General features: G+C 60.4%; 51 protein-coding genes and 8 pseudogenes (1 of these 59 only partly in view). 26 read left to right on the forward strand and 33 right to left on the reverse strand.

Annotation, left to right across the window (positions count from 1 at the left end; genetic code table 11):
* Window positions 1-257 precede the first annotated feature (257 nt).
* Window positions 258-825: pseudogene (locus JMY24_RS34285) on the forward strand (phosphate-starvation-inducible PsiE family protein).
* A 265-nt stretch (window positions 826-1090) separates the two neighbouring features.
* Here the strand turns inward: JMY24_RS34285 and JMY24_RS34290 are convergent.
* Both JMY24_RS34290 and JMY24_RS34295 read right to left on the reverse strand, forming a co-directional pair.
* Complete coding sequence (locus JMY24_RS34290) at window positions 1091-2542, reverse strand: aminotransferase-like domain-containing protein (RefSeq protein WP_128597293.1); 1452 nt, start codon at window positions 2540-2542, stop codon at window positions 1091-1093.
* 65 nt (window positions 2543-2607) lie between these two features.
* Window positions 2608-4164, reverse strand: coding sequence for an EAL domain-containing protein (locus JMY24_RS34295; protein WP_128597294.1), 1557 nt, complete (start codon window positions 4162-4164; stop codon window positions 2608-2610).
* 246 nt (window positions 4165-4410) lie between these two features.
* Between JMY24_RS34295 and JMY24_RS34300 the strand changes: the two genes are divergently transcribed.
* On the forward strand, window positions 4411-5862 hold the full coding sequence (locus tag JMY24_RS34300) for an aminotransferase-like domain-containing protein (RefSeq protein WP_128597295.1): 1452 nt from the start codon (window positions 4411-4413) through the stop codon (window positions 5860-5862).
* Window positions 5863-5876: 14 nt separating this feature from the next.
* Here JMY24_RS34300 and JMY24_RS34305 read toward each other — a convergent pair whose 3' ends face one another.
* From JMY24_RS34305 to JMY24_RS38795, 5 genes are all read right to left on the reverse strand, one after another.
* Window positions 5877-7787, reverse strand: a complete 1911-nt coding sequence (locus JMY24_RS34305) for a diguanylate cyclase domain-containing protein (RefSeq protein ID WP_201703745.1) — start codon at window positions 7785-7787, stop codon at window positions 5877-5879.
* Window positions 7784-8359 (reverse strand): EAL domain-containing protein, encoded by a 576-nt coding sequence (locus JMY24_RS34310; protein WP_413231291.1) that lies wholly within the window; start codon window positions 8357-8359, stop codon window positions 7784-7786. The genes JMY24_RS34305 and JMY24_RS34310 overlap by 4 nt, the downstream gene beginning before the upstream one ends.
* 8 nt (window positions 8360-8367) lie before the next feature.
* Window positions 8368-8778, reverse strand: coding sequence for an EAL domain-containing protein (locus JMY24_RS39460; protein WP_279387590.1), 411 nt, complete (start codon window positions 8776-8778; stop codon window positions 8368-8370).
* Window positions 8779-8880: 102 nt separating this feature from the next.
* Window positions 8881-9090, reverse strand: a complete 210-nt coding sequence (locus tag JMY24_RS34315; RefSeq protein ID WP_236597657.1) for a chemotaxis protein CheB — start codon at window positions 9088-9090, stop codon at window positions 8881-8883.
* A gap of 230 nt (window positions 9091-9320) precedes the next feature.
* Window positions 9321-9596, reverse strand: a complete 276-nt coding sequence (locus JMY24_RS38795) for a response regulator (RefSeq protein ID WP_236597658.1) — start codon at window positions 9594-9596, stop codon at window positions 9321-9323.
* A 276-nt stretch (window positions 9597-9872) separates the two neighbouring features.
* On the opposite strand from JMY24_RS38795, the gene JMY24_RS34325 reads away from it, so the two are divergent.
* Complete coding sequence (locus tag JMY24_RS34325; RefSeq protein WP_236597659.1) at window positions 9873-10055, forward strand: hypothetical protein; 183 nt, start codon at window positions 9873-9875, stop codon at window positions 10053-10055.
* Between the two features lie 441 nt (window positions 10056-10496).
* Here JMY24_RS34325 and JMY24_RS34330 read toward each other — a convergent pair.
* A pseudogene (locus JMY24_RS34330) lies at window positions 10497-10748 on the reverse strand (hopanoid biosynthesis associated radical SAM protein HpnJ); the annotation flags it as partial.
* Between the two features lie 110 nt (window positions 10749-10858).
* On the opposite strand from JMY24_RS34330, the gene JMY24_RS34335 reads away from it, so the two are divergent.
* The 8 genes and pseudogenes from JMY24_RS34335 to JMY24_RS34370 all read left to right on the forward strand — a co-directional run.
* Window positions 10859-11167, forward strand: coding sequence for a hypothetical protein (locus JMY24_RS34335; RefSeq protein WP_201703747.1), 309 nt, complete (start codon window positions 10859-10861; stop codon window positions 11165-11167).
* A 239-nt stretch (window positions 11168-11406) separates the two neighbouring features.
* The gene (locus JMY24_RS34340) at window positions 11407-11871 is read left to right on the forward strand and encodes a class I SAM-dependent methyltransferase (protein WP_236597660.1); all 465 of its coding nucleotides are present in this window, start codon (window positions 11407-11409) and stop codon (window positions 11869-11871) included.
* A gap of 17 nt (window positions 11872-11888) precedes the next feature.
* A pseudogene (locus JMY24_RS34345) lies at window positions 11889-12453 on the forward strand (IS6 family transposase); the annotation flags it as partial.
* Between the two features lie 413 nt (window positions 12454-12866).
* The gene (locus tag JMY24_RS34350; RefSeq protein ID WP_236597661.1) at window positions 12867-13115 is read left to right on the forward strand and encodes a hypothetical protein; all 249 of its coding nucleotides are present in this window, start codon (window positions 12867-12869) and stop codon (window positions 13113-13115) included.
* 74 nt (window positions 13116-13189) lie between these two features.
* Window positions 13190-13636 (forward strand): SET domain-containing protein, encoded by a 447-nt coding sequence (locus JMY24_RS34355; RefSeq protein WP_027803158.1) that lies wholly within the window; start codon window positions 13190-13192, stop codon window positions 13634-13636.
* Between the two features lie 189 nt (window positions 13637-13825).
* Window positions 13826-14164, forward strand: coding sequence for an HU family DNA-binding protein (locus JMY24_RS34360; protein WP_268960842.1), 339 nt, complete (start codon window positions 13826-13828; stop codon window positions 14162-14164).
* 49 nt (window positions 14165-14213) lie between these two features.
* Complete coding sequence (locus JMY24_RS34365; protein WP_201703749.1) at window positions 14214-14375, forward strand: DUF1016 N-terminal domain-containing protein; 162 nt, start codon at window positions 14214-14216, stop codon at window positions 14373-14375.
* Window positions 14374-14968, forward strand: a pseudogene (locus tag JMY24_RS34370) (site-specific integrase); the annotation flags it as partial. The gene JMY24_RS34365 and the pseudogene JMY24_RS34370, both read left to right, overlap by 2 nt.
* Before the next feature lie 46 nt (window positions 14969-15014).
* On the opposite strand, the gene JMY24_RS34375 reads toward JMY24_RS34370, so the two are convergent.
* The 3 genes from JMY24_RS34375 to JMY24_RS34385 form a co-directional block, all read right to left on the reverse strand.
* The gene (locus JMY24_RS34375) at window positions 15015-15395 is read right to left on the reverse strand and encodes a copper resistance CopC family protein (protein WP_128595134.1); all 381 of its coding nucleotides are present in this window, start codon (window positions 15393-15395) and stop codon (window positions 15015-15017) included.
* Between the two features lie 14 nt (window positions 15396-15409).
* A complete protein-coding gene (locus JMY24_RS34380; protein ID WP_193425094.1) occupies window positions 15410-16306 on the reverse strand; it encodes a hypothetical protein in 897 nt (298 codons plus the stop codon).
* A gap of 101 nt (window positions 16307-16407) precedes the next feature.
* Entirely contained in the window at window positions 16408-16788 is a 381-nt protein-coding gene (locus JMY24_RS34385) for a DUF2946 domain-containing protein (RefSeq protein ID WP_128595135.1), read from the reverse strand.
* 222 nt (window positions 16789-17010) lie between these two features.
* Here JMY24_RS34385 and JMY24_RS34390 point away from each other — a divergent pair, with 222 nt between their 5' ends.
* Window positions 17011-18426 (forward strand): transposase, encoded by a 1416-nt coding sequence (locus tag JMY24_RS34390; RefSeq protein ID WP_128595136.1) that lies wholly within the window; start codon window positions 17011-17013, stop codon window positions 18424-18426.
* A 322-nt stretch (window positions 18427-18748) separates the two neighbouring features.
* On the opposite strand, the gene JMY24_RS39735 is transcribed toward JMY24_RS34390, so the two are convergent.
* The 8 genes from JMY24_RS39735 to JMY24_RS34425 form a co-directional block, all read right to left on the reverse strand.
* Window positions 18749-19006, reverse strand: a complete 258-nt coding sequence (locus JMY24_RS39735; protein WP_413231292.1) for a glutathione S-transferase C-terminal domain-containing protein — start codon at window positions 19004-19006, stop codon at window positions 18749-18751.
* 78 nt (window positions 19007-19084) lie between these two features.
* Complete coding sequence (locus JMY24_RS39740) at window positions 19085-19435, reverse strand: glutathione S-transferase N-terminal domain-containing protein (protein WP_413231293.1); 351 nt, start codon at window positions 19433-19435, stop codon at window positions 19085-19087.
* A gap of 13 nt (window positions 19436-19448) precedes the next feature.
* Window positions 19449-20717: a fumarylacetoacetase gene (gene fahA, locus JMY24_RS34400; RefSeq protein WP_128595137.1), complete on the reverse strand. Its 1269-nt coding sequence runs from the start codon at window positions 20715-20717 to the stop codon at window positions 19449-19451.
* 21 nt (window positions 20718-20738) lie between these two features.
* Complete coding sequence (gene hmgA, locus JMY24_RS34405; RefSeq protein ID WP_128595138.1) at window positions 20739-22034, reverse strand: homogentisate 1,2-dioxygenase; 1296 nt, start codon at window positions 22032-22034, stop codon at window positions 20739-20741.
* A gap of 83 nt (window positions 22035-22117) precedes the next feature.
* Window positions 22118-22297: a hypothetical protein gene (locus JMY24_RS34410; RefSeq protein ID WP_128595139.1), complete on the reverse strand. Its 180-nt coding sequence runs from the start codon at window positions 22295-22297 to the stop codon at window positions 22118-22120.
* A 29-nt stretch (window positions 22298-22326) separates the two neighbouring features.
* Window positions 22327-24024 carry an FAD-dependent oxidoreductase gene (locus JMY24_RS34415; RefSeq protein ID WP_128595140.1) on the reverse strand — a complete coding sequence of 566 codons (1698 nt, stop codon included), beginning with the start codon at window positions 24022-24024 and terminating at the stop codon, window positions 22327-22329.
* Window positions 24025-24121: 97 nt separating this feature from the next.
* Entirely contained in the window at window positions 24122-25513 is a 1392-nt protein-coding gene (locus tag JMY24_RS34420; RefSeq protein ID WP_164853504.1) for an MFS transporter, read from the reverse strand.
* 228 nt (window positions 25514-25741) lie between these two features.
* Window positions 25742-26560 carry a helix-turn-helix transcriptional regulator gene (locus tag JMY24_RS34425; protein WP_128595141.1) on the reverse strand — a complete coding sequence of 273 codons (819 nt, stop codon included), beginning with the start codon at window positions 26558-26560 and terminating at the stop codon, window positions 25742-25744.
* Between the two features lie 842 nt (window positions 26561-27402).
* On the opposite strand from JMY24_RS34425, the gene JMY24_RS34430 reads away from it, so the two are divergent.
* The 6 genes from JMY24_RS34430 (at window position 27403) to JMY24_RS34455 (ending at window position 34303) form a co-directional block, all read left to right on the forward strand.
* The gene (locus tag JMY24_RS34430; RefSeq protein ID WP_128595142.1) at window positions 27403-29463 is read left to right on the forward strand and encodes a carbon starvation CstA family protein; all 2061 of its coding nucleotides are present in this window, start codon (window positions 27403-27405) and stop codon (window positions 29461-29463) included.
* Between the two features lie 2 nt (window positions 29464-29465).
* Complete coding sequence (locus JMY24_RS34435) at window positions 29466-29735, forward strand: YbdD/YjiX family protein (RefSeq protein WP_128595143.1); 270 nt, start codon at window positions 29466-29468, stop codon at window positions 29733-29735.
* 347 nt (window positions 29736-30082) lie between these two features.
* A complete protein-coding gene (locus JMY24_RS34440; protein WP_128595144.1) occupies window positions 30083-30610 on the forward strand; it encodes a DUF4142 domain-containing protein in 528 nt (175 codons plus the stop codon).
* A gap of 577 nt (window positions 30611-31187) precedes the next feature.
* On the forward strand, window positions 31188-32063 hold the full coding sequence (locus tag JMY24_RS34445) for a tyrosine-type recombinase/integrase (protein WP_201703751.1): 876 nt from the start codon (window positions 31188-31190) through the stop codon (window positions 32061-32063).
* Window positions 32064-32072: 9 nt separating this feature from the next.
* Window positions 32073-33260 (forward strand): IS91 family transposase, encoded by a 1188-nt coding sequence (locus JMY24_RS34450; protein WP_128595146.1) that lies wholly within the window; start codon window positions 32073-32075, stop codon window positions 33258-33260.
* A gap of 878 nt (window positions 33261-34138) precedes the next feature.
* Window positions 34139-34303 (forward strand): FmdB family zinc ribbon protein, encoded by a 165-nt coding sequence (locus JMY24_RS34455; RefSeq protein WP_128595147.1) that lies wholly within the window; start codon window positions 34139-34141, stop codon window positions 34301-34303.
* 365 nt (window positions 34304-34668) lie between these two features.
* On the opposite strand, the gene JMY24_RS34460 is transcribed toward JMY24_RS34455, so the two are convergent.
* The 4 genes from JMY24_RS34460 to JMY24_RS34475 form a co-directional block, all read right to left on the reverse strand.
* Window positions 34669-35157: a cache domain-containing protein gene (locus JMY24_RS34460; protein ID WP_128595148.1), complete on the reverse strand. Its 489-nt coding sequence runs from the start codon at window positions 35155-35157 to the stop codon at window positions 34669-34671.
* Between the two features lie 195 nt (window positions 35158-35352).
* Window positions 35353-36951, reverse strand: coding sequence for a SagB/ThcOx family dehydrogenase (locus tag JMY24_RS34465; RefSeq protein ID WP_128595149.1), 1599 nt, complete (start codon window positions 36949-36951; stop codon window positions 35353-35355).
* Between the two features lie 196 nt (window positions 36952-37147).
* Window positions 37148-37402 (reverse strand): DUF2513 domain-containing protein, encoded by a 255-nt coding sequence (locus JMY24_RS34470; RefSeq protein ID WP_236597662.1) that lies wholly within the window; start codon window positions 37400-37402, stop codon window positions 37148-37150.
* 154 nt (window positions 37403-37556) lie between these two features.
* Entirely contained in the window at window positions 37557-37889 is a 333-nt protein-coding gene (locus JMY24_RS34475; RefSeq protein ID WP_128595156.1) for a hypothetical protein, read from the reverse strand.
* A 411-nt stretch (window positions 37890-38300) separates the two neighbouring features.
* On the opposite strand from JMY24_RS34475, the gene JMY24_RS34480 reads away from it, so the two are divergent.
* The 6 genes and pseudogenes from JMY24_RS34480 to JMY24_RS39465 all read left to right on the forward strand — a co-directional run bounded on the left by JMY24_RS34480 (window position 38301) and on the right by JMY24_RS39465 (window position 41866).
* Window positions 38301-38561 (forward strand): transcriptional regulator, encoded by a 261-nt coding sequence (locus tag JMY24_RS34480; protein ID WP_128595157.1) that lies wholly within the window; start codon window positions 38301-38303, stop codon window positions 38559-38561.
* Between the two features lie 476 nt (window positions 38562-39037).
* Window positions 39038-39262: a CDGSH iron-sulfur domain-containing protein gene (locus JMY24_RS34485; RefSeq protein WP_128595158.1), complete on the forward strand. Its 225-nt coding sequence runs from the start codon at window positions 39038-39040 to the stop codon at window positions 39260-39262.
* A 246-nt stretch (window positions 39263-39508) separates the two neighbouring features.
* Window positions 39509-39868 carry a hypothetical protein gene (locus JMY24_RS34490; RefSeq protein ID WP_236597663.1) on the forward strand — a complete coding sequence of 120 codons (360 nt, stop codon included), beginning with the start codon at window positions 39509-39511 and terminating at the stop codon, window positions 39866-39868.
* A 360-nt stretch (window positions 39869-40228) separates the two neighbouring features.
* Complete coding sequence (locus JMY24_RS34495) at window positions 40229-40597, forward strand: DUF2784 domain-containing protein (protein ID WP_128595151.1); 369 nt, start codon at window positions 40229-40231, stop codon at window positions 40595-40597.
* Window positions 40598-41145: 548 nt separating this feature from the next.
* Entirely contained in the window at window positions 41146-41364 is a 219-nt protein-coding gene (locus tag JMY24_RS34500) for a hypothetical protein (RefSeq protein ID WP_128595152.1), read from the forward strand.
* Window positions 41365-41557: 193 nt separating this feature from the next.
* Window positions 41558-41866: pseudogene (locus JMY24_RS39465) on the forward strand (hypothetical protein).
* An 848-nt stretch (window positions 41867-42714) separates the two neighbouring features.
* On the opposite strand, the pseudogene JMY24_RS38800 reads toward JMY24_RS39465, so the two are convergent.
* Window positions 42715-42870, reverse strand: a pseudogene (locus tag JMY24_RS38800) (DUF1488 domain-containing protein); the annotation flags it as partial.
* Between the two features lie 162 nt (window positions 42871-43032).
* On the opposite strand from JMY24_RS38800, the gene JMY24_RS34510 reads away from it, so the two are divergent.
* Window positions 43033-43242 (forward strand): hypothetical protein, encoded by a 210-nt coding sequence (locus tag JMY24_RS34510; RefSeq protein ID WP_128592022.1) that lies wholly within the window; start codon window positions 43033-43035, stop codon window positions 43240-43242.
* 463 nt (window positions 43243-43705) lie between these two features.
* Here JMY24_RS34510 and JMY24_RS34515 read toward each other — a convergent pair.
* Window positions 43706-43972 (reverse strand): annotated as a pseudogene (locus JMY24_RS34515) (DUF1488 family protein); the annotation flags it as partial.
* Window positions 43973-44139: 167 nt separating this feature from the next.
* Entirely contained in the window at window positions 44140-45846 is a 1707-nt protein-coding gene (locus JMY24_RS34520) for a site-specific integrase (protein WP_201703753.1), read from the reverse strand.
* A 291-nt stretch (window positions 45847-46137) separates the two neighbouring features.
* Here JMY24_RS34520 and JMY24_RS34525 point away from each other — a divergent pair.
* A pseudogene (locus JMY24_RS34525) lies at window positions 46138-46831 on the forward strand (IS6 family transposase).
* A gap of 471 nt (window positions 46832-47302) precedes the next feature.
* Here the strand turns inward: JMY24_RS34525 and JMY24_RS34530 are convergent.
* The 7 genes from JMY24_RS34530 to JMY24_RS34560 form a co-directional block, all read right to left on the reverse strand.
* A complete protein-coding gene (locus tag JMY24_RS34530; RefSeq protein ID WP_236597664.1) occupies window positions 47303-48568 on the reverse strand; it encodes an NRAMP family divalent metal transporter in 1266 nt (421 codons plus the stop codon).
* Between the two features lie 526 nt (window positions 48569-49094).
* Window positions 49095-51794: a CoA-binding protein gene (locus JMY24_RS34535; RefSeq protein ID WP_128598422.1), complete on the reverse strand. Its 2700-nt coding sequence runs from the start codon at window positions 51792-51794 to the stop codon at window positions 49095-49097.
* 10 nt (window positions 51795-51804) lie between these two features.
* The gene (locus tag JMY24_RS34540) at window positions 51805-53103 is read right to left on the reverse strand and encodes an ATP citrate lyase citrate-binding domain-containing protein (protein ID WP_128598421.1); all 1299 of its coding nucleotides are present in this window, start codon (window positions 53101-53103) and stop codon (window positions 51805-51807) included.
* A 222-nt stretch (window positions 53104-53325) separates the two neighbouring features.
* Window positions 53326-54642, reverse strand: a complete 1317-nt coding sequence (gene tcuC, locus JMY24_RS34545; protein ID WP_128598424.1) for an MFS transporter — start codon at window positions 54640-54642, stop codon at window positions 53326-53328.
* A gap of 65 nt (window positions 54643-54707) precedes the next feature.
* Complete coding sequence (tcuB, locus tag JMY24_RS34550) at window positions 54708-55850, reverse strand: tricarballylate utilization 4Fe-4S protein TcuB (RefSeq protein ID WP_236597668.1); 1143 nt, start codon at window positions 55848-55850, stop codon at window positions 54708-54710.
* A gap of 58 nt (window positions 55851-55908) precedes the next feature.
* The gene (gene tcuA / locus JMY24_RS34555) at window positions 55909-57318 is read right to left on the reverse strand and encodes an FAD-dependent tricarballylate dehydrogenase TcuA (RefSeq protein ID WP_128598419.1); all 1410 of its coding nucleotides are present in this window, start codon (window positions 57316-57318) and stop codon (window positions 55909-55911) included.
* Between the two features lie 95 nt (window positions 57319-57413).
* Window positions 57414-57426, reverse strand: partial view of a LysR family transcriptional regulator gene (locus JMY24_RS34560; RefSeq protein ID WP_128598418.1) — the end only. 908 nt of this gene lie beyond the right edge of the window; the window shows 13 of its 921 coding nt (coding positions 909-921); its start codon lies off the right edge, out of view — the gene reads right to left on this strand; the stop codon is at window positions 57414-57416.

The raw sequence follows: 57426 nt of genomic DNA on the forward strand, positions 1-57426 counted from the left end.
CGTCATGGCGGTCTCCACAGGCGGGAAAACCGCACCAGCATGCGCTACAGACCCTTGGGGTACGACATCTGTACTTTGCTCAGGTACGACACTACTACTTTGCTCCCACAAGCTATCCGCAAAGAACCCGCGCAAACGCGAAGGACCGAAGCGTGTGCGTTACGCGACCGTCGAATGAACTGTGCACGGCGCCTATGCAATCCCTGCACGCGCGTGGTGCGTTCGCGGCGCAGCGACGGCCGCCCGGGAGCCAAATCATGGAAACAAAGAAAAGCTGGCTGCGCAAGGATCTCGATGCGTTGCGTCTGCGGTGGGACATGCTCACCCTTTATCAACGAGTCGAGCAGCTTGTCGCGCATGTGCTGAGCGTCGTGATTTCTATCATCGTTCTCGTGTCGCTGCGGCAGTTGATTGGCGCCGTGATTTCATTGCTGGTTTCGGACGCGCTGAACCCGCTGGATCACGCGGTATATCAGACCATCTTCGGCATGGTCATGACGCTGCTGATCGCTATGGAATTCAAACATTCAATTACGCGCGTGATGGCGCGGCGCGATCACATCGTGCAGGTCAAAACGGTGCTTCTGGTTGCGCTGCTGGCTATCGCCCGCAGAGTCATCATTCTCGATCCGGCCAGTGCGCCCGCCCAGATCGCGGCGCTTGCTTTTTGCGCTCGTAGCGCTGGGGAACGTGTACTGGGTGATGCGGCAGCGTGACGACCCGGTCGACGCCACGGCCGCCGTGCAAGCGGAGCGCGATCGCGTGGCGCACGCGCAGCGACAGCAAGGGGTACGGCCTGGCGAAGGCGGCCAGCGCGACAATTGACCCGACTCCCCACGCTCGTCACGTGATGGCAGCGTAAGCGTGAATGGAGCGGACGGCGTCGATGGTCACGCGAAGTCACGCCGTCTCCGGTTGCACCCCAGCGCCTACGTTAGCGTGTGCCCGGACTGGCGAGTTCGTTTCCAGCCATACGAAAACCGTTTCCACAGTCCCTCGGCCGACTCCCGCGAGACGCAGGCCACAGACCGCTTTGGATCCTCCCTGTTCCAGCTGGCATCGCCTTCAAACATGGCTCCTCGTCTGCTATTTATTCCGCTCCTTCGCGCTTGGTATGCCGGGCTGTCCGTTGCTCAGCCATTGCCCGCCTCACCAGCATGCCCAAAGTGTGCATCTCCTTTTCAACGTCCGGGGTCCATGGACGGCCATAGTTAAGCCGGATGTGACGGCGGAATTCGCGGCTGCATGAAAAGATTGCACCGGGTGCTATCGCGATCTCGTGCGCTTCCGCCATCTCGAACAACTGCACTGCCTCGACTCCTTCTGGAAGTTCCACCCACAGAAAGAATCCGCCCGGCGGCCGGACCACCAGTGTCCCTTTGGGGAAGTACCTGACGACCGCGGCCACCATGCGGGTCTGAAGGGACGCCAGTTCGCGGCGCAGTTTGCGCAGAAGCCGGTCGTAGTCCCCATGCTCAAGGTAATCGGCAATGGCGCATTGTACGGGCACAGATGCTGGGGCCATCGTCAGCCAACGCGCGTGCTCAACTCTCGCCGCGTATCGCCCCGCCGCTACCCAGCCGAGGCGCAGTCCAGGCGCAAGGCTCTTCGAAAACGAACCGCAGTGCAGCACGAGGCCGTGAGAATCAAAACGCTTTGCCGGATATGCTGGCGTCAAGCCAAAATGCAGTTCGCGGAATACGTCGTCCTCGATGAGCGGCACGCCATGTTTTGCCAGCAGCCTTACGAGCGCCTCCTTCCGTTCATCGGAGAGCGTCGCGCCGGTAGGCTGATGCAGCGTCGTCATAAACCAGCAAGCCCGTACTGGATGCTGCCGCAACGCCTCCGCCAGTACGCCGAGGTCGAGTCCACGGTGTGGATCGACAGGGATTTCCACCGCCTTCAGATGCAGGCGCTGCACCGCATCTTGCACAGCATGGAAAGTGGGCCGTTCTATTGCGATGGTGTCGCCAGGCCGCGTCAGAACCTGCAGACAGAGTACCAGTGCATCGAGCGCGCCACTCGTCACAACAACCTCATCGATCGGAACGGACACACCTGTGACAATGTAGCGCAGGGCGATCTGGCGACGCAGATCTGCTTCCGCCTTTCCCGCGGACAAGGCATTCCGGGAACTCGCCATCCTCCGGATTGCCGCAGTCAACGAGCGGGAGATCCGGCCAAAGGGGAACAGCAGGGCACTTGGCTCTGAAGAGCCGAGCCCCGGATGCGCGCATAGACGTTCAGCCCTCATGAAGCGGATAATCAGGCTGTCGCCATCAGCCTCGTCGATACTGCGCTTCGAAACAATCGCTAGTGATTTCGTTGGCGCAGGCCGACTTGCGATGAAATAGCCCGACCGAGGCCTCGCTACGATCAGGCCCCGTCGTTCGAGAGTGTAGTAAGCCTGGAAAACGGTTGAAGGGCTCACGCGGTACGAACTGCTCGCCTGGCGCACCGACGGGAGCCGCACACCGGGCTCAAGCGTACCGTTCGCAATCAGGTTTTCGAACTCTGCCGCCAGTTGGAAATAGCGCTTCATTATTATGTCATGCTAATTAAATAGAGCTGTCCTGGCTTGCTCCGGTTGCGGGTGGAACGCCTCATCTAGAAATTTCGAACCCGCCAGCCGAGCACGGTTGCAGCTCCCGCCGGCTGTGAGGACGGGGCGTTGGCGGTCTCGAGAAATGCCTTCAGCCGGCTGGCGCCGAGTGCACGGCTATAGAAGAACCCTTGACCAAACTCGGCGCGGCTCGCCCGCGCGGCGTTGTGATGTGCGGAGTTCTCAATGCCTTCGACCACAACCACGGCGCCCATCTCGTGGCCCATGCTCGTCATCGCACTGAGCTGTCTGGCGCGCTCATCGGGACCCATCCCCAGCACGTCCCTGTCAATCTTCACCATCTCAAAGGTCATGTCTGCCGACAGTTCATCTCCGACGTCAGGGGAACGCACGGCCGACAGGGCAAAACGCATTCCTTTATCACGCGCCTGCGCCATCATCGGGATGAGACGCTTTTTGAACTTCTTCGCGCTGCCTGCCCCGATCTTTAGTATTAGCGGCGGAAGACCGAGGGAGCCAACGTCGCCCAGGTCTGCGATGAACGCGGAACTTACCAGGTAAGAAGCAGGAGCGGTAACGCCCAGGTAGAGCGATTTCGGAACGCCGATTTCCCGCAGCTCCTCAGCGGCACGCGACAGGACGAATCGCGTCATCGGTGCGATCAAACTACTGTTCTCAATGAACTCCATATAGTGTGCGGGGCCCAGCGCGCCGTACTTCTCGTTGTCCCATCGCAACAACGCTTCGACGCCGACGCACCTGGCCTGCCCGACGCGAACGACGGGTTCGTACTCCACATGGAACTCGCCGCGACGCAGCCCAGCACGCGCCGCACGCACGAGCGACTTGTCGTAGCGAAGCCACCTTTTGAGGGCCCAGCCGACAATAGCGATCAGGACCGCCACCAGGATCGGCCACCATACAAAGCCCAGTATTGTCCATACCGAGGGACGCTGCGTAGCAATGCTCGCCGAAGGCCGCACCGAAGCGGGTGTGTCGGTGCCGATCGAAGGCGAGATCGCTTGCGTTTCACAACTCCTACCCAATGAGCAATCCGGGGTCGACATCGCTGGTGGTTCCGGCGACTGCTCCGCACGGTCGACCCGCGACGCGATACCGGCTACTGCGTCAGACGCCAGGAAGCCGCTTCGTACTGCCGCCGCGTGGTTGCTGATTTGCCACCGCAGTTCCCTGAGCAGCGTCACAACGCCTGGCCCCGAACTGGCCGTTGCAGCAGCGGTGCCGATGGCATCGGCACGCATGTTGTCTAGCGAATCGCAGGTGTTAGTCAGCACGGGCATCGGGCCTGCGACCGGTCCGGCAAGGGCTGCGGGAGCAACGGGCAACTGCGCAATGGACGCGCAGGCGGAGCCGAAGCGAATCGGGGGCACTGGTGGACCAGCAAGCCAGTCCGTCAATGGTTGCCAGACGTCGCGTTCAAACGTAAGGATGCGAGTGGAACCGGTGCTGGCCGGATCTGCAAGAGCGAGTGAAGTGCCTGTGCAGATGATCAGGACGACTGCCAACCCTTGTCTTGAGGCGCGACGGAGCGCGATGAAGGCGCTGAGCCTGATAGTTGATACCGGGAACCCAAGTGCCATTGATTTATCGATAAAAGAATTCGGCGTGGTAATCGTTATCGATCGGACCGCTACGCGTACGCGAAACATCGGAAGAAGTGGAACCGGTCTGCGCCGCACTTTGCCAGCGTGTGTGCGTCCGCAATAGAAGCAGATTGCAAAAGAAAAGCCGTATCAGATTGAAAAGTGGCTATCTTCTAAGGTAGGTGTAAGTGCTAGCGGGGCGGATCCGACGCCCGCAATGGTGTTCTCTGTGAGGAGCACAAGTTGAAACGGTACGAGCGGTTAGCCGACCAACTCAGTGGGCTCATCAAGCGCGGCGATCTGCCACCCGGCGCGCGTATTCCTTCGGTTCGCGCGGCGTGCAAGGCATGGGGCGTGAGCCCCTCGACGGTATTTCGCGCCTACTACCTGCTCGAAAACCGGGGCATGATCAAGGCGCGCGCGCGTTCCGGCTATTTCGTGTCGTCGGCTTCCAGAGAATTACCGCGGCAAAGCCCCGAAACCTCGCTAGGTACCGACCCGAAGACCGTCAATATCAGCGACCTTGTCTTTGAGGTCCTCAAGACGATCAGGCAGCCCCAGACCGTCCCACTCGGTTCAGCGTTCATGAGCCCGATGCTGTTTCCGATGGCACGGGTGGGAAAGTCGTGTGCGACGGCTAATCGCTCAACGGACCTGGCGACGATGGTTGACTCACTGCCGCCGGGACACGAAGACTTGCGGAAACTGATTTCATTGCGGTACCTGATGGCGGGGATGACGGTGCCCGTCGACGAGATCATCATTACGAGCGGTACACTCGAAGCCCTGACGCTAGGCGCCCAGTTGCTCGCCGATCCAGGCGATGTGATCGCGATCGAAAAGCCGACGTTCTATGCAGCGCTGCAGGCTATCGAGCGTCTGAGGCTGAACGTAGTGCAGATTCCTGTCGACCCGGTGGAGGGTCATGATCTGGATGCGCTCGCGCGGGCACTGCAGCAACTTCCGGTTCGGGCCTGCTGGTTCATGACCACGTTCCACAATCCGACCGGGGTGACGCTGCGCGATTCGAGGAAGCAGGCGCTGGTTGACCTGCTCGCCAGACACGACGTGCCGCTCATCGAGGATGACGTCTACAATGAGCTGCACTTTGGCCCGGACCCGGTGCGTCCGGCCAAATTCTTTGACCGGAATGGACTTGTCATCCATTGTGGATCGTTCGCGAAGTGCCTTGCGCCCGGATATCGTATCGGCTGGGCGGCAGCGGGAAGGTTCGCGGGCGGGCTGGAACGTGCAAAATGGATGAGCACGCTCTCGGCCAGCGTACCGGCGCAGCGAGCAATCGCCGACTATCTGCGGCACGGCGGCTATGAACGTTTCCTGCACAAACTACGTCGCGAGTTGGCCCATCAACAATCGCAGATGCTCGAGGCGATCAGCCGGTACTTCCCGGCCAATACGACGGCGACCAGGTCTGACGGCGGTTATTTCACATGGGTAGCGCTACCGGACCACATAGATTCGCTACAGTTCTTTCAGGCTGCGCTCAGCAGTGGCATCAGCGTCGCGCCCGGACCTATCTTCTCTGCGGATGGCGCTTTTCGCCACCGTGTGCGTCTGAACTATGGATACCCGTGGTCGGCTCAGTTCGATAAAGCGGCCGCGACACTAGGCGCCCTGTGCGCCGATGAATCACGCTGCGGCGCAAAGCTGGCCGGTCCGGTTCGGCCCGCATGATGCGGGCGTCGATCTCAACCGGGCATGCCGGCCGGTGAATCGTGAGGCTCGTGCACGACAATACGCGCCTTGCCCGCGACTTTCGCACGATACATTGCGGCGTCAGCCGCGCGTAACAGGGCTTCGCTACTCAACGACGCTGCCTGGTCGCGCGGTAGCATGCCGATACTCGCCGATAACTGGACGATCTTTGCCCCGAACGTCATGGGCTGGCTCAGTGTCAGCAGGATTGCGCGTGCAATCTTCTCCAGTGCAGCACGATCGATTGCAGGGCCGGTCAGCAGCACCGTGAACTCATCCCCGGCATGACGCGCAACCAGATCCTCGCCACGCACGCAGCGGCTGATCCGGCGCGCAACTTCAACCAGTACTTTGTCGCCGCACTGATGCCCGTATTTATCGTTGACAGCCTTGAAGCCGTCCAGGTCGATAAACATGATGGCAGCCACACCGTCACCGCCTGCTGCGCATGCCTCATCCAGCCTCTCGAGGAACGAGCGTCTGTTCGGCAGGCCGGTCAGCGCGTCGTGGAATGCCTGATGCCGCAGGCGATCGAGCAACGCCCTTCGCTCTGTCACATCCTGCACCAGCAGGTAGTACCCATCGGCCGACTGATCGTGAACGCGACGCGGCACCAGCACACCACGCAGGACACGTTGACTCCCGTTAAGCGTCGCTCCAACCTCGTACTCGACCCTTTCGCCGTTGAGCGCGCGTTGGACGTACGGCTCGATGGCAGCAAAATAGCCAGCGTCGAGAACCTCATGGGTGAGCCGTCCCACGATCTCGTCCGGGTCCAACCCAAACCACTCGCGATAGGTTGAGTTGGCGAAGCGATAACGTCGCTCACCGTCGACATAAGCGACCAGCACCGGCAGATTGTCAGCGATGGCGCGCAAATCTACGCGCGTGGCTCCCAATTGTCGCTCGGCGGTCGTCAGTTGCTCATGCGCCCTGCGCAGACCTTCCGAGGCCTCATGGGCTCCCCGTTGCAACGCAGCCTCCCGCGCATCGCGTGCGGTTTTTTCCCGTTGCTCCGCCTGGGTATCGTGAATGACAAACAGCCAGCCTCCGTCGCGCATCGACGTCGTCTGCTTCAGTGCCACCTGCACTCGCGCTGGCTTACTGTGCTTGTTGCGCAACCGGAACGTTACGTCGAGTGTCAGGATCTCGACCCCGCGGCCACGATTAAGTCCCTGCACGGCCTGTTCAAGCCTGGCCCGGTCGCTCGCATCCAGCAGATCGAGTATGTTCGTTTTCCTCAGCGGAGCGCGCGAGTGGGCGAAGAATTTCACGCAGGCATCATTCATGTGCCGCCACTCCCAGTCCCTTCCGATATGCGCGATAGCGACCGGAGTCCGATGGAACGTCTCGACGTAAAGCGCATGCTGGGTCTGAAGCCGGTCGATCGCCTGAAGCACCTGCAAGCGATCAGGGCTGTCCAGCTTGCGCAGGCCAACTTCGTGCTCGACCATTTGCCCCAGGTCTACCAGCATCTGACGCTGCTGGCGCGTGAAGCGCCGTGGCATCGAATGCATCACACATAGCGCACCGATGGGTTTGCCGCACGGCAGACGCAGCGCAATGCCTGCGAAAAAGCGGATCCCCGATTCGCTGGTTGGCAGTCGCTCCTGCGCAAGCCCCGCAGCGGACAACGTATCCCTGACGACGAACGGTTCCTCGCATTGGAGCGTCCGGCTATAGTAGGTCTCCACATGAAATACGACGTCCCGTTCGCACCCGCTTGCGCCTATGACTTCTGGCTGGTCCAGTGTGTCAAGACATACGACGGACATTGGCAAATTCAGCGCGCGCGCGGCGATCCGTGTCACGCGCTCAAAGTACTGATCGTCGTTGCTTCCTGTGGGCAGGGCCACGCTGGCTGGTTGTGGCTGCTCCGCATCCATGATGCATTGGTCTTTCACGCTTTAAGCTCCGTTCCGGTGCCATCTTGTAATGTGTTTATCGACGCCGACGCAAGTGCCCGGAGCTGATCGATTGCCATCGGCTTCCCAAACCAGTAACCCTGCGCCAGGTCGATTCCCGAGCGCTGTACCACATCGTGTTCGGCAGCGCTCTCGACGCCTTCCACGACAATTTTCGCACCATGTGTATGCACTAACGCGGCTACCGACTTCAGAAACTGGATGCGCGCTTCGCCGCGCATGGCTAGAAAACGCCGGTCTACCTTCACGTAATCGAACCGGAAGTCCGCGAGTAAGTCAAAATTACTGAAGCCGGTGCCGAAATCGTCGAGTGACAGGCGTACGTCGCGTTGCCTCAACTGGTTAAGCGCCGTGACAACCCGCGTCGTACGCTCGACGCAGCTGCGCTCGGTGAGTTCCAGAACGAGGCGCTCCAGCATCGGACCGGCGGACTCACAGATATCCTCGACGAAGCGGTCCTCCATCAGATGCCGCGCGCAGATATTTACCGATATATGCCAGTGCTGAGGGAACGGCAACTGGGTCAGTGCGCTATGTGCCTCGCGCAGCACGAAACAGGTCAACGCGCCGAGCAGATGCGTGCCTTCGAGCTCTCCAATGAACTGCCCGGGCCCCCGGCTCCGAACTTTGGATGACCCCACCGGAGCAGAGCTTCTACGCCCACGCAGTGTCGCGTGCGCATGTCCACAATGGGCTGATAGACGACATGGAACTCCCCACGGCGAAGACCGATGCGCGCCGCGCGCCGCAATCTTGCTTTTGGGCGAACCCGGTAACCAACGTACACAACTGCGCCGCAAGCAAATAGTGCGATAGCCAGAAAAACGGCGTCGCGAGATGCGAACAGGTTGGCCGCGAGGAAGCCAGCCAGGCTCGACGCAACGGCGACAGTCACCGCCGCGTCAAGACGCTCGTCGAATACGGGTCGCAGCCGGCGTATTCGTGCTGTGTAGCGTTGCAAAAATCGCATGAGGTTGTTGTCGCACGGTTATCTGAGTTGCGAACTATGACCTGACTGCGCTTCCAAAACGAGTAGCAGTTACGCGTCAGAACATGCGTATCAGATCCGCAGCTACACACAGTAAGTCGGCGCGGCAACTCTGTCAGGTAGGCTTGGCTGCACGCCGGAATCATTCTCACGCCGTGCCGTGCCTTGCATGACAACGAAGACGCTTGCCGGCAGATCGGCAGGCAACGAGGACATGATTTTTCTGAGTGCCTGCAGACCGCCAAGCGACGCCGCGACCACCACGATATCCCGCGCATCCGACATCTTTTTCATGTCTTTACTCTGAGTTACCGATGAACATTCAGAGCAAAACTTACGCCTGTTTTTCGCGACAGCGCTGGGAAAGAACGGTGAGAGGCGGCTCGCCGCTCAAACTTCCTGCTGGCAGTCGGGCGCCCACCCGGCATGACAGTCGGGCGTCACCGGCAGTCAGATGTAGCCGGAAACTGGCCTGTCCTGTACCAAGGGGCGCATGGACGCACCGTCACCGGCAAGCAGTGTGATCAGTCCGACCAGCTGGCCTGGCGGCCAGCCTTTCTGCACATAATGATCGCAATTCCACTGGTACGCGGGTCCCCCCGCAGCGCGCGTGCAGCCTCATAGCCGTTGCAATGCAGCATCGAAATGTCCATCAGGATGACATGCGGCGCCCATGAGGTTCCCAGGTCAATCGCGTCGCTGCCGCCGAAGACAGCGCGGGACTCCAGGTCCTCCAGCGACAGATAGGCGGCCAGCGCAAGGGCCGCATTGTGGTTGTCGTCGACGACGAGGACGCGCAAGCGGGCTCCGTCGTCGATTTAGACCCGTCGTCCAGTCCATGGCCGGGGCGCCCGATGGAATAATTTTGATGATTTCATAAAAAGCGACTCCAGTACGCCCGTGTCGCCGACTCTCCCGTGCCTGGTTGCCTCTCAGGGAAAACCGACGTCAGGGGCCGGAGCCCAGTTTTAAAAAAAGCGCCTGTGAAAGTAAAGGTATATTGTGTCCGAAACTGCCCAGCGGATGACCCGTCGGTTCTGCTAGAACAGTAACTGCCACCTTAATGGAAGCGCGCCATGGAACGGATCTGTCAGGAAACCGTGAGTCAGCTGGACCACCGCTGGACGGTTCTGATCAACGAGCTCAACCGGTATTGCAGAGGCCGGTATCCCGATCCGCTTTGCGCCGACGTTCTCCGGCTTACCCGCGAAACCGAGCGGCTGGTCAAGCTGATCAGTTCGAGAGAGACCTTATCCTGACCGACCGCGCTCTCGTGCAGAATGGCGACCTGAAGGTCGCCATGTTCGAGCTGCACTAAGTGATCGCCGGGCGCCTTGGCGGCCACCAGATGTGATCGCCGGTAGCGCGATACGCTTCACGAACGTTACCGGGGCGGCTTCCTCTCTACGAGCGGTGGCAGCGATCGCCGGCCAAGTGTTATATCAGGCGACCGGGCTTCTTGGATGGAGGTGCCGTGCCACGTTCGATGCGCCTGGCGTGGCGCACATTGATACCGGGCTTAGGCGCGATCTCCGGCGAGTGGTGTTAGTGTCTGGACATGCAGAGGCGAACCCTCCGTCTGCTTCAGGCTCATGCAGGCCCCCGGTTAAACAGGTAACGTGGATCAACTTCTTGCATTCATCTGAACCGGGTAAAAGTCGGTAGGAAGTCGTAAGGCTGCGAGCTGCAATCCGTTGTACATCGCTCGCGGTGAGTGAGCCGTGAGGATCAACGGCTGCTTTTGCGCCGACCATTCCGATGAGTATCGTGGGCTTACGCCGTTTCAAATGTTCCGCGAATTGAACGTCGCTCTGGAACGACGGAGAGCTCGTATGAATGATGAGCAGTTCGTATTGCTGCGCAATGTCAAGGGTCGTTTCCAGCGACAGGCCATCCGCGGGAGCATCCACGAGGCGGCAATCCTCGATCAGCGCAGCGGGCTGGGCGAGCCAATCCGTGCTTGCGCGCCGATGCAACCGGCGTAGACAGCCGCGGCAGGGTCGCCGACCACGGGGCGCTCGACTGATCAAAAAGCACGGACGCGCTCAGCACTCGCCACGACATGGACGACAGGTACGTTGCCGTCGCACAAATGAGCAACCCGGCGTGGAGGCCCGCCGCACTCAGTAGCCAAATTACGCAGATCACCGCATATAAGCTGGTCAATTCGCTGACCTACCTGGCAAACGTCGCGCATGATCTCACCGGCAACTACGCGCTCGGCAAGAATATCGATGCGAGCGCGCCGGGCAACGCCGCCTTTGGTCCAATTGGCAATCGCGCCACGCCGGGAAGTGGCTTTCCGCCATTTGTCCGCCACAGCACGCCCTATCAAGGAGCGTCATCGATGCATGTACTTTCCACCCGTTAGCATGGTTTCTGCGACCATTGATAGGCACTTGCCCATGACATCAATTCGGATATTCTGCATCTGCCTTGTTGATGTTGATTTCTGGAAGGAGGTAGCTTTGTTCAATGCTAACGCGTTTGTAAGCACTGCACGATTACTTAAAAAGACTCTGGAATGGCCTATTCATAAGCTCATGCCGGTTGCAATCAAGGCTATGTTTCTACCGCCTCACAACGCCTCGATCTCGGATAAGACATGGAATGACGAGTACGATTCCGGAGCTTGGGATTTTCTTTCCACTACCAAAGGAAGTCGGCCGGTACAGCGTGATCGTGGGCTATTGCCTGCACTTCAAACCGGCGGCCCGCGTTCTGGACGTTGGGTGCGGCACGGGCATCCTTGCACGCTGGCTTTCGGGTGCCGCAATATCCAGTTACCTCGGTATCGACCTGTCGGAAGCCGCCATCGAGAAGGCGCGCCAGTCGAACATCCAGGGAGCGGAGTTCGCTGTAGCCGATGGCACCGCGTTCAAGACTTCACAGCTGTTCGACGTCATCGTCTTTAACGAAGTACTCTATTACATCAGGACTCCAGAAGACTTGTGTCAGCCGGTCCGGTTGAGGGCCGGGTTTGAGCTCAGTCCAGACGGGACGCACGGCCACATCCCATCGTGCAGGGGTTTTGTCGCGTTAAGGCGGGAGAGGGTAGTATTCGAGCCTGACTAATATGCTTTGGCTGGCCGATGAAGAAGACCCAAACACTGCGAGTGCTAAAGCGCCTTCACTATCCGCTCGATGTGATGTTGCTATGCGTGCGGTGGTACGTCGCCTACTCACTGAGTTTGCGAAATCCCGGAAAATGATGGCCGAGCGCGGTATTGAGGTTGATCATTCCACGGTGCATCGTTGGGGGATCAAGTTGGTGCCGTTGTTCGAGAAGACGTTCCGTAAGCGCAAGCAGCCGGTAGGCGACAGGTGGCGGATGGACGAAACGTATATCAAAGTCAAAGGCCAGTGGAAGTACCTCTCCCGGCGGTGGACAAGGCGGCCCAAACCATCGATTTCCTGTTCAGAGCGACGCGCGACAAGGTGGCAGCGCGGGGCGGCTTTGAAAAATCGATCGCTCAGAACGGTGTACCCGCGACGGTAACCATTGATAAAAGCGGCTCTAATCTGGCTGCGCTGCACGCGGTGAACGCCGAGCGAGAGACGCCCATCACGATTCGTCAAGTCAAGTACCTAAATAACGTGGTCGAGCAGGACCATTGGGCCATCAAACGCATCACCCGACCGATGCTGGGCTTGAAGTGACGACCAGCGCCGTGTATCTGAAACCATGCGGGCGCAGCTGGGTGACGCGCGTCATCAGGCGGGCGTGCTGCAGGGGCGCCTGGAAGCCGTTCAGGTCGAGAATGGCCGGCTGCAGACGGAGGTGATGACGCTGCGTGAAGCGGAAGCGCGTGCGCGGGAAGACAGGCAGTCCGCTGTCCCCGCTGCTGTCCGGGAGACATCACGTTCGACCCGTTCGTCCCGGGTCGTACCGACCGCCAGCCCAGCCAGGCGTCGCAAGAAAGCGGTATAAACGCAAAGGTACCTGCCACCAGGGAAATGGGCTGCATGGCTGATCTTACCTGCTCACTGGATTGACGCTTCCCCAGGGCGTCGCGCATGAGTCCCTGCCCGGGACAGTGACGTGCTTCGTGTCGGATTGCTGGCCAGGCATGAGCCGCACGCAGATGATGGCCCGCGCGAAACGGCGGGGTGTGCGCCTGTCGTTCCGCGCAACCGCGCCATGTCCGCCCGGCGAAACCGGCGTGTTCGAGCTGCGCTTCAACGATGGCGCAGGCGAATGCCTGATGCTGGCGCGGCTACAGCGAATCGGAAAAAGGAGCGTTAAACATCGGCAAACCGGCCGGACCGACGTGTCCCGGCCCCCGCCGCGAGACTCCCGGCAGATCAGCCTGTTCTGAGGCGTCGGTACCGGTTGCCGCGCAAGCGGCTGGTCGATATGCTCCCACCCTCCAACATAGACCCGGAGCGAGAAGTGAGGCGCGTGACAGTCAGGAAATCATCGGTGCATGGCCGCGGCGTCTTCGCACTACAGGCGATTCCCGCCGGCCAGCGGATCTTCGAATATCATGGTGAGGTCACTTCGTGGCGGCGGGCCTCTGCGCGGTACCGGCGCTCCGGCGTGCCCGGTCACACCTTCATCTTCGGGCTGGCTGACGGTCGCGTGATTGACGGCAGCGTCGGGGGCAACAGCGCCCGCTGGCTGAACCACTCCTGCCAGCCGAACTGCGAGGCGATCGAGGACGGGCGGGGACGGGTTTTCATCGAGACGATCAGAAACGTGAAGGCGGGCGACGAGCTCTTTATCGCCTATAGACTCACGATCGGTGAGGCGATCACGCCCGAGTTGGCCGCCGACTATGTGTGTCGGTGCGGCGCGAAGAGGTGTACCGGTTCGATGCTGGATCTGACGAGCGGATAGCGGCTTGCGCCAGACGCGGGAGACCTCAGCGCTAGCGGTGTGAAATGGGGCACTCCCGGAAGCCTGGCCGGGTAGTTGTTTTGAAACTGATAGGGCCGACGTGAAGATTGTCTCCGCACTGCGGAGGAAATGTAGGGCAATCCGGAAAGTCGCGCCCGGTTTGCCGTCCAGCGCCGGCTCCGGTAACGTATCTTTCTCAATCACACTGGGCAATGCGGTCGCAGTGCCCGTTTCAAAGGAAACGAAACCATGAACAAGCAGGAACTCGTTGATGCCGTGGCCGCCGCCACCGGAAACAGCAAGGTGGCAGTCGCAGGCGCGGTCGATGCACTCATCGGGGCGGTGACGAGCGCGGTCGCGAAAGGCGATACTGTGCAACTGGTCGGTTTCGGTACCTTTGCGACCGGAGCGCGCGCCGCACGGATGGGTCGTAATCCCGCCACCGGCGCGGAGATGCAGATTGCCGCGGCAACCACCGTGAAATTCACGGCAGGCAAGGCGTTCAAGAATGCAGTGAACGCAGCGTGAATGGTGTGGTGACGCCTTCTCTTCCGCCGGTGGCCGGAGCGTGCCTCGCATGAGCGGGCTCACGCTCGCACCATTGCCCAACGAAGTTCGGGTCCTGATCGATTCGGCACGTGAGAGCACGGCAGCAGCCGTGAACGCCGAGCTGCCCCTGCTGTACTGGCAGATTGAACTGCTCGAACTGGACAAGAGCGGGCTTCACGTCGCCGAATAAAGAGGCGGAACGCCTGATCCTGTGGGCGATCCTTGAACGTGGACGGGCGCTGTCGTCGCTGACCACCGAAGACGCGATTGCGTACCGCGCATTTCTGCGCCGCCCGACCCCGCGAGAACGCTAGATCGGGCCGCCGTGGCCGCGCACCGCCCGCGACTGGAGACCGTTGGCCGGTAACCTGTCGGTGCGTTGGACCGCGTATGCGCTTTCGGTGGTCGGTGCACTGTTTCACTGACTGATCGAACAGCGGTACGTGCTTGCCAACCTCCTTGCCGGCATCAAGGTACGAGGCCGCACGCGAGTCACGCCGCTCGACACCTCGCGCGGCTTCAGCGAGGGCGAGCGGGTGCTCCATTACCAGAACCCGGTTGCGGAACGTAATGCGGCGCTTTTTTGATCGAGCCGCCGATGCCATCGGCTCCAACGATCCGACGGCCGCGGAGAAGCTGCGACGCGCAAGCCCGCACTGGATGAGGCATACGCACGCCTCCCATGCACTTGCCCGCGGGGCGGAACTGACGACCGGGCGGGATAACCTGCGCGATGCCTCGATTGCGACAACCTCCATCAACGCTCTAAAGGTCGTGCGGTAGGTAACCGCACGACGTAGAACTCGACATGCCGCGATGCCACCGACGCTTACTTTACTTCGAACGTGTAATCGCCGTGGGTGCGATGCCCGTCCACGGCGACTGCCACCCAGTGCACGGCATAGCGCCCGGCCTGCAAGGGAGGCAGCGCAACGGTGATCAAGTCCGGCTGTTGCGCATCGACCGCGGACTTAGCGGCGTTGACCTGCACTCCGACGGCGTTGGTGACCGTGACCGACGAAAATGCTGGCTCCAGCGGCCCGTCGAAGGTGATCTTCACCTGCGACGGTGCTGCAACGCTCGCGCCGGCTCCCGGTTCCTGCTTCTGCGGGAACACGTGCGCAAACGCAGTGCTGGCGAGAACAAGCCCGGCGGAGAACCCGGCCACGCTCGCGATGGCCCGTTTCCAAGGGCCTTGATTCCGGTTCATCATGAACTCCTTTGTCACTGGAACAGCGGTTTGCCAAGCGTCCTGGGCGCGACATCGTCAAAGAAAATGTGGGCCTGCACGAGAATGCCTACGTGCGAGCCGCTCGCGCGGTTCACCGGGATCTGCGCTTCGACACCGAATTGACCATAGCGGTTGATCCAGATAAAGCCAGGATTGACCGTGCCAGTCGTCTGTCCCTGGCTTCTCGACAACGGAACCTCGACGATGGGAATGATGTTCGAGAGCGGTTGAGGCAAACCGAGATCACGTACATGCTGCTGCAGATAGGGCAGGCTGTACTGGAACGTGAAGCCGTAGTTGAACGCATTAGGCTGTCCCGCGCCCGTAGTCAGGGCGGGTGCGGCTTCGGCGGTAATCGCGATCGGGCGCAGGTATGCCAGGGAATCGGGCAGGTCTCCCATGCCCTTGCCGGCATAGATGGTCGGCGAGATGGTGGAAAAGTTGTCGGCAATCGCGCGGCTTCCCGTGCCGCCAAACTCGGCATTGACGCCGACGGACGTCATGAACTCGTGCGCGTCGTTGACGTACAGCAAATATTTCAGGCCGACACCGAAATTATTGAAGCCCCGGGCGGTCGGGTTGTTTTGCATCACATACGATCCGTCGACCGATAGTGCCAGTCTCGGTGTGATCAGCTTGTCGTACTCGAAATTAAAAGTATTGATGCTCTGATCGCCATCGTCGCCGGGGACGCGCTGGTGGCCATACACAAGATTTGCTTCGTCGCCTACACCGGGGTCATCCACTGCCATGGTCGCCGGAAAGACGCGGTCGCCTGCAATAGCGTGAGCTGCCGCGAGCGAGGGGATTAGCAGAAGTGAGCTCGTGGCGGCCGAGATGATTGCTGCCGTGAGCAGCGGTTTGCCACCGCGCGTTGAAATGGTGTGCACGGTTCATCCTTTGTTTGAGATCGTTGTAGCGTCGTCGCATCTCCGGAAACAGACGTGCGACAGACTGCGATGCGCGAATGCATCGCGTCGGTAGACTCAAATCAGGATGAGACTGGAGGGGCGCGGGGCTGCGCAGCGGTGAATGACAGGACGCGCCGAACGCGCTCGAAGCGGGTTGCAATGCGATGCTGGATTGTCCAGACCGTGATGGCAAAAGTGGGTTGAACGCCTGGCATCGCCGGCATGTGGGCAAGGAGGTTGCAGTAGCCGCAAGCCTGCCCGTGGGAAGCCAGGGAATGGGAAGCGTCCTGGTCATTCGGCGCGTCGTCTGGCGTTGATTGCGTGGAGCAAAGCGAGGCCGGAAGAGCTGTCGCATCACGACCCGAAGCGAGCATCTGAGACACCCCAGGTGCGAAAATCACCATCAGGATCGCAAACAATCCCAAAAGGCTGCCAGTCTTCAGATGGAAGCGCGCGAGCATGGGTCAGGTGGGCGGAGCGACACTGTCGTCATGATGCGCGATTATGGCACGACGTGTTCAAGGCGCGTAGAGAGTGGCCACCGTTTGTCGATGGGGCGATTCCCGCTTCTGTTGAATCGAAGTGCGGCTGGCAGCTGTCGGAATGGATGGTGTTGAAAAAGTCTGTCGACGCGCGGATTGTTCGGTATCCTGGAAGACATCGATCGACGGGAGTGATTCGTCATGATGGGTCAACTGGGCAGCGGACAGGACAAACTTTTCTACTCGTTCAACCTCGATAACCACGTCCCTCGCGAGCACCTGTTGAGAGGCATTGATCACTTCCTGGATCTGAGTGATCTACGCCGGCATCTCGCGCCGTACTACAGTCCGATGGGACGGCCATCGATTGATCCGGAGCTCATGATCCGCATGTTGATCGTCGGCTACTGTTTCGGCATCCGGTCAGAGCGCAGGCTATGCGAAGAGGTGCATCTGAATCTGGCGTATCGATTGTTCTGCCGCCTGAGCCTGGAGGACGCCGTACCGGAACACTCGACATTCTCCAAGAACCGCCACGGTCGCTTCCGCGATAGCGATGTGCTACGCCATGTGTTCGAGTCGGTAGTGGGTCGATGCATGTCCGAAGGGCTCGTAAAGGGTGAAGGATTCGCGATTGACGCGAGCATCATCAGAGCCGATGCGAGCTCTGTACGCGGTGTTCCGGGTTCTGAGCCCATCGACTGGGGTTGCGTTAAGGGCCAAAGCCGTGCAGTGCGGGAGTATCTGGAAGCATTGGAAGAAGCGAATCCGGCAAGCACCGAAGTGGCGGAGAAGGCAGAGACATCGAAGCCGCCAAAGAGGGTATCTCTGACGGATCCCGCCGCGAGCTGGACAGCCGCGAAGGGTGGCTTGCCGTTCTTCGCCTACTCGACCAACTATCTGATTGACCTGCAGGCAGGGATCATCGTGGACGTCGAGGCGACGCCCGCGAACCGGTCGCACGAAGTGGAATCAACCAGGACGATGATTGACCGCGTTGAGCGGCGGCATGATCTCAAACCTCGACGTCTTGCAGGCGACACCGCGTATGGCTCAGCGGCGATGCTTGCCTGGATGATCGAAGAGAAGGAAATTGCACCACATGTTCCGGTCTGGGATAAAACCGCACGCAAGGACAATACATTGTCCAGCATCGAGTTCAAATGGGATGAACTGGCCAATGAATATCGCTGCCCCACCGGGCACGCACTACGCAGTGATCGGCGCAAGTTCAGAAATCCGCGCTCGCGAGTCACGAAGGCTGACACGATAATCTATCGGGCAAGCCAGTTTGACTGCGAGAACTGTTCGATGAAGGATCGCTGCTGCCCGAATACACCATTCCGCAAGATTGCTCGAAGCATCCATGAAGCTGCGCGTGACAAAACGAGACGTATTGCGAACACGCCTGAATACAATCAATCTTGTCGTGAGCGAAAGAAGGTGGAAATGCTCTTCGCCCATCTCAAACGTATCTTGAAACTGGACCGTCTGCGACTGCGCGGTCCAAGCGGTGCCCATGATGAGTTTCTGATGGCAGCAACTGCGCAAAATCTGCGAAGAATGGCCAAGCGGCTAGTGCCAGGAAGCAAGCAGATGAACCAGGCAGTCGCATGACGGGCAACGGGGATCGTTGCCTCGTTCAAGTTTGCCGCTTCGCCGATCACCACAACTCGAAAACGTGCCGCGGACTTCAGCGCTTCGAGCCAAAACAAGACTTTTTCAACACAATCATTTACTTAACGGTCATTCGAACGACGGGCCTCAGACTGGATTCATGCGCACCGTGTCAGACCTTACTCTTCAGACACCTGATCATGATGTCAGACGCAACCAGCAGTGATGAAACGACGATACTTCACCTCACAAGCTGCCTAGAAGCTAGGCGGAAACATAAGGTCGGCCATCTCCCGTTGTCGAAAGGCTCGCCGGCCGAACTCTACATCGCGGCGTCTGGTTGCCTGCTCGGATGTGCGTCTTGGAAGGCCTGCAAGGCGCCGCAGCCGGCGTCGATTTCTATCAAACGCGGGCATTTCGAGAGATCGACCTCGAACCGACGCGCGTTGAACAGTTGAGGTGCGAGACAGCAGTCTGCCAGCGTAGGTTGATCGCCATGGCAGAAACGCCGGATGAACCCATGTCCTCCAGCAGAGCTTCCAGCGCTTGGAGCCCGGTCTCCATCCAGTGTCGCATCCATCCTAGCCGTGCAGCCTAATCGGCGTGTAGCTCGCGCTCCAAGTATTTCACAACGCGCGAATTATTGAGCGGATGAATTTCACAAGCGATCGATAGCGCCAACTGCCTTACCTCTGCGCGCCACAAAAGGTGTGGCGCGCAGCAACGGCGGTTCGGGGTGGCATTCGTCAAGGTATTCGATGATCGCCAACGATTGACGGATGGTTCGACCGTCTTCGCGGTAGCTAGGCACGAGCCCGAAAGGATTAACCGCGCGGTATTCGGGCTGATGTTGCTGTCCGCCATCACGAAGCAAGTGAACGGGCACTGCGCGGTAGTCGAGACCTTTCAGGTTGAGCGCAATGCGCACTCGGTATGCCGCAGAGCTGCGGAAATACATGTAAAGGACGCGTTCTGAGACCGCGGCTTCTGGTTTGATGGACTCTATCATCGATGGTCTGTTCTTATGCCAGCACGGTGCCACGGACTTCGCCGAGACCGATGCGGACCGCACCGGGACGTTCGCACCAGCCACGCATAATCAACGTGTCGCCGTCCTCCAGGAAGGTCCGCTGCTCGCCGTTGGACAGCTTGATCGGCATTTTGCCGCCTTCGGTTAATTCGAGCAGCGAGCCGGCTGCGCCCGCTGCGGGACCGGACAACGTACCCGAACCAAGCAGATCGCCGGACTGGAGGTTGCAGCCGTTGACGGTGTGATGCGTCAGCAGTTGTGCTGCCGTCCAGTAGGCCGCAGTGCCGGCATTGCCCAGCGTCAGGCGTTCCGGTGCGAGACCGGCCTTGGCCATGCGCTCCGTCAGTATCAGGACTTCTAGCATGATGTCGAACATTCCTGTCTTGCGGTTGAAGTCGCCATCCAGGTAAGGAAGCGGCTGCGGGTCGCCTGCCGGACGCATCATTGGCCCGCGGAAGGGCGCGAGTGCCTCGGTCGTGACCAGCCAAGGCGAGACGGTCGACGCGAAGTTCTTCGACAGAAACGGGCCGAGTGGCTGATACTCCCACGCCTGGATATCGCGTGCCGACCAGTCGTTAAGCAATGTCACCCCGAACAGACGACTCTCCGCATCTTCGATGGAGACGGGTTGCCCCAACTCGTTGCCGCGGCCGACGAAATAGCCGAGTTCGAGTTCGTAGTCGAGTTTTCCGCTGGGACCGAAGCTCGGTTGCACGGCGTCCGGCGCCTTGGTCTGCCCGCGTGGCCGCCGAAAGGTCTGGCCGCTCGCGCGAATGGATGAAGACCGGCCGTGGTAACCAATCGGCACCCATTTGTAATTCGGCATCAGAGGCTGGTCGGGCCTGAACAGCTTGCCGACGGACGTGGCGTGGTGAATTCCCGTGTAAAAATCCGTGTAGTCTCCGATCCTGCAAGGCACTCCCATCTCCACCGCGCTCTGCCCGATGAGCAGCTTCGACCATGCCTGCTGTTGCGCGCTACCCTGCGCTAACCCTCGAGAAATGTCGTGACGCAAACCTAGTCGCGCTGCCGTATCAAGTCCCATCAATGCGTTCATGTCCGGGCTGTCGATCAGGCCTGTGCCTTGCAGATCCAGGATCTGGTCGCCAATTGCGACACCGATCTTGAAGTCCTCGTCCGTGCCAATGCGTCGATAACGACCGAATGGAAGATTCTGGATCGGGAAATCGCTTCCCCGCTGGTTTGCCTGCTCCACCCAACTCTTCAGAGCGGGGTCGTGCGATTCATTGATCAATGACATGGGGTATCTCCTTGTGCGAATTCAGACCTGTGCCGGATTGAAATGCTTCTTCAGGCCTTGCCAGCATCGGTAGTACTCGCCTTGCAGTTGGGACGATTCGAGTGCGTAGCGCGTCGGTTGAATCACGGCGGGCGTTTCGAACATGAACGCCATGGTATTCGTGACCTGATCAGGCCGAGTCGTGTCCCCTTCGCTCGCCTTGGCGAATGTATCGGCATCCGGGCCATGGCCGCTCATGCAATTGTGAAGGGATGCACCTCCTGGCGCGAAGCCTTCTGCCTTTGCGTCATAGGCGCCATGAATGAGGCCCATGAACTCGCTGGCGAAATTACGGTGGAACCACGGCGGACGAAAAGTGTTTTCCATCGACAGCCAGCGCGGCGGGAAAATAACGAAGTCGATGGCGTCGACGCCGGGCGTGTCGGTTGGGGCTTGTAGCACCAGGAAAATCGATGGGTCCGGATGGTCGTAGCTGATCGAACCGATCGTGTTGAAGCAATGCAAGTCGTATTTGTAAGGCGCGTAGTTGCCGTGCCACGCAACCACGTCGAGCGGGGAATGGTCGATATGGGCGCGCCAGAGATTGCCGTGGAACTTTGCAACCAGCTCAAACTCGCCTTCAAGGTCTTCGTACGAAGCAACTGGCGTGAGAAAGTCACGCGGATTAGCCAGACCGTTGGAGCCGATCACGCCAAGGTCCGGCAACCTGAATAGCGCGCCATAGTTCTCGCAAACATAGCCGCGTGCCTCACCATCTGGCAATTCCACGCGGAAACGTACGCCTCGCGGGATGACAACGATTTCCTGCGGTTCGACCTCCAGTAGACCCATTTCGGTTGCTACGCGCAGCCGTCCTTGCTGCGGCACGATGAGCAACTCGCCGTCGGCGTTGTAAAAGAAGCGCTCGGTCATGGAGCAGTTTGAGGCGTAGAGGTGGATACCGCATCCTCTGCCGGCGTCGGGCGCACCATTGCCGGCCATGGTCACCAGGCCCGACACGAAATCGGTCGGGGCATCGGGCATCGGGAGGGGATCCCAGCGCAACTGATTTGGCGGTGTCGGTACTTCGTCGAAGCGGCTTAGCAGGCGCGCGTTCTCGATACGCTCGAACGGCAAGTGCATGGCCGCCGGACGAATCCGGTATAACCACGAACGACGGTTGCTGTGGCGTGGAGCAGTGAATGCGGTGCCCGAGAGTTGCTCGGCGTACAGGCCATAAGGCGCTCGTTGCGGAGAGTTACGCCCCACGGGAAGCGCGCCGGGCAGGGCTTCGGTGGCGAATTCATTGGCGAAGCCGGTTTGATAGTTGAGTGTCATGGTTTCGATCTTTTACGAAGGACATTGGGCGCCAAAAAGCACGGCTATGGGGCCTCGCTTGCATGGGGGCTCCACTTATGCACTTACTCAGGCATCCCTTCGCTTGCATCGTCGATCAGGTTCAGTGCGATGGCCGAGTTGTCAATCGTATCGATCGCGAGCATCGCGAACCGCGCGAGAAACAGTGGGGTGTTTGCCTCGCCCACTTGGGTCATGGCCTTGCACAGTCGGGTATAGACGCTATCGAGGTCGCTGTCGGTCATGGCGTTCTCCTTAATCAGGTTGGTCGTGCTCACGTGTTGAGTGCGTGGTGGATTGCTGCCGCAATATCAGCGGCGGCTGGCGCGTGCCAGCGTCCCAGTACATGACCGTCCGGGCGAACCAGATAGACGGTGCCGGGTTTCGCGCCGTACATGGCAAACAGCCGACCCGTATGGTCCCAGTTGTGATCGTTCGTGGTCTCAGGGTGCAGATGCGACGTCACAGGAATCAGCTTGAAAGGCAGCTTCTCATCTCGAAGTGCCGCGCCGAGTTCGGCGAATCCTTCAGGGACCCGACCGTCTTCGCTAAAGTGCAACGCTGTGAAGCAGGGGGCGATCAGATCTGTCAAATAAGCTTCTCGTGCGTTGGCGCCTCCGACAATCGTCAACGGACATTCCGCGAGGACGGCCCCCGGCACGGGACCTGTCACAAATGCGCCCGGCTCCGCTTCCGAGGTATTGAGCGGCGACGCCGTATAAGTGATGGCCGATGTTTGCCGCGGGTTGATCAGAGAGCGCACGCGTTCATGTTTGATCGCCAGACTCAACACGGCTTTACGCATCAACTCGAAGGCGAATGACGGCGGCGCCATGAATTCCGTGCTCTTGGTGCCGTGCCTGAGGTTTTCGTGGGCGGCAAAGACACGCTCGTCCGAATAGCTGTCGAGTAATCCTTCGGACGCCAGGCCGCGGACCACAAAGGCGAGCTTCCACGCTAGATTGTCTGCATCGTCAATACCGGAATTCGCGCCGCGCACTCCAAAGATCGGGACCAGGTGGGCTGCATCGCCGCCAAAGAGTACGCGGCCGTGACGGTAGCTATCCAACGTCAGGGCATTAGCCTTGTAGATCGTGACCCAGATGGGCGACCAAGCGCCGCGCTCGCCCATCATGTCCAACAGACTTTGCACTCGCGGCATGACGTTTTCCGGCTTCACCGCCTGTTCGGCGTCCTCGCCGTCACGCAATTGGTAGTCGATGCGCCAAACGTTGTCAGGCTGTTTGTGGACCAGCACGGTGGACCCCGGGTTGGACGACGGATCGAAGTAGGCAAGACGTTCGGTCGGCCGGTCGCTCTCGAGCTCGATATCGACGATGACATAGCGGCCCTCGTAGCTCGTTCCTTTGAGCTGCAGACCTAACGCCTCGCGAATGGCGCTGCGTCCGCCATCGCAGGCGACGACCCAGTCCGTGTCGAGCGAATAGTCGCCTTCAGGCGTCGCGAGGCGGAGCGTGGCGCCGTCCGGGCGAGAATCGATGGCGCTCACCCGGGTCTGCCAACGAATATCGATAAGGTCGGACCTCCGTTGCGCAGCGTCCAGGAGAAACTGCTCGATGTGATATTGCGCAAGGTTCACCATGGGCGGCAGTTTCTGGTTGTCGTCCTGCGGCATCTTGAAGTGCAGCACTTCGGTGTCGCGGTAGAAGCTGCGCCCGCCGGCCCACGGCAGCCCGGTCTTCAGAAACCCGTCCACTGCACCCAGGCGCTCGATGATTTCGAGGCTCCGGCGCGAGATACAGATGGCCCGGCTCCCATAGCAAACGGAATCGTCGGCTTCGATCAAAACAGAAGGAACACCATGATTGGCGAGGCCGAGCGCCACTGTCAGTCCGACTGGCCCACCGCCAACGATCGTCACTGCGTGTCGCTTCGTCTCGATGCCGTTGTCAAGCATCGGAACGGTGGCAGCATACTTTTTTGCAGTGAAGGGATAAGTCTTGAATTCCATCGTTTGCTCCTGGAACTAATATGCATGGGGACCATGCGGGACCGGTTTTCATTGCTGGCATCCCGCCATCGTCTGGCTTGCGCAAAGGCGACAAGCACTAGCTAGCGTTATTTGGTAATTCGGCGTGGCGCGGGCGCTTAGCCTGAATCGGCAACACTGCAACCACGATGGCGCCAATTACGAGCAGTGCTGCTGCATAGAGCAATCCGGCCGAGAAGCTATGCGTCAGATCTTTCAACCAGCCCACCACCAGTGGATTCAAGGCCGAGCCGATGTTGCCGGTGGCGTTGATCACCGCGATGCCGACGGCACGGGCACGGAAGCTCAGCGCGTGGTCGGGGGTCGTCCAGAAGATCGACATGGCGGTGTACGATCCGGCCGAAGCTAAACAGATGCCCAGCATTTGGACCATCGGCAGCGTCGAGTAGGCCGTGCAGAGCCAGCCAGCAGCGGAGAAAAGCATCGGCAGCATCAGATGCCATCTGCGTTCCTGCTTGCGATCGGAGCGCCTTCCCCACCAGATCATTGCGACGATCGTGCAGATTTGCGGGATCGCAGCCAGAAGACCAACGGTGCGATTGCTCGCGTCGGCGCTGAAGCTCTTTACGATCAGCGGCGTCCACACGGCAACCATGGCGAGCGTGTTGACGAGACAGAAATAAGCGAGTGCGAACTTGATGACGACCGGCGAGAAGAGTTCGCTGAGAAGGCTTTTCTCTTCAGTGGCCGGCGTGTGCGGCACGGGATCGGCTTTGTGCTCGGCAGCGAGCGCTTGCGAGAGCGTGCGCTTTTCATCGGTGCTGAGCCAGGGTGCCTTTTCAGGGCCGTCGCGCAGATAACCGAATACGACCAGGCCCAAAATCGCCGAAGGCAAGCCTTCCAGAAAGAACAACCATTGCCACCCTTTGAGTCCGAGCGTCCCGTCCAATCCCAGGATGTATCCCGAGAGCGCAGAACCGACCGCGGCAGTCACCGGCATCGCGATCATGAACATGGCATTTGCTCTCGCGCGATACGCACTCGGAAACCAGTATGTCATGTAAAGCAGGATGCCCGGCAGAAAGCCGGCCTCCGTCACGCCGACCACAATGCGCAGCAGGTAAAGCGTGCCCGGACTCGACGCAAACATGGTCGCCGTGGAGGCCAGACCCCATGCAATCATGATGGTCCCGATCCATTTTCGCGCACCGATGCGTGCCAAAACGATGTTGCTCGGAATGCCGAATGCAATGTAGGCGATATAGAACAACGTCGTGGCCAGACCGAACTGGACTCCCGAAAGACCAAGATCTTTCATCATCGTTAGTCCAGCGAATCCGACATTGATTCGATCCAAAAACGAGAAGAAGAACAGGATGAAGAGAAACCAGAGCAGGTGTCGAGATACCTTGGCGATGACATGCTGCTCTTGCGTTGAAGCGCCCGATCCAGAACCGTTTTCCGGGCCGCCAGGAAGTGGGCTACGGTCAGCCAACGGAGTCGTTTCCATGTGAGTCGTCTCCAGATTCAAGTCTATGTCGAGTGCCACAGCACTCAATGCAATCGCGTCAGGCTCGTCAGGGAGGCGAGGTATGGCGATGACTGGAGTATGCGAGTACCCCCGACAGGCGCTGTCCCCAAATTGGGTACGACTTGGAAGGCGAAAGGACTAGTGGAAACCCTTGGCGCTAGGCGACCGCATAAGCGGCCGATGTCGGATGGAAGGGGCAGCGCGGGATCAGCTTTTACCTGGAGCCAGGCAAAGGGCGAACAACTGACGCTGGCTTGAGATGCCAAGGCGGCGATAAGCGCGCTTCTGATAGGTCACGACGCTGGACGCCTTGACGCCCATCAGTTCGCCGATTTCCTGCGCGGTGCGGCCCTCCAAAACACCGCGGAGCACATCGAGCTCTCGCTTCGATAAATCCGGGCAGATCCCACGGACGCGCGCCAACATCAGGTGCGGAATGCCGGTCTGAATTTGGCCGCACAGCGCGTAATGGTGTTTGGCGGATTGAGCGATGAGCGGAGAAAAGGCTTCGATCAGCGCGATTTCGCTCGGGTGAAAATTTCCGCGCCTGCGGTCGCGGTAGAGATTGACGGAGAGCCAGATGTCCTGCGACGGCTGCAGTAAAAGGGAGAGTCGGCCCGACACGTCAGGTTGGTGATAACAGGCGGCTCGATATCCCTCATGCGAGATGTCTTCGATGGCTTGCTGGTGGAGGAGGACCGCTGAATCGAGTTTCTCAGGACGGGCCGCCGAGATAATCGTCTGGTTCCCATCCAGCGCGTAAAAGGTCTTGGCATATGTATCCGCCACATTGCGCAGGAATCGGCCGCCGCGGTGGTCTGCCACGGAGACAGTTCGAGGACGATTGTTGAACTCGTACGCGAACACGGTGCACTGCGAGATGCCTGCGGCATCCCCTAGTAACTTTAAGACTTCCGCGGCAAACGCATTGGCATCATCGGACCCAATGGCTGACACCAGGCTCGTCGCCCGCGAAAGATCTAGGTTTCCTGAGAGGCAGGGACGTTCGAGCCGCCATGAGCGCATGATTGGCTTCGGAAAGTTTCGATTAAGGCGATTCTAAGCGCCGCCCGGACGAATCGTTCGCTTTCGTTCTCGCCGAATCTTTCGAATAAAACGGGCGGACAACACGATGCAATCGTAACCATAATACTCTCGAGCATTGGCACCCTCGTTGACCTCTATCGATGTGTGAGTGGATCGGATGCCCGTTGGAATCTGGAAGCGGTCATTAATGTCGAGCTGAGGTGTGCGACCGCTCGGGGTCGGATGCTGCCCATCGTGGTAGGCAGCGAGCGCCCAAGAGCTGCGACAGCAATGTTTTTACAGACCAGCAGATTTGAGTCGCCACTCCCTCGCGCGAGGGCGGCAGCAGGAACTGGGCACAGTTCATAACCGTGCTCGATATCATCGGAAGATGGTCCCGAGGTAAAGGTCGTCGAGCCATGATGTTCGAAGAAAGTGAAGTGACGGTCGCCATTCGGGAATGGTTACGGCGCAAACGTATTGGCATTTCGTCGCCTATGCACCGCAGACTTGCGGGGCAAGATTAAGGAGGACCTTTGCAGTTTAGCCGTTGCCAATCACGATAGGCAGTGGGCGCGAATGAGCGGATGTTTGGACAAACCCTGCGAAAAATCGCGGTAACAGATCTGGCCACACCGATATGAGCGACGCACCCGCGGTGCCGCACGGCGTGGCACGAGCGGGGAATCGCGCATTGCGGCCACCTCGGGGCTGGGTGTAGCCTGTTTTCCGGTAAAACGGGCAAGCAGGCCTGCTGCTCAGCGGCAGAACATTGAAGCGCGCCGGTACATAAGTTGCGCATCATCGGTTCCGCCACGCATTGTTCGAAAGAGGGAAACGTCATGAACAAGCTTGCGTCCATTCTCGTGTGGGGTGTGCTGGCCGCTGTTGGCGCTCTCGCTTTCGCCAGGCTCGCGCTTGGGCGCGGTGAAAGTGTGAACGCGGTGTGGCTGGTGACCGCAGCCCTCATCGTGTATTTCATCGCATACCGCTTTTATAGCAAGTTCATTGCCGAACGCGTGCTGCGGCTCGACGATACTCGCCAGACCCCGGCCGAACGCCACGACGATGGTATGGATTACGTGCCGACTAACAGGTGGGTGCTGTTCGGCCATCATTTCGCCGCAATCGCTGGCGCCGGTCCTCTGGTCGGTCCGGTGCTGGCAGCGCAGATGGGCTACCTGCCCGGCACGCTATGGATCCTCGCAGGCGTCGTGGTAGCCGGTGCGGTGCAGGATTTCGTCGTGCTCTTCGCGTCGGTGCGCCGGGACGGCAAATCCCTTGGCGAAATGATCAAGATGGAACTGGGCCCGATTCCAGGCTCGCTGGCTCTGGTCGGCGTGCTCGCGATCATGATCATCATTCTTGCTGTCCTGAGCCTGGTGGTGGTCAAGGCGCTCACGGCCAGCCCGTGGGGCCTGTTCACCATCGCGGCGACGATACCGATCGCGCTGCTGATGGGCGTCTACATGCGCTTCATTCGTCCGGGGCGCGTGGGCGAAGCCTCCCTGTTCGGTGTGGTGCTATTGCTCGTCTCGATCGTCCTGGGCAAGACGGTAGCCAGCGATCCCACCTGGGCACCGATCTTTACGTTGACTGGCCCGCAACTGGCGTGGGCCCTGATTCTGTACGGCGCCATCGCCTCCAGCTTGCCGGTGTGGCTGATGCTTGCTCCGCGCGACTACCTCAGCACGTTCCTGAAGATCGGCACGATCGTGGCTCTCGCGGTGGGCATTTACGTCGTCGCCCCGGCTCTTTCGATGCCGCAGACCACACGCTTCATCGATGGCACCGGCCCGGTCTTCTCCGGCGCGCTCTTTCCGTTTCTGTTCATTACGATCGCCTGCGGAGCGGTCTCGGGGTTTCACGCGCTGATATCTTCCGGCACCACACCGAAGATGATCGAGCGCGAGTCGCATATGCGCCTGATCGGCTTCGGCGGCATGCTCGCCGAGTCATTCGTCGCAGTCATGGCGCTGACGGCGGCCTGCGTATTGCATCCGGGCATCTACTTCGCCATGAACGCCCCGGCGGCAATTATCGGCACCACCGCCGCACAGGCGGCGCAAGTCGTGTCCGGGTGGGGATTCGTCATCACGCCGGAACTAATCAACCAGACAGCCGTGAACATCGGCGAAACCAGCATCCTGTCGCGCGCTGGCGGTGCCCCGACGCTCGCCGTAGGCATGGCGCAGATTCTGGGCCATGCCCTCGGCGGCCAAGCCATGGAGGCCTTCTGGTATCACTTCGCCATCCTGTTCGAGGCGCTGTTTATCCTGACCGCCGTGGACGCCGGCACACGGGTCGGCCGCTTCATGATTCAGGACATGCTAAGCCACGTCTATCGGCCCCTGGGCAACACCCAGTTACTGCCCGCGAACCTGCTGGGCACCGGTATCTGCGTGGCGGCCTGGGGCTACTTTCTCTATCAGGGCGTAGTCGACCCGCTGGGTGGCATCAACACCCTTTGGCAGCTTTTCGGCGTGGGCAATCAGATGCTCGCTGGCATCGCTCTGCTGCTCTGCACCAGCGTGCTGGTCAAGATGAAGCGGGAGCGCTACGTCTGGGTGACACTGGTGCCCACTATGTGGCTCCTGATTACAACGCTCACCGCCGGCGTCCAGAAGATCTTCCACAGCGATCCGCGCATCGGCTTCCTTGCGCTGGCGCACAAGTTCAGCGATGCCGCCGCACAGCGGACCGTGCTTGCTCCCGCGAAGTCGCTTGCCGAAATGGAGCGGGTGGCCTTCAACAACTACCTGGACGCAATGGTCTGCGGGTTCTTTGTCGTGCTGGTAATCGCAATGTGCGTCTTCGCTGTCAAGATCTGCTTGCAGGCGCGGAGGCAGGCGCAGCCCACCGTCGTCGAGACGCCTGCTGTTGTGCGCGCGCAGGGGACCTGACCATGAAAACGATCTTCAATGGCAAACTTGTGGCGATGCCGGGAAAGGGCACGTACAACCGTCCCGGCAGCACTGCACTTGCGACACGGCTCTCGAAACTTGCGCGCACCATGCGCGGAGCGTGCATGCAGATGTTCGGCATGCCCGACTATGAACGCTATGTCGAGCACATGGCCTCCCGTCATCCGTGCGATCCGCTGATGTCGCGCGGCGAGTTCTTCACTTGGGCCGTCGATCGGAAATACTATCGCAACGGACCGAGATGCTGTTAGCCCGGCCCGCGTCCTCTGTATGGCCATCCTCTTTTGCAGAGAACGCGCGAGTTGATTTCTAGACGCGGCGGGAGCGAGATCACCTCACTCATGCTTCCCGTTGCCCGCTTTTGCGAGGCTGGGTCGATGGACCGATCGCCAGCTTCCCAGCTCGGCCATCAAGAGGCGTTCGTCCTTCCCACGACCGGGACGTTCCAACGTCGCTCAGCGTTGATACAGGCCACTCGACCGCGCGTCTCGGGCTTAAAATGGGACCTTGGAAAGCAACGGCTACAACGGTACGGCAACCGGTCAATGCAGTACCGCAGCAGACGTGTCCGTTCAATGGTTCGAACCGGAGGCGAAAGATGATCCCGAGCCGCAAAGCCGCCGCGCTGGTGCTTCTCGCTGCATTGTCGCTGCCCATGGATGACGTACACGCGCAACACGCTGACCAGCAAATCGCCGCCATCCTCATGGTCGCGAATCGAGCCGAAATCGAGGCGGGCAACCTCGCGCAAAGCCGAAGCCAGAGAAGAAGCATCCGGAATTTCGCTGGAAAAATGATCGCAGAACACCGGGACTTGTATCAATCAGCCGTCGAATTGACGCAGAGGCAGATGCTTTACCCCGAAAATAGTAGGATGAGCGAGGCGTTCCGAAACGAAGGGGATGACAACCTCGCCAGGTTGAATGCGGCCGATGGGTACGCGTTCGACGGAGACTACCTCTATCAGGAGATCACATATCACCAGCGACTGGTTCATGCGGTGGACAACACGCTGCTTCCCGCCGCGAAGAACGCGGAACTGAAGGCGCTGCTCGTCAGAGCCCGCGTGATTTTCATCTTGCATCTCGACCATGCGATTCGACTGCAATCGGCACGGGTCTGGTAATCCCCAGGTGATTCGGGTGAGCCAGCCTCGCTTGCGGGTGCACCTTCGTTGATGCCGACAATGCCGGCCTCGAGCTGATGTGCGACGCGCTCGATACTGCGCGCGTCCCGATGCATTTCAGGCGGCGTCCGCCGATCAGGTAGCGCCCAGGCACACTTTCTGCGCAGCCGAGACCAACGAATTTCACTGCGGAGCATGTCATGCCGGCCCGGATGAAGGCATTCGTCAACTTTGCGACGGAATACATGGCAACGGTGCTCAAGCCTCGCACGCAGTGACGACACCTCCCCTAGCTGCGGCGACGTGCAGATTCCGTCGGTGAGCGACCGAGGCGGCCGGTGCGCCCCTCGGCGAATGGCCGTTGTAGCTAAGGAAGCGCCGCTAGAATCCTCCCGACCAAACGGCCGTGTCGGGTCGACCGGAGCCGGTCGGCGTCGGACCGGCTCCGGCCAGGGGACTAAACCGCTCGCGCGGTATGCACTCCGTTTGAACGCGGTGGTTCTTCATAGGAAACTCAGCCGGTTTCCTATGTTGAGCAATGAGGCACTCCGCCTCGTTGCTCAACAGGAGCCCAGCCATGACTACCCCCAGCCAGGGCATCAGTCCGCTACGCCAGCGCATGATGGACGACATGCGCATGCGCCGCCTCGCGCCAGCCACGCAAGCCAACTATCTTCGTGTGGTTCGAGAGTTCACCGTCTTTCTCGGTCGCTCGCCTGACACCGCCACCGTCGAGGACCTGCGGCGCTATCAGCTACATCTGGTTGACCGCGGTGTGTCGCCGATTTCCCTGAACGCGGCGATTACCGGATTGAAGTTCTTCTTTGTCACCACGCTCGGTCAAGGGGAGGTGATGGCGAAGATGCGTCCGATTTATCTTCCGCGTACCTTGCCCGTCATACTCAGCCGCGACGAAGTGGGTCGGCTGATCGCGGCGGCCAGTAACCTCAAGCATCAGACCGCGCTCGCAGTAGCCTATGGCACAGGACTACGTGCCAGCGAGGTGGTGGCCCTGAAGGTCGGAGACGTCGACAGCCAGCGCATGACGCTGCGCGTTGAACAGGGTAAAGGTCAGAAGGACCGCTACGCGATGCTGTCCCCGGTGCTGCTTGAGCGCCTGCGGGTCTGGTGGCGAGTGGCCCGGGCGCAGGGCAAGATGCTCGACGGCGGCTGGCTGTTTCCCGGGCTCGACCCGATTGAATCGCTCAGCACCCGTCAACTCAATCGGGTGGTCCATGCGGCCGCCGAGGCCGCTGGAATCGACAAGCGTGTGTCCATGCACACCTTGCGCCATAGCTTTGCCACCCATCTACTGGAACAGAAGGTCGATATCCGCGTGATTCAGGTCATGCTTGGGCACAAGAAGCTCGAGACCACAGCGCTTTATGCCCAGGTCGCCACCGATATTCTGCGTGAGGTGGTCAGCCCTCTCGATGGTCTGGATCCTGCGTAGATAGCCGTCGTGGCGCATTGCGCGCTCGAGGTAGCCGACGTCTTTCGCTCTCTTGGTCCAGCGTGGCGCCAATCCGCTCACCTGAACCTCGGGCAACTGAAGGTGATGTCAGCGATCGAACAGTGCCGCAGCGCGGCGCTGGGAGGGCACGTGCTGCGTTGCCAGGGATGCGCCAGGATCGAGATCGCCTACAACTCGTGCCGCAACAGACATTGTCCGAGGTGTCAGGCTACCGCTGCGCGCCGGTGGCTCGAAGCGCGTGAGGCCGATCTTCTGCCCGTCGAGTACTACCACGTAGTCTTTACGCTGCCGGCTGCGATCAGCGCGATTGCGTACTACAACAAGGCCGTCATCTACGGGCTGCTGTTCGATATCGCGGCCGAGACATTGCGCACCATCGCCGCCGATCCGAAGCATCTCGGGGCACAGATCGGTGCCACTCTCGTGTTGCATACCTGGGGCTCCGCGCTCACGCATCATCCCCACGTGCATGGCATCGTTCCCGGTGGTGGGCTGGCGCCGGACCGAAGCAGGTGGGTAGCGTGCAAGCCAGGCTTCTTCCTTCCGGTGCACGTGCTCTCGCGCCTGTTCCGGCGACGCTTCCTCGAGGAGCTGGAAGCGATCTATCGCCGCGGCCAGTTGCGCTTCTTCGGCGAATACGCCGGGCTCAACAATATGGCAGCCTTTGCCGGGTGGCTTGCGCCAATGCGTACATGTGAGTGGGTGGTATACGCCAAACGCCCGTTTGCAGGGCCCAAAGCAGTGCTCGCCTATCTGTCACGCTATACCCACCGGGTGGCGATCTCCAGCCAACGCCTGGTCGCGCTCGACGAACATGGCGTCACCTTCCGCTGGAAGGACTACCGCGTAGACGGACGCACACGTAACAAGACCATGACGCTCCAGGCAGATGAGTTCGTGCGCCGGTTCCTGCTGCACGTGCTGCCTGGCGGCTTCCACCGCATCCGCCACTACGGTCTGCTCGCGAACCCATCGCGGCGCGGGAATCTCGCGACGATACGCGAGTTGCTGGACGTCGCGCCTAACAGTGTCGGCCTCAGTGCCAACGTCGTATCCACCGTGGAGATACCGCCAACCTTCGTTTGCCGGCACTGCGGTTCGCCAATGATCATCATCGACATACTCCAGCGCAGCAGACCTATCCGGGCGCCGCCTGTCGAGTGGGTCCACGCATGAACACCATCGTGTCAGGATGCACAATCCGACTGTCGGCTCTTCGGCAACGAGAGCCAATAGCAGACCCCTGTGCCTATCGATCCAAACAGGCAGTCTGGCGCTGGCCGGGTCGGCGCGATGACAACCCACCGCTGTGCCGTCCCCGCGATCATGCCTGTCTAACCTCAGATTTATCCGCGTTCATATCCACCATGCCCTCAACGTGATCGAACAAATCGCCATAGCGGTGAAACGTTCAGACCATGCCGGAACACTCCGCGGTTTCCTCCCTTGGGGCTTGTAGGACGCCTGCCCGCTGGCGTCGGGGCGAGTTGACGCGTCGAAGGATGAGGGCAGGCGTCCTACAACCCTAAACAAGACCGGCCAGTCGCCGATGCGGTCACGGGGTCATTCGAACGTCGCATGTGGCCCGGCAAGCTGCCGTTCGATCCGCGGATGCGTGTGCTCGTCGCACGCCACTTCGGTGAGCACTGACCTACAATATAAGCATGGTTGCGACCTGATAAGGAGGCTGCCATGACCCAGTCTATGATCTCCTTCGTTGTCGGCTTGGCGGTCTTGTTGGTCGCCGGGTTCATGGTGGCGCAACGGCACAGGCACGATCACCCAGAAGAGGGGATGGTCCAGTGGCTTGATTCACACCATATGGGTTGGATACACCGGCACAAACATTGATGTCGCGCCGCACAATAAAGAGCCCCACAGCGATAGGGGTTTCGTGCGATATATCGCAAATTACGATCAGCGGCAGCGCTTTTACCAGTAGTGATGCACTTTCCCGACATGAGCTGCGCTCCGATTTCCGTTGCGACCCGCGCATAGCGCACCAATCACCGGCCGCCGTCACGGATGGCCCTTGCACCGCGAAAACCGATGCCATGCCGACTTACCAATACCGTTGCGAAAAGTGCCGCGAGACGTTCGAACACGTTGAACATCTCGCCGAGCATGAAGCCGCCCATCCGCACTGCCCCAAGTGCGGAAGCGAACAGGTTCAACATATACCCACGCCGTTTGTCGCAAAGACGTCGAGAAAGAGCTGAGCTCTGCCCACATCAATTCGCTTTTTGGTGCGGTGACACCTTCCCAAACGAATGACGTCTGCGCGGTGGATGTGTTGCCGCGTACAAAACTTGTGCGCGAGCTAAACGTGACCGAGTTCGGCCAAAGACGGGCGCCAGCAGCTGCTCCGGAGCTACCCGATCTGTTTCGGGTGAACGATCCGAGCTTATGGAAACTTGGGCCGCGTGAGATATGCGCACGGTGGTAGTCGTAGATCGGCCACATGAAGAGACGGTCGAAAGACCTTGACGAACGGCCGAAGTTCGGGACGTAACGCAGCAGCCAACGTATCAGAGCCCCGTCGAAAAGTACTCTCAGCTCGCGTTTGTGATGGGTCAGTCTGACGCTACTCAAAATAGAAGCCCGATCCGACCAAGCCTGGGACTTCATCGATCTTCGCCTCCTTCACGTAGGTCCATTTCCTCGATGGTTGGGTCTGCCCGGGTTTCGGGAACATATAGTCGACCCATCCCGATCCTTTGGTTTGGGCCGTCCAAATCATGGCGTCATGAAACAACTTACCATCGACGTCCTTTTGACCGGTTACCTTGGTCCCTTCACGGGCTGGGAAGGCAGGATTTAACAGTACATTCGACTCCATGTCGTAGACGAATAGATATGTGTCATCGTGGAACCACTCGGAGCCCTTCACTCTGAACTCGGAAAAAGCCGCCTTACCTTTACTGTCAATCAGAGTTGCGGCTTTGTTTACTAGCGCTTCGACCAGTTTTGTTTTCTCGGACGGCGGGGGAGATGACTGGGCAAATATGGGCGACGCGGCACCAAGCAAGCCTACCAAGAGCAAGAGGCCAATCAAGAAGGGCTTCGTTTTCATGGCGTTGTCTCCGGCCGCTGACTGCGACGCTCTTGAGCCGCAAAGCAAGCTTTCCGCCGACGGTTCTATTCTTCGTATGGGGGCGAGTCGCGTTCCGTTTTATTCTCACGCCAATACGTTTGGTTCGCCGTGCATTGATAAGGAAAACGAGAACTATGTGTGACGTTCAATCGCCGGGCGCATGAGGTTCTCGCTTCAAGGCTGAACCTCATACGGTGGACATGTGGACAGGCGCTGATCGTCTACCGCACGGCCGACGGTGAAGTGATACAGGCTTTGCCAGGTGTGATCCTCCACGCCGAGCAGTGCGTGCATTTCATCATCGAAAAAGCAGCCAATCCCTGTCGCGCGCACGCCGGCGGCTTCGGCTTCGAGATAGAGCGCCTGGCCAAGAATGCCGCATTCCCAGAACAGATGGCGATAACGCCATGGCTGCTTCAACGCGATTCCGAATCCCGCGATCATCCCCAGCGCAAAGCAGGAATCGGCGCCGATATCCTGGTGGCAGCAAATCGACTTTGCCGTGGTGCGCAAATCGTAAGGCAGTAGAAGATAGAGCGGCAGATGATCGGGGCCGGTCTTTTGCCACAGCCATTCTGGACGTAGAGACCGCTTGAGATCCGGCAGTGCGCCCGGATTTCTCACGAACATATACAGGCCCGGCTCCAGGTCGCCCACGCGGTGCACCATTAGCGCTGCATGCACTGCTGCAGGAAACACCAGTGCATTCCACGGCGGCGTGCCATGACATGGCAACAAGCACGCCAGCATGCTGAAAAACGCCGCCTTGGTGATACACGTCGTACCGTCGAAATTCACCGCGCTGCGACGCTGCCGCGCGATCCGGGCAAAGCTGAGATCAAGGGCGGGTGCCGCGGGCGACGGATGCAGCTCCAGATCCGGCAAGGTTGGATCGCGAGTACGGGCCTTATGCGTGGCGCGATGGATCGAATCGATATCCGGCCACTTCACATGTCCCGGACTCAGCTGATTCGCGCGTCCGTGCCACTGTGCGCTATGCAAGGCGATCAGCATGCGCTCAAGATCAGGCCGCGATTCGGGGTTGCCGATCCAGAGCAAGGCATCCGGCGCCTCTGCTTCTGCCTTCCCGAAATCTTCTCCGCGGTTCAATCCAAGCAGGTTGGCGACTGCGTCGTCCGCAGCAGACTCCGCCAGCCGCGTCTGCCAGCCAAGCGCTGCCGCTGCGTAACTCACCGCGGCGATGACATGGCCGCAATCGTGCTGGCAGTAGCGCCAACCGCGCATGCCGTATTTCCACGCCTCGCGCCAGGGGATCGAGCTTATACCGATCAGGACGCCACTTTGCGGGAACGCCTCGCTCCATCGTTCGTCATCCACTGCAGCGCGACATTCAAGGGAATGGTTCCGGCTCAGGTAATGGTAGACCCCACCCGACAAGCCGGGCAGAGTCGGACACAGAAGATAGCCCTCGGTCGGATGTAGATTTCCGCTCGAAGGGTTGCAGCGCAGTGCCCACCGCTGGGTGCCGTAGGATTTCCACGCCGACAGGCCGAGCGAAAGTTCGAACAGGATTGCCAGACTGGAAAGATCGAATCTGCGCGCGGGCGGCAAAGCGCCGCAGCGCAGTTCGTTGTAGCGTGTAGTCAGGCTATCCGCGGCTAACGGCAGAGCAATGCGCGGTGCGCCGTGAAACACCCGGAACGGATCCGGTTGTGTTGCCCAGTCGAGTTTCCCGGGGCCAGGGGCGTAGCCGCTGACGCGATGCTTGCTGCGCTCGTGATATTCAAGCATCGCATACTTTAACCGGTCCATATTCCCCTCAGACCAGGAATATCCGCACATGCGGCTGTACAAAACCGGCTCGCTGGACGTTGGCGCGAGGTCGTCATCAAGTCGTGGAATCGAATGCGCTTCGGCAAACTGCTATTGCGTTCGGCGCCTCCCGTGCGATGCCCCGGCAATCGGGGGCACAAAAGCCGGGGGATGTTTCCAGCGCTTAGGTCACCCTTCAGGTGTCTTCGAAGGTATTCGGGACCGCCGACTTCAAAAACTCGTGGCCATCCCAGGTTAGCCGCCAGTCGCTACCCATCGAGCGGACGAGATTTGCGTCGGCCAGCAGGTTCAATTGATACCACACACCCCGGTTCGAAACATCGAACGCATCCTTGAGCGCGCTTTCAATGTCAAATTCGCTGAGGTGCGGGGATTTGTTTTCCTCGAGAGTCTTCAATATTGCGAGTGCCAGATACATATCGCGTTTCACGATCTCCTCCTGTCGCAGATAGGACATACATCGAAAGGGCGCCAAGGGGACAACGTCCGCGCAATCGATGTGATTCCGGGTTCCCAACAGACTCATCCCATGGTCCGAACGCGTAGGGTGAATTTCAACACCAGTCGCGAGCGCTGCCTGGGATTCAACGCTTCGGTCCCCTCATACCCTCGGTTTCCATCGCAGCATTCCGCTCTTCGCAGGCTTCAATGGGTTCCATGGTCTCGTCGATGGAAGCTGTCGCGCGTTCTGTGGCCGCCTTCGTTTCGTCGACGGTGGAACCGAGTCCTCCGTCGTCGTCGCTCGGGGGCTGCAGCATGTCTCGAAGCATGGCCTCCAACTCCGGCGTGTCCCACGGCGTGCCATGCTGCTCTCTTTTCTTTATGTAGTGCCTGACTTCCGCGTCCTGCTCCGGCGTCAGGGGAAGACCGCGAAATGTGCTTTGGGGGTAGCGTCGGTCATGGTATTGCTCCGGAATTTATCCCATTTTGAGTGTAGCCCTGTTGTGGCCAACGAGCTTCTGCTATCTGTCTGCGCATGGACTGATCCATCCATTCGCATTGGCTCATCCAGCGAGCGGACGTTGCAATCGGCACAGATACGAGCCCGGGCGCTTTGCGCACCGATGCAAATTGCGACGGGTCATGAAGGATGGCAGGAACTATGACAAAACTGTTCGGAGGGTTTTCTTTCGAGCGCGTGCACAAAAGCTGTACGCTGGTGATTCCCGACTGCGAGAGGATCGGACCCAGATGAGCGGATGGCATTCGGCTTTCGCAACCTCAGCCGCAGCGATGACGCACTCGAGCACTGCGTAACGTTCTGGGGTTATGACAACGTCGTGAAGGGGACCACGAATATCGGTGTCGGACAGACGGGAGGGCGGAAGATGCGACTGATCGAACCGGATGAACGCCAGGCTTTCCAAGCGACCTTGCAGCGCAAGGGACTGGCAGAAGGTGAATTCGAACTGCTGGAAACGGATACGACAGACCCCAAGGGCGACGAGAACGTCGGCTTGCAGGGATATGTCACCGTAACCAGACTCTCAACAAAAATTGCGAGGGAATATCCCATCGGCTTCGAAACCGGTTGGGTGCAGCATTTCAGACAGGATCTCGAAGCTGGCGTCTTCGATAAGCAGGAATGAGATCCCGCTGTTGCCGCGAACTCTCCGAGCGGAGCAAGCAGGTATGGCGAAGTGGAAGCCGGATCAACGGTGGGGGAGGGAGTGATGTGGCCTTATCGATCCGGAGCGATGCGGGCGGCCTCGATCAGTAACCCCAGGCATCCCGGAGCCCAATGCGCCTACGCGGCGGTCTTGACTGGTGTCAGCGTGGCCCTGCCACGTCGCTCCCTGCAATCGCACAGGCGACCGTACGCTTACGGGGTGTCGAGTTCGAGCGTCCGAAACTGTGGCCGATAATTACCGCCTCCACCAACCAGATCATGATGTCTCATACCATTCGCGGCGAACCTTTACACAAGCTTTTGCGCGATGCCACAACGCTCGCCGCAACTTCATGCGGTATCAGATATAGACTGAATTTGACCTGTATTCAGGTTGCCGCATCGAGTGTCCCGAACGTGTGCGGAACGCGTGATTCAGAATCAGCGGAGGCGCAAATGGCGACTGCAATTATTACCCCCCGGAATGATGGCCCGTACCACATCAAGGGCGACTTCAAGATTACCACTCGAGGCGGGAAAAACATTGAGGTGAACAAGGACGAGGGCTGGCTGTGTCGATGCGGTGACTCGCCGAACAAGCCATTCTGCGACGGTTCGCACAAAAAGTACGAGTTCAAGAGCAATCTTGACGAACAGCCGCAGGAAGGTGAAACACCCTGATGCATCAGGCGCTGTCGACAAGTTCGGCGCGGGCTTCGCACACGCGTCAAGGCTGTGCACTGTCCCAATGAGAGTGTGCGTGGTTTCACGCTGCCCGAGCGCGCGCAAGCTTACAGGAAAAGCAGAGGATGGGGGACGCGAGTGTCGCGGACATCGCTAACCGGAAGGTGTGTTCTTGCAGTGCTCGTACTCTGCATAGGTGTTACATGCCTGGCAATCGGCGCGCCGCTGCTGTTCGAGTTGTCAGTGATCAGCCGTGCCATGAGCGATTTTCGGCTGGATGAGGCAGTCGAAAACGCCCGAATTTCCAGTGGCGAAAAGCCTGCCATCGAGGATCTCCTTAACCCGCCATACCTGAAGCGATACGGCCTGGACCTGAACTTGTACGTGGACAAGCACGGCCGTTTTTTGCCAACAGGCTCTGATTGGCAACAATGGGGACTTCGGACAAAGGCGGCGGCGACTGTCATGTGGCTGGGTCATGATCCGCCCGGGACATGGTGGACCTTCGGTCAGATAAGGTGTGTCGATCGCTTTTACGAAGCTTATGGCGACAGCGAGCCGATTGTCGATGTCGCTGATGCTTGCCTCGGCGAGCCACATTGAGCAACGCATGCGCAATCGGGGAGGCGCGGCCGAGCAAGAAGATCGGGACTTCACAAAATGAGCTGGATATCGCGCGCTTCCGGGACAAAACATGTCGCTGAACTCGCGCTCAAGATTGCCGGCTAGCGCCGGCCTGAATGGCCGATGACTTGCCGGCAGGCACCAGGGGACAAATGGCTGCTTCACCTTGGAGAGCTGCCGTAGAGGTCACTCCGGGTCGAAGGGCAGCTCGGGGTCGCGTGCTGCCGATCGTCGTCAGGCAGAGGTCGGCCAGTCTCGTCGGTCGACCCCGGTGCGCGAATCGTTGGCAATCGAGCAGCGAGGACAAGGAACACAAGGACCGCAACTGAAAGAAACGTCATGAACTGGCTGGCCGATACCGTTCTCGTGGTGCATGCGCTGATTATATTGTTCATCGTCGGCGGGCTAATCGCGATCTGGGCAGGTGCACGGTTGAAACGCGGCTGGATCCGCAACCCTGCGTTCCGGCAAGTGCATCTCGTAGCGATAGGTGTCGTTGCGATTCTCGCTGTTCTTGACATACCGTGTCCGCTGACGGTCCTGGAGGACTGGCTTCGTACCGGACGCGTCGGGCTGCAGGGCATCGTGCAGCGTTGGGTAAGCTATTGGCTCTACTATGATTTGCCCGGCTGGCTGTTCGCGACTGCCTACGCAGCGTTCCTGCTGGTCGTGGCGGTTACGTGGTTTCGTATCCCGCCGCGTTCGTGATGGGATCACATCGCATTCCACGAGTGACTGCTTCATGGCGCGCTCGTGTTCGAGACCGACTTCGCCTTCGTAGATGGTCGGGACGGCGGGGTTAGCTGCGTAACGCCAACGGGGGATCGGGCAGAGTTCGGCCATCACGCGTTATTCGTCCGTCCCGTCACGCAGACATTGAGACGGCGGGTCCGCTCTCGCAAACGGCCATTCCATTGCCAAAGGCGAACGTAGCTTCATCCGCGTAGGCCGACCGCATCGGGCGGTAGATGGCACAAGAGCGGCCGGTCGGCATCGACGTCCGGATCGTTGACAATCGATGCGCACCCGTATTCGGATGGAGCGTTCCCATGCGAATTCTCGCTGCTGTCCTGCTCTCGCTGGTCAGCGAGCTTTTCTGTTACTGCCTACGATGTACATATTGATCCTAAAGCGTTTCGGGCCGAAGAGTCGCAGCCCCAATTCATCTTCGCAGCGGACGGAGCGACCTTGGCGGTCACAACGAGCTCCACCTCGTCCAACGCGACGACGATTAGGGCGATCGTTTGGAGACAGCCATGCATTTCGACTACCAACAATTCCACATCGACGCGTCACCTCTTGATGAAGGCGGCCGCTATTACGCTCGCGCAAAGATCTACCGGCGCGCCTTGGCGAGTGGCGATGCCGTCGAAGTAAAGTATTCGGGCGACCTTGGCGATTATCCCTCCGACGCGGATGCTATTGAGGCGGCGCAGCGTTGGGCGATTCAGTGGTGCGACGAGAACTCCGCTTAGGCTTCACTATCTAGGTCCAGGCTGTTCCGGAGTATTCGCCGCACCCACAGACATCCAGTCCGGGGGCACGCGTCAGGCGAGAGCAATACATGCCCAAGGGCTGACAATGGCCCTCACGACCCATCCTGCTGATCCCCCGCAAAAGAAGCGCGCATAATGCACACATCCCTTTGTCAGGACGATGGAGGGAGATGTGACCACTTTTGCTATCGACGCCGTTCGCATCAACCCGACGAACGACAGGCTTACCCATGTGCGTTGGGCTCCCGTCGATCCGTCGACGCGTGAATGGCTGTCCCCGCCTGCGATTGTGTAGGTGGTCGAAGTCGTCGCCGCGATCTGTCGGGGAGATGTTGTCTGGTCCCTTTTTACGCTTGGTGGCACACGGTATCTCGGGCCAAAAATCGTGCCCGTCTCTCACACCGACGGACACGCCGGGATCAATACGGATGTTCCCGGCGATCACGTCGAAAAATGCATTGACGATTTGCCGCACCTTTGACGGCATAACTTTGAGGCCGTCGGGGATCACGCGTGCGCATCGTTTCTCGGCAGGCGAAAATTCGCGGGGACTGTGAAAGGTCTCGATCGGGACTGTAAGACTCGTTAATGGACAGAGAGCTGACATTCGCCGACGCCAGTTTGTAAAGTTAGCAAAGCGATACGCGACAGCCGCACCAATTTGACCGGCGAACGTTGGCTCGGGCCGATGACCCACCATTAGCCTTTCCGCGACGAAAGTCCGCTTCACTCTTCAAAGAGCCATTGATGCTTCGGCATGCCGGAAGTCGGCTTTGGGTCGAGAAGACTCATTCGGCCGTAACGAAAGCTGACATTCGCCGACACATACCCCCGCATGTCGACAAAGCGACACGGAACGGCTGCACATTCCTGGTCGGCCACCGTCCGCTAAGGCCGACTTGCCGTTCTCCCGGATTACCGCCGGCTGCCCGACCGCTCAGTTGGCCGTCCGCTGAAGTGCCGCTTTGCCGCCGGCGGAGAGCGGGTTGGCGGGGCGATGTGCCCATTCCGAGACGGGCTGTTGGGGCACGTAACGTTTCGGGCTTTCCTCGCATCGACGGACGCCACCCAGCTGAGCAGGCAGGAGCAGCGCTGGCGCTCTCGCGCATAGGTATAGGCCGCAACGGCCGCCGATTCTCCTTTCCAGCTACGAAGTGTTAAAGATAGTGCCGCGTTCCCGAGAGTCAAACCGATTGGTTTATATGCAACTAACAGTCAGGCCCAAGCGGCGGCCGGCTTGGCTCTGCCATAACAGCGCTGCGTTAAGAAAAGGGGCGGCCAGCCAGTTTGTCCATGCTTCGAGAAGCGTGCCCGGTTCACCCGCGCTGTTCAGGGGCGCTCGAAGTCATTGGGTGTCAGTTCCAGACGTGCGCACGGATGCGCAAGTAGCTTCCGTTCGGCGATCGCGCGGATGCGGCTGTACCCGTCCCGGAAAATCCTCTCGATCCGGGCGTCCCGGGCCCGCGGCTCAAGCCAGAAGAACTTCTGGGTCGCTCGTATACGGGTGAATGGAATAAAGATTCACTGTGGATCGTTAAGATGCCAGGGGAAGGACACGCCGCATCTTGGAAGCGGCAAAGGAACTGCCTGGCGAATTCGCCGCTGGGGAAAGACTGGGGAAGGCAGCATGAACTCAAGGGAGGTGCGATGACCCGCACGGAAAGAGTACAGGAATATCTGGACGCCAGCGAATCCTACGTGACCGCCCTCAATCCGACGGCGCAACAGACTGCAACGTTCTGTGCGGCGACAGCACAGCTGCTCGCGGATGATCTAGGCGGGAAGGTGGCGATCTCGTTGCCTGAGGAGATTCACATCGTGCGAAAGCCGAACGCATCACGTCGCTTATACCAGTAACCGACCTCGTCGAAAACCCATGCTTCACTAGGTTTTTGGCTACTTCAAACTGCATCAGAACGCGGGACGAGAAGAGATTTTTTTGCACTTTGCCCCTTCGTTCATGGCCATCGCCGTTTATCGTTTGCCTGATTCTGGGATCCCCGCGCCGCACGAAGGGGCGACTACAGCTTGTAGATCACCCGTTCGTTTATTCTCGAATTGGTACAAGTGCCGCTCGCCGGCGGAGAGCGGGTTGGCGGGGCGATGTGCCCATTCCGAGAAGAGTTCTTGGGGCACGTAATGTTTCGTGCTTTCCTCGCATCGACGGACGCCAACGGGCTGAGCAGGCAGAGCAGCGCTGCAGCTCGGGCGCATAGACACAGGCCGCAGCGGCCGCCGATTCTCCTAATCAACTAAGAAGTGCTAAAGATAGTGCCGCGTTACGCTTCGAGAAGCGTGCCCGATTCACCCGCGCTGTTCTAGGGCGCTCGAAGTCATCGGGTGTCAGTTCCAGGCGTGCGCACGGATGCGCAAGTAGCTTCCGTTCGGCGATCGCGCGGATGCGGCTGTACCCGTCCCGGAAAATCCTCTCGATCCGGGCGTCCCGGGCCCGCGGCTCAAGCCAGAAGTGGGGCTCCAGCGCTGCAATCGTGACGATGCATTCGACGGTGGTGTTTCCGCGGACGAGCCAGAACGACACGCCTTGTCGATTTGCCAGAATCTGCGGCTCGAATTCAGGTTTTTCCATGGCGGGTTCCGGGCGTCATCTCGTAGGCGAGTGAGCAGGCTGTCGGTCGCTCCGGTGATGCCAGCGACCGCTGGCCGGTTCGTACCGGCGATCGAACCGTGTTCTTAGGAAACGGTCAGCCACCGGGCCGACTCCGAGGGGCCGGTCGGTCATGCAGGTTGTCGCGCTCACTTCCGGGTCGCAAACGCCTCACTGATCTGCCGCGCGCGCTTAACCTCGTCACTGTGCAGGTAGATCGAGGTAGTCGACACCGAAGCGTGCCGGAGATTGTCGCGCACGGTCGTCAGTTCTGCGCCATGCCCGAGCGCGTAGGTGGCGTGCGTATGCCGCATCCAGTGAGGGCTGGCACGGCGCAGCTTCTCCGCGAGCGGCGGGTGATCGGTTTCAATCGCATCGGCGGCAACGCAGAAGAAGCGCTCAAGGACACCCCACAGCCGCACGCTGCTGATGGTCGCGGCGCTGTCGGCTTCCAGGCTGCCGATGACCGGTGTGTCCGGCCGCCAGCGTGCAGCAGTAGCCGGCAGCTGGCGCTCGGCCAGATAACGCGCCAGTGCGTCCCACGCGAGTGGCGGCAGCGCCACCCGGGCCATCCTGCTGCCCTTGCCGGTGACGCGCAGCCAGTGCTCGCCGCGTGCGTCCGTTTCAACCTGGCCGAGCGTCGCGCCGACCAGTTCACTCGCACGCAGACCCGTCGCGAAACCGAAGTCGAGCAGGAACCGCAGGCGCTGTGCGGCCGGTGCCGTCCAGCCGGAAGACCATTCGAGGCCGTCGGCGATCGTACGCAACTGGGCCCATTCGCCGTCAGTGAAAGCGCGCGATGCGTCGAGCGCCGATGCGGTTTTGCCACCGCGCACCCTGATGCCTGCAAATGCGTTGGCCAGCACGTAGCGTTGTTCGACGAGCCAGCGGAACAGGGCACCAACAACCGACAGCGCGTGCGCGACCGAGCGCGCGGACAGACTGCCAGTGAACGGCCGCCAGTCCGTCGACGTGCGCGGGCGCACCGGGCCGATCCACCGTGCGCGCGGAGACGGATGGCGCAGGAACGTCCGGTAGGCGATCGCATCATCAGTCGTCAGGGACGACAGCGCGCGGCCGCGCTCGACGATGGCCCAGAGGATCAGCCGCTCGGCTTCCTTGCGGTAGGTCCGCTGCGTGGCGGGCGACTCGTGCAGGGACAGCCACGTCTGCACGGCCTCGTAGTCGTTGGACGCGTCGAGTGTGCAGGTGGCGGGCGGTGCGCGGAACGTGCCGGCGGAGCCGTCGACCTCGTGCGGCAGTTTGAGGGTCTCCCACGGCACGATGTCGCCGCGCTGGCTCGCGACCACCAGCGCACGCGCCCGGTCCGTGAGCGCGGGCCAGGCGGCGAAGAACGCCTCGATCGAACGGGCGCTCGCCATGCCGAGGCCCGGCACCGCCTTCCACCACTGACGCCGGCGCGGGATGCGTACCGTGAGATCGGCGAGCGTCGTGATGCCGTGCGCGCGCAGCACCCGCACCGCGCGTGGCGCGAGCCACTGCGCAATGTCGTCGGCGATCTGCGGTTGCAGCGGGCGGGCGGTGCGCAGCGCATCGATCGCGTGCCCGGCGCCTTTCGCATGCTGCTCACGGCCTGCCGACGGATGGGTGAGGAGTGCGACAAGGTCGTCGCGATGGGCGGCGCGCGCGATGTCCACCAGCTGGCGCCGGATGCGCCCGAGCACGCCGCGTGCGGATTTCCCGTCACCGAGCGCGGAGGGCAGGTAACGCGCGACGGCCTGCCGCACCGGTACGCCCGCATACCACGCGCGCAGCACAGCGAGCTCGTCGGCATCGGGGAACGTCGCTGCAGCATCAGCGGCGGGCGTAAAGGGCAGGGTGAGGCGCGTTTTCATGCAGGGGAGTTTAGCGCATCAACAGTCATCTTAAGATAAGATAAGAAAACTTATCTTTACAGCGCGATAGTCGCGACGTTTCTCGGAAACACATCTCACCGATTGATGTGCGGGCACCCTTGTGACGGATCGCGTGATCCACATCGACTCAGCGTGGGTAACTGGCTATCGAGCTACTTGAAGTACTGGCCCAAGGCCTCGTTTCGGGAACTGCGGACACTAAAGCGGGCTCTGTCGCATTAACGCGGGAGAGGTAAAATTCGAGGCTGAGGAAAACGCTTTGACCACTCGATGAAAAAGACTCCAACGCCACGAACGACGCTTGCTCCAGGAAATGCCAAGGTGCTGAAGCGACTGCACTATCCGCTTGAAGTGATTCTGCTGTGGTGCGATCGTACGTTGCCTACTCGCTGAGTCTTCGCAATCTCGAGGAAATGATGGCTGAGCGTGGCATTGGTGTCGATCACGCGACGGTGCAGCGCTGGGTCATCAAGGTGGTGCCCTGTTCGAAAAGACGTTTCGCAAGCTCAAGCGTCCGGTCGGCAAGAGCTGGCGGGTTGACGAACATATCAAGGTCAAGGGTTCGTGGAAGTATCTTTACCGGGCAGTGGATAAGGCGGGCAACACCATCGATTTTCTGTTCCGAGCCAAGCGGGACAAGGCTGCTGCGCGACGCTTCTTTGAAAAAGCAATCGCTCAGAACGGCTCCCCCGAGACGGTAACCATCGACGAAAGCGGCTCCAATCTGGCCGCGCTTCACGCGGTGAATGCCGAGCGCGAGATGCCCATCAGGGTTCGCCAGATCAAGTACTTGAACAACATCGTGGAGCAGGACCATCGGGCCATCAAACGCCGAACCCGTGAACTGCGGAATCGTAAGGTCGTGAAGCCGCGTATCACGCGATTGCGCTTGCGCGCTTCACGATTCACCCCGACGGTTCCGTCGGGGTCGAAGTCCTGCAGCCGACGCAGCCGCCGCGTCTGAGTCGGCTGTTGCTCGCCTCGCTGCACAACTGGCGTTTCTTCCAAGCCATCGAGAAGGGCAAGCCTGTCGAGAGCCATCAGGACGTCCGCGTCCACCTTGTGGTCCAGTAGCGTATGCACATGCGGCGGTGCTGGATAAGCGGGCACCCGGGTCGCCAGCGCCACACCAAGCCCGGCTGTGTCAGGTTGCAATGCTGCCAGTCTCGTTTAGATAGGAGTGTCCCAACGGCTTGGCCGGACAGGTGCCTTTTCTGGATGGGAAGGACCGCGATTCGAAAAGCGCGTGTGTGAATTTTACGGTACGGCGCGGCGAAGCGTGCGCTTAGCCGGTTGTTGTCCGCTTTGAAAGCGCGATAGAAAACGCATTGGCGCGTCAGAACGTGGACGGTACTACGCTTGGCGTGGGAGGATCAATGAGCGGAGTGGAAGGGAATGACCGCTGCGCAGGGGCCGCCGATCGTCATCGGGCGGATTATGAAAACGTTCCGGCAATTCCAGAGTACAAGCCCAAGCCTACCGTAATGGCGATCACCGTTCCGGCCAACATCCCGTAACTTCCCCTTAGTCGATACGGCTCGGGCAGGCGCCGGGCGAGCAGGTACAGGAAGCCGAGCACGATCGGCAACAGCAGCGCGTTCATCACCTGCACGCCAACGCCCAGCGAGACCAGGTTCGCGCCGGAGCCCGCGATGAACGCGGCGACGATCAACACCGTGGTATAGGTAGCGTAAAACCACGGCGCTTCGCGCGGCGTATGCTCAAGCGCATGCCGGTAGCCCAGTATCTCGCCAAGCGCGCGAGCCGCAGTCAGCGTCACCACGATGGCGGCCACGAGCGCCGCGCCAACCATTCCCATGCCGAATAGCAGCTTGCCGGTCTGCGCGCCAAGGAACGGCGTAATCGCATCACCGATTTGCTGCACTGTGTCGAGCGGTTTATGCATGCCGGAACGCGCCAAGGTCGCTGCTGTGACCATCAGCACTGCCGCCATAATCAACTGGGTCAATACCGCGCCGACCGCTGTATCCCAGCGAGCGGCGCGCAGGTCTTCGAGATCGAGCTTTTTCTCCACCACGGCCGATTGCTGATAGAACACCATCCACGGCATGATCACAGCGCCAATGTTGGCTGACAGCAGGAACAGGTAGTCGTGGTTGCCGAGCGGCATGCTGGCAAGCTCGGCGTGTATGCTCGCAGCATCCGGATGGGCGCGCCAGGCCACCAGTACGAACACCAATTCGAAGGCGCCAAGCAGAATCGCGATCCGTTCCACCGACAGATACGACCCTGTGTACGCCATCCAGGATAGCCCGACGACCGTTAGCGTCAACGTAAGCCACGATGGAATGCCATACATCAGGCCAACTCCGGCCAACCCGCTCATCTCTGATAACAAGGCACCCAGGCAGGCCAGCATCAAGGTGCCTACCGACAGCCACGCCCAACGGGGGCCAAAATGCTGCCTGATCAAATCGCCGTGCCCCTTGCGCGTGACCATGCCGAGGCGAACAGTCAACTCCTGAACGATGAATAAGACCGGAATCAATAGCAACTGCAGCAGCAATAACCGGTATCCCCATTGGGCGCCACTTTGCGCCGCGGTGATGACGCTACCCGCGTCCGTGTCGGCCAGCATCACGACCAATCCCGGTCCGGCGATGGCGAAAACTCGGATCCACCAGCGCGATTGCGAGGCGAGTGTGGGTGAACTCATCGATTTATTGAGAATGCGATTCATTACTAAAACGAGATGATCACGTGCAATAGCCGTGGTGTAAATGCGACCGTAAGCCGCAGGGCCAGGGTGTATCGGCCATAAGCTGACTCCGACATCTCAAGCATGAATGGCCGCTTGGCCCGCCGCATACGGACGTTCCCAGTTCCGTCCGGCAGCAATTGTCGGCGCTCTCCAACGTCGGTCCCAATGGGCGCTTTGGCCTGCACCATGCACAATAGCCGCTGTACTACGCAGAGGATGGCCTGCGGGCGTCAACTTCGACCTGAATGATTTGCAGGCATTTCGAGCCGTCGTATAGTTGGGTGGCTTCCGGAAGGCCACCGAGGCGGTCAACATCTTGTGGTCGGCGCTGAGCCGCCCTTTCATCAAGCTCGAACACGCAATCCGCGTGCGGCATCCGAGCGAGCGTTGTCTTCCGAACGATCGATGTCCGCTGGTTATCAATGGATGCGGGCGGAAAGCCGGCAACTGCCCTAAAGCACAGCAGCCACGTGATTGCCTTGCCCCGCGCCGGTAATACTCGCGCTCAGGCCACGAAGCGGCACTGGGACGCGGGCGTGCGCGTGTCCATGTTGCGTCCGCGGTTGAGGTGATCGTCGATTTCCGCCGCGCAGCCTAGCATGCGCGGATAAAGGAAGATCGTGAACGCGGCAGTCTCCAGATCGGACTCGCCGAATTCACCGCGTCGCAGCGGCTGCCAAAGCATCTTCAGCAGCAATGCGGCGATCACCGCATCGACATTGACGCAATAGACGTTGCGCGAGACGCCTGCCTTGAACAGCGCCTGCACCAGCTCGCGGTAGTACGCATGGAACACGTTGTATTCACCGCGCTTCTCGCTCAAGTCGCTGATGAACACTTCGCGCGGGTCGTGGTTGACCGGTCTGTCCTTGAACACCGGATGATTCACGCCCGGAAGCTTCGCGATATCGAGGCTGCCCGAATGCTTCTGCCGCGCCTTGTACTGCGCGTATCGCTCGACGGAGCGCTCGGCGAGCGAGCGCAGGTCCACGCCGTGGCCGGGCTTCGACGGATCGTCCAGCGCGGTTTCCTTGAAAGCATCAATCAGGAACGCGATGCCCTCGTACCCGTTCCCGCCGTGCGTGTAGCCGGTATGCGAGAGAAAGCCGACAAGCGCCTTGTTGAGCTGCACGCGCTCGGGGCCCTCCGGACCGTCGGCGGATACCGCGCCCTTCGCCCCCTGCGCCGAGATCGCACCCGGACCGTTGGTGAGCAGCAGGCCGACGAGCGTTTTGAAGGCGAACAGGTCGTCGGGGCCGGGCTTCAGGTTGAGCAGCGCGGCGAAGCCGATTTCGGTGAGACTGCGCTCGTTCAGCAATTCGTTGGTGGAGAAGCCGCAGAAACCGTCCGGGCCATGCCGGGACGCATCGGCCGATGCACCGATGAGCGTCCCAAATAGCATGCTCCACCAGGGCAGGCTTTCGGCGGTCACGCGCGAGATACGCTTGCGCATGAGCGGGCCCCACGCCAGCGTCGTCGTGATCGCGGCCAGCACCGCGTCGCCGGTCGGGTGAGCGGGCTGCGACGTCAGCCAGCGGACGAAAGCCGATTTCGCGCCGCGCGCGGCGAGCCCCGCGAGCATTGCTTCGGCGAGCGGATCGTGAGAGTCGGCGAAGAACTGTTCACAGCCGCTTGCGTCGATGCGTGCGACGTCGAAAGTTTCATTCAGCGCGTCGGCAAGACCAGCGGCCGCAAAACGATCGATCAGCCACTTGGTGACGTCCCGCGCCGCGCGCTGACGTTTCGGCCCGACGATCGAGGCCGCGGCGGCCAGGATGGCGTTGGGTGCATTGCCGGCCTCGCGTGCGGCTTGCGCTGCCGCGAGTTCCGGCGTTCCGTGCAGATTGACGGACGCGGCGATCGCCACATCGATGAGTTTTTCGTCATTCTCGCCGCCGAATTCGTGCAGCAGGGCAAGGCCGACGTTCGCTTCGAGCGAACGCGTCGCCGCCTCCAGCATCGACGCGCCGTGCAGGCTGCTCACCTGTGTGTTCGCGTCCATCTGCGACGCGCCCGATGCGTCTTTGAGCGCCTGGCGCGGAGCGATCACGCCGATCTGTCGATTGACCTGACGGACCTGCTCGTTATACGGCGCAACAGCTTCCACGACCGGAATCCCGAGACCGTCCGGCACCGCGATGCCCTGATCGGAGCCAAACCACGGCTTGAGTGCGAGACTGCCCTCCGGCTCGAAATCGGACATCGTCGCGTTGGCGCGCATCACGGCGCTCAGCGCGGCCGGGATGTGCGCGATGTTCGTCACCACGGCACCCTTCGTCGAGCAGCATGGATCATCCGGCGTGAAGAGGCGCTCGACGCCGAACTTCTGCATGAACCAGCGTTCCTTGGCTTGCGCATCGTCGTTGCCGCCGGCCATCGCGCCGGCGTGCCCGACTGCCCGCGTGAGGCGGCTCTTCCATCGTCCCACGACGCACGCGACGACTGGCTTCGTGAAGACCGCATCGGCCTCGTAGTAGCCACCCGGTTCGCAGTAGAGCACCGCAGCCTTGCTGCGTGCATCGTTGGCGAGTGCGAACGCGAATTCAGGCGCGGCATAGTGAATATAGACGTCCTTGCCGCTCGAGATGACCGTCGACGTGCCCCAGCCACCCATGCGCAGGTATTGCGCAATCGTCGTGCTGAAGCCACCGGAGTTGGAGAAGATCGCGATCGAGCCCTTGCGCAACGAATCGTCAGGATTGTCGCCGCCGAGCGCTCCGCCGATCCTCACGCGATTCCACGAATCGGCGACGCCGAGGCCGTTCGCGCCGAAGATGTCGATGCCCGCCTGCTGGCCCATCGCGCGGATTTCGCGGGCGTCGTGGACCGCGATCTTCTCGGTGATGATGAAAATCTTTCGCAGCTCGGGATTCACGCGAATTAGTTCAGCAACGCCGTCGCGGGCCGCGGACGGCGGCAGATAGACGACGCCGCAGTTGAACCGGTGTCCCGCTTCGAGCCCCTCGCGGACGTTGTTGTACACACGGATGTCGCCGGCCGGCGTCGGGAGCACTTGACCGCCCTTGCCCGGCGCCGTGCCGAATACGACGTTACCGCCCGAGAATTCATGACTCACGGGCGTCACGTCCGACGATTCACCGCCCAGAATGTTGAGCACGCACACGCGGTCCTCGCGCGTGGCGATCTGTGCGAGTGAGTTGACGCCAACGAAATACTTGAACGTATTGCTGCCTTGCTTGTACATGTCGATCTCCTCAGGCACGAGCCGTTTCGGTTTGCCTCGGTGACGCGCCAATCCTTGCTGCGATCTCGGTGCGGCCGCCGGCGCGCATCCAGGCGTCCGCCTGGCGTGCGTACTGAATTACTTCGCTGATGTCGGAGTCGAAGCCGAACAGCCGATAAGGCAGGCCTAGCGAGTCGCAGGTGTCCCTCAGCGCCGACATGCCCCGCACGAGGTTCGGACCTCCACGGCCCAGCACGACATAGAGCGGCGTCGGTCCGTGCTCGCTGAAGTGCTCGCGCAGGGCGTCGGCCATGGCGCGCAGCGTCTCGTAGATGTCCGTGTTGTTGGACTTGCCGCCGATGATGAAAAGCACGTTCGCCTGTTCGAGCCAGTGCCTGAAGCAGATGCGCGCCACTTCCCTCATCTTCGCGTAAGGCGGATTGCCGCCGAAATCCGACGAGATGATCGCGGCGTCGCCCAACATTTCGGTGACGAGCGAGTTGGCGCCGCCGCCGAAGGTCGGGGCTAGGATCGTTCCGTTATCGTTGATGACGTACACATCGCTCTGGCCCTGATGGGTGCGAAGCTGGTTGATCTCCTGCTCGAAATCGGAGTAATCGGCGGCGAACAGATGAGGCGGCAGGCCAAGACGCGCCCAGCGTGGATCGTCGCGATCGAAGCCGCACTTGAAGTCGCACGCAACTGGCGTAAGGCGACCGCTCCTGTCTTCGCGCATGCGGATCGGGTTCAACTCGAGCGTCGTCATGCCGAAGTTGTGAAAGAGTTCCCAGAGTTTCGGCAACTGCTGCACGAGGGGCGAAATAATCTCCTTCGGGGCGCCGATCTCGCTCAATGCATTCGCTACGACGAACGCCTTCAACCCGGTCAGCGCATCGAACGGCACCATCGCCACCTGCTTCGGGTCGACCTCCTCGATGTCCATACCGCCCACGTGCGAAAGCGTCATCGTCGGCGCACGAAAGCGGGTGGAATCCGTGATCGAGAAGTAGACTTCGTGCGTGGCCGGCACACCGGCTTCGAACGTCACGCCATTCGCCTTCGCCTTGATGTGGCCGACGGTATGCTCGGCGAAGTAAAGCCGCTCCTTTTCCGCGAGCGCGGTCTTAAGGTCGGTCGCGCGGCCAAGCAAACCTGCCTTGCCTTTCTTGCCGACTCCGCCCTTGAAGACGGGCTTGATGAAGATCTGGCGATGACGGTCGATCAGCGCCTTGACTTCCTCTTCGCTGGCGCTCGGACCCAAAATTTCGCTGGCCGGAAACCCGACGAATTGCAGCAGGCGCGCGCCGTGCAACATACCGGTAATTTGCATGGAAATGTCTCCTGAAGTTTAAGCAATGCACTTCGCTTGCTTACAGAACAGCATGTTGCGGGCGGACAGCGGTGAATTCGGGCGCGAGATGACGGCTCGCCGGGACGCGGCGATCCGCCGAGCAAATGTTGTTAGAACCGAATCATTCGGAGCGGGCGCATAGGCATTTTCATCCCGCCGCTCTGCGGGCCAGGCGACGAGATGCGTGCCTTGCGCGACCCGTCAGGCGAGGGTCGCCGATCGCTCGGCTGCACCGCCTCGTCGATAGAGCACAAGCGTCGCGACGAGGCCACATACGGCTGCGAAACTCAACCAGTAGCCGGGCGCCGCCTTGTCTCCGGTCACCTGAATGAGATAGGTCGACACGGCGGGAGTAAATCCGCCAAAGACGGCGGTTGCAAGGCTGAAAGCGAGCGAGAAACCAGCGACGCGCACGTTGGCCGGCATAACTTCAGTCAGCGCCGCGACCATCGCGCCGTTATACATCCCGAAGAAGAACGACAACCACAGCAGCACCGCGAGCATTCGGCCAAAGCTTGGCGCAGCCGCCAACCAGGAAAGAGCCGGGTATGACGAGCAGATGGCAAGCAGTGTGATCGCGATCAGGATCGGCCGGCGCCCAATACGATCCGACAACGCACCGCCGATCGGCAGCCAGATAAAGTTGGATATGCCAACACAGATAGTGACCAGCAGGCTGTCCGCAGTCGTGAGCTTCAGCACCGTCCTGCCGAACGTCGGGGTGTACACGGTGATCAGATAGAACGTGGTGGTCGTCATCGCGACGAGCAGCATGCCTGCAAAGACGGTGCGCCAGTTCGCCAGCATCGTTCGGAACACCTCGCCGACGCGCGGATGATGGCGCTGCTTCTTAAACTCCTCCGTCTCCTGCAATGAGCGCCGCAGGAAGAAAATGAACGGCACGATTGCACAGCCGATGAAGAACGGAATGCGCCAACCCCACGCGCCAATGTCATTCGCCGTCATCCAGCTGTTCAGGAGATAGCCGAGCGCCGCCGCGACCACTATGGCGACCTGCTGGCTCGCCGATTGCCAGCTCGTATAAAAGCCTTTGCGGCCTGGGGACGCCATTTCCGCAAGGTACACCGAGACGCCGCCGAGTTCGGCGCCGGCCGAAAAGCCCTGCAGAAGTCGCCCCACCAGCACCAGTGCAGGCGCGAGCATGCCGAACGTCGCATATCCCGGCACGCATGCAATGAGGATCGTGCCGCTGGCCATGATCGACAACGTCACGATGAGCCCCTTGCGGCGGCCGACTTCGTCGATGTAGGCCCCAAGCACGATGGCGCCGAGTGGTCGCATCAGAAACCCCGCCCCAAAGACGGAAAACGTCAACATCAGCGATGCGAACTCGCTACCAGAAGGGAAGAACACCCTGGCAATCTGGGTGGCATAAAAGCCGAATAGAAAAAAGTCGAACTGTTCCAGAAAGTTGCCGCTGGTGACGCGCAGGACTGCGCCGAACTTTGACGTGCGAGTGCCAACCGGATCTTTCGCCGCTAACGATGAGGCGTTCATGATTTGTCTCCTTGGATGTATTTCTATGGCATAACCGCCGGTCGAGAGCGTTCGACCGGTTTGCGTCAGTCGGACCCGGTTTGCAGGGTGTTGACCTGTCGCTTTTCTATCGACGACTTCAGGAGCGCGGCCGACCGATAGACTCCGTGGGCAAATTTGCCGTACGGCAGCGTGGCGAAGAGCGCCATGACTACGCCCAGGTGTGCCGCGAGCAACCATGCCATTTGAGCGGTGTCGCGCCAGGCCAGAAGCGCCAGGCCGGTTGCACTGGTGAGCAGGAGCAGCGCAATGAAGCCTCTATCCATCGGTTTCTGCTTCGCATCGCCGTGATTCGGGTGGCGGCGCAGGTTGAGCCATAGCAGCCCCGTCGGCCCAATAAGCAGGCCAATCCCGCCCGTAGTGCCGAGAAGCACAGGCAGGGTGAAGAACGCGTAGGGAGCGTGCCGTCCCAGCGCATAGTGATAGAAGGTTGCGACGACGGTGGCCGCGAAGCACAGCATGAAGCCGTAGAACGTGAAATGGTGAAAGCGGCGGCGTGCGAGTGTGAACGCGTCGCTTGATTCATTGCAGCCGTCTCCGTGCCCGCCGTCGAGGTAAGTGAGTCCAAGCACGTGCTTCGTCGCCTCGGCGACGGCGGGAACCGATGCCGCCGTCCCAGCGGACACATCACGCCAGAATCGCGTCACGCCGGCTCCGAGTGCAAGAATCGCAAAGCCGAATACCGCCCCAAAAAGCGCAGCCAGCAGGTTGTGCGGGAACACAGCATAGAAGTTTCCGCCCAGGTCCTCGCCGGTGAGCGACCCTTTCATCCAGATGCCGAGGATGAGGAAAAACGCGAGACCGGCTGCAAGCGCGAGCGAGACCGTCAGGCCGTTGCGCTTGTAAAGTGCGCCCATGAAGGAGGGCCATGCGTATTCGGCGTAAGTCTCTATCCGAACCTGAGCCATCGCCTTTGGTACATTGACCGCGAATTCATGCGGCGGGGCGTACTGGCACGCGTGGTAACACGCGCCGCAGTTATGGCAGAGGTTCGCCAGATAATTGACGTCGGCCTTTCCAAACTCGAGTCGACGCGTCATGGCCGGAAAGACTGCGCAGAATCCTTCGCAATAGCGACAGGCATTGCATATCTGCATCTGTCTTGCGACTTCAACTTCGTTGCCGGTCAACGGAAGAACGCGAATGACCGGGGACGGCAGCTCGCTCATGGAGCGATGGATATCGGAGGGAGGGGACGCGAGTTCCTGAGCCTCGCGAGCCAGTGCTTCAAGCTTGTGCACGGTGAACTCCATTGTGTTGGGTAGCGGCCTCTGCCGCTTCGACGCCCGCAATGCGTCCAAAGGCGGTGCCGATTGACATGCCGACGCCCGCCGTATAACCCTTGCCGAGCACATTGCCGGCCATCATTTCGCCTGCTACGAAAAGGTTGTCGCTCGGCCGCCCGCCGAAATGCACCTGCGCTTTGTCGTTGACTTTGAGCCCGAGGTACGTGAACGTGATGCCGGGTCGCAATGCATAGCCGTAAAAGGGTGGCGTATCGATCGGACGCGCCCAGTGAGTTTTCGGTGGCAGCAGGTTTTCGGTGTGACAGTCATCGAGCGCAGTATGGTCAAACGTTCCACTGCTGCACGCGGCGTTGTAAGCGTCGATCGTCTTGACGAAGGTTGACTCGGGCAGCTTCAGTTTTCGGGCGAGTTCCGGAAGTGTGTCGGCTCTTTCACCCGGGAAGACCGGCGGCATGAATCGGCCCACGGCCTTGGCATCGATAATCGAGTAGCCGATCTGATCGGGCTGCTGCGCGACAAGGCGGCCCCAGATCGCGTACCGCTTTGGCCAGAAGTCCTCGCCCTCGTCATAAAAGCGCTTCGCGTCGCGGTTAAGGACTACGCCGAGCGATACACAATCGATGCGGGTGCAGATTCCACCGTCATACAAAGGCGCGCGTGCGTCGATTGCCACACAATGCGATTGCGAGGGGTCGCCGATTGCATCCGCGCCCGCATCGATCATGAATTTCAGCAATACGCCCCTGTTGAAGCGGGTGCCGCGAATCAGGAAGTTGTCGGCGGGCCACTCGCCGCGTTCATTCTGGCCCCAGGCCTGCCGCAACCATTCGCGATTGGATTCGAAGCCGCCGGCCGCCAGCACGCACGCGCGTGCTTCAAAACGTTGTTTGCCGCTTCTCGCCGCGACGAACCGGTCGCCATCGAGTTCGATGGCGTCTATCGGGGTGTCGTAGCGAATCTGAACGCCACACGCTTCAGCGCTGCGATAGTACGCATTGACCAGCGCCTTGCCGCCGCCCATGAAAAACGCGTTGGTCCGGGCCACATGCAGCGCGCCTGACAGGGGTGGCTGGAACCGCACGCCGTGCTTTTGCATCCACGGGCGGCAAGTGGACGACGCACGAATTGCGAGACGCGCCAGATGCTCGTTCGTCAGGCCACCAGTGACCTTGAGCAGGTCCTGCCAGTATTCTTCTTCGGGATAGGCGTCGACCAGCACATCGTGGGGCGCATCATGCATGCAGCGCAGATTTCGTGTGTGCTGGGAGTTGCCGCCGCGCCATTCCCTGGGTGCCGATTCGAGCAGTTGCACCGAGGCGCCGGCTTCGCGGGCCATGAGGGCGGCGCATAGCGCCGCATTGCCGCCGCCTATGATGAGAACGTCGATCATCTCAGTTGTCTCCTTTGAGACGAACTGTAGAAGGCGGCGACACCGGCCGCCATCAGCAAGGCGGAAAGGGGGCTTCAGGTTTCGTGAAGGGTTCTCTAGCGCAGAGTC

The sequence above is a fragment of the Paraburkholderia kirstenboschensis genome (assembly GCF_904848585.1).
Lineage (GTDB): Bacteria > Pseudomonadota > Gammaproteobacteria > Burkholderiales > Burkholderiaceae > Paraburkholderia > Paraburkholderia kirstenboschensis.

What these genes read in the sequence shown, in the direction of transcription:
- fahA (WP_128595137.1), bottom strand. Translation starts at nt 20,717, where the DNA reads ATGTCATTGATCAATGAATCGCACGACCCCGCTCTGAAGAGTTGGGTG.
- JMY24_RS34315 (WP_236597657.1), bottom strand. Translation starts at nt 9,090, where the DNA reads ATGAAAAAGATGTCGGATGCGCGGGATATCGTGGTGGTCGCGGCGTCG.
- JMY24_RS34425 (WP_128595141.1), bottom strand. Translation starts at nt 26,560, where the DNA reads ATGCGCTCATGGCGGCTCGAACGTCCCTGCCTCTCAGGAAACCTAGAT.
- JMY24_RS34485 (WP_128595158.1), top strand. Translation starts at nt 39,038, where the DNA reads ATGGCGACTGCAATTATTACCCCCCGGAATGATGGCCCGTACCACATC.
- JMY24_RS34465 (WP_128595149.1), bottom strand. Translation starts at nt 36,951, where the DNA reads ATGGACCGGTTAAAGTATGCGATGCTTGAATATCACGAGCGCAGCAAG.
- tcuA (WP_128598419.1), bottom strand. Translation starts at nt 57,318, where the DNA reads ATGATCGACGTTCTCATCATAGGCGGCGGCAATGCGGCGCTATGCGCC.
- JMY24_RS34385 (WP_128595135.1), bottom strand. Translation starts at nt 16,788, where the DNA reads ATGCTCGCGCGCTTCCATCTGAAGACTGGCAGCCTTTTGGGATTGTTT.
- JMY24_RS34520 (WP_201703753.1), bottom strand. Translation starts at nt 45,846, where the DNA reads ATGAAAACGCGCCTCACCCTGCCCTTTACGCCCGCCGCTGATGCTGCA.
- JMY24_RS34535 (WP_128598422.1), bottom strand. Translation starts at nt 51,794, where the DNA reads ATGTACAAGCAAGGCAGCAATACGTTCAAGTATTTCGTTGGCGTCAAC.
- JMY24_RS34435 (WP_128595143.1), top strand. Translation starts at nt 29,466, where the DNA reads ATGAAAACGATCTTCAATGGCAAACTTGTGGCGATGCCGGGAAAGGGC.
- JMY24_RS34390 (WP_128595136.1), top strand. Translation starts at nt 17,011, where the DNA reads ATGATGGGTCAACTGGGCAGCGGACAGGACAAACTTTTCTACTCGTTC.
- JMY24_RS34440 (WP_128595144.1), top strand. Translation starts at nt 30,083, where the DNA reads ATGATCCCGAGCCGCAAAGCCGCCGCGCTGGTGCTTCTCGCTGCATTG.
- JMY24_RS34365 (WP_201703749.1), top strand. Translation starts at nt 14,214, where the DNA reads ATGAGCGGGCTCACGCTCGCACCATTGCCCAACGAAGTTCGGGTCCTG.
- JMY24_RS34420 (WP_164853504.1), bottom strand. Translation starts at nt 25,513, where the DNA reads ATGGAAACGACTCCGTTGGCTGACCGTAGCCCACTTCCTGGCGGCCCG.
- JMY24_RS34340 (WP_236597660.1), top strand. Translation starts at nt 11,407, where the DNA reads ATGACGAGTACGATTCCGGAGCTTGGGATTTTCTTTCCACTACCAAAG.
- JMY24_RS39460 (WP_279387590.1), bottom strand. Translation starts at nt 8,778, where the DNA reads ATGCGATTTTTGCAACGCTACACAGCACGAATACGCCGGCTGCGACCC.
- JMY24_RS34455 (WP_128595147.1), top strand. Translation starts at nt 34,139, where the DNA reads ATGCCGACTTACCAATACCGTTGCGAAAAGTGCCGCGAGACGTTCGAA.
- JMY24_RS34410 (WP_128595139.1), bottom strand. Translation starts at nt 22,297, where the DNA reads ATGACCGACAGCGACCTCGATAGCGTCTATACCCGACTGTGCAAGGCC.
- JMY24_RS34375 (WP_128595134.1), bottom strand. Translation starts at nt 15,395, where the DNA reads ATGAACCGGAATCAAGGCCCTTGGAAACGGGCCATCGCGAGCGTGGCC.
- JMY24_RS34530 (WP_236597664.1), bottom strand. Translation starts at nt 48,568, where the DNA reads ATGAATCGCATTCTCAATAAATCGATGAGTTCACCCACACTCGCCTCG.
- JMY24_RS34500 (WP_128595152.1), top strand. Translation starts at nt 41,146, where the DNA reads ATGCATTTCGACTACCAACAATTCCACATCGACGCGTCACCTCTTGAT.
- JMY24_RS34415 (WP_128595140.1), bottom strand. Translation starts at nt 24,024, where the DNA reads ATGGAATTCAAGACTTATCCCTTCACTGCAAAAAAGTATGCTGCCACC.
- JMY24_RS34480 (WP_128595157.1), top strand. Translation starts at nt 38,301, where the DNA reads ATGCGACTGATCGAACCGGATGAACGCCAGGCTTTCCAAGCGACCTTG.
- JMY24_RS39735 (WP_413231292.1), bottom strand. Translation starts at nt 19,006, where the DNA reads ATGGATGCGACACTGGATGGAGACCGGGCTCCAAGCGCTGGAAGCTCT.
- tcuB (WP_236597668.1), bottom strand. Translation starts at nt 55,850, where the DNA reads ATGAGCGAGCTGCCGTCCCCGGTCATTCGCGTTCTTCCGTTGACCGGC.
- JMY24_RS34445 (WP_201703751.1), top strand. Translation starts at nt 31,188, where the DNA reads ATGACTACCCCCAGCCAGGGCATCAGTCCGCTACGCCAGCGCATGATG.
- JMY24_RS34510 (WP_128592022.1), top strand. Translation starts at nt 43,033, where the DNA reads ATGACCCGCACGGAAAGAGTACAGGAATATCTGGACGCCAGCGAATCC.
- JMY24_RS34350 (WP_236597661.1), top strand. Translation starts at nt 12,867, where the DNA reads ATGAGCCGCACGCAGATGATGGCCCGCGCGAAACGGCGGGGTGTGCGC.
- JMY24_RS34325 (WP_236597659.1), top strand. Translation starts at nt 9,873, where the DNA reads ATGGAACGGATCTGTCAGGAAACCGTGAGTCAGCTGGACCACCGCTGG.
- JMY24_RS34460 (WP_128595148.1), bottom strand. Translation starts at nt 35,157, where the DNA reads ATGAAAACGAAGCCCTTCTTGATTGGCCTCTTGCTCTTGGTAGGCTTG.
- JMY24_RS34290 (WP_128597293.1), bottom strand. Translation starts at nt 2,542, where the DNA reads ATGAAGCGCTATTTCCAACTGGCGGCAGAGTTCGAAAACCTGATTGCG.
- JMY24_RS34335 (WP_201703747.1), top strand. Translation starts at nt 10,859, where the DNA reads ATGGACGACAGGTACGTTGCCGTCGCACAAATGAGCAACCCGGCGTGG.
- hmgA (WP_128595138.1), bottom strand. Translation starts at nt 22,034, where the DNA reads ATGACACTCAACTATCAAACCGGCTTCGCCAATGAATTCGCCACCGAA.
- JMY24_RS34540 (WP_128598421.1), bottom strand. Translation starts at nt 53,103, where the DNA reads ATGCAAATTACCGGTATGTTGCACGGCGCGCGCCTGCTGCAATTCGTC.
- JMY24_RS34295 (WP_128597294.1), bottom strand. Translation starts at nt 4,164, where the DNA reads ATGGCACTTGGGTTCCCGGTATCAACTATCAGGCTCAGCGCCTTCATC.
- JMY24_RS39740 (WP_413231293.1), bottom strand. Translation starts at nt 19,435, where the DNA reads ATGATAGAGTCCATCAAACCAGAAGCCGCGGTCTCAGAACGCGTCCTT.
- JMY24_RS34495 (WP_128595151.1), top strand. Translation starts at nt 40,229, where the DNA reads ATGAACTGGCTGGCCGATACCGTTCTCGTGGTGCATGCGCTGATTATA.
- tcuC (WP_128598424.1), bottom strand. Translation starts at nt 54,642, where the DNA reads ATGAACGCCTCATCGTTAGCGGCGAAAGATCCGGTTGGCACTCGCACG.
- JMY24_RS34430 (WP_128595142.1), top strand. Translation starts at nt 27,403, where the DNA reads ATGAACAAGCTTGCGTCCATTCTCGTGTGGGGTGTGCTGGCCGCTGTT.